52 protein-coding genes (1 of these 52 running past the window's edge) are annotated in these 55,463 nt (G+C 67.3%); 27 read left to right on the top strand and 25 right to left on the bottom strand.

Annotated elements, in window-relative coordinates:
- The 4 genes from leuS to AC3WOB_RS30390 all read right to left on the bottom strand — a co-directional run.
- Positions 1-379, bottom strand: the 5' end (the start) of a protein-coding gene (leuS, locus tag AC3WOB_RS30405) for a leucine--tRNA ligase (protein WP_492277109.1). 2,279 nt of this gene lie to the left of the window's left edge; 379 of the gene's 2,658 nt are visible here — the first part of the coding sequence; its start codon is at positions 377-379; its stop codon lies beyond the left edge, outside the window.
- Positions 380-464: 85 nt separating this feature from the next.
- Entirely contained in the window at positions 465-1,685 is a 1,221-nt protein-coding gene (locus AC3WOB_RS30400; protein ID WP_492277108.1) for an MFS transporter, read from the bottom strand.
- A gap of 43 nt (positions 1,686-1,728) precedes the next feature.
- Positions 1,729-2,241 carry a MarR family winged helix-turn-helix transcriptional regulator gene (locus AC3WOB_RS30395; protein WP_013395433.1) on the bottom strand — a complete coding sequence of 171 codons (513 nt, stop codon included), beginning with the start codon at positions 2,239-2,241 and terminating at the stop codon, positions 1,729-1,731.
- Positions 2,242-2,392: 151 nt separating this feature from the next.
- A complete protein-coding gene (locus AC3WOB_RS30390; protein ID WP_013395432.1) occupies positions 2,393-2,863 on the bottom strand; it encodes an HU family DNA-binding protein in 471 nt (156 codons plus the stop codon).
- 308 nt (positions 2,864-3,171) lie between these two features.
- Between AC3WOB_RS30390 and AC3WOB_RS30385 the strand changes: the two genes are divergently transcribed.
- From AC3WOB_RS30385 to AC3WOB_RS30370, 4 genes are all read left to right on the top strand, one after another.
- Positions 3,172-4,332, top strand: coding sequence for a D-alanyl-D-alanine carboxypeptidase family protein (locus AC3WOB_RS30385; RefSeq protein ID WP_013395431.1), 1,161 nt, complete (start codon positions 3,172-3,174; stop codon positions 4,330-4,332).
- 12 nt (positions 4,333-4,344) lie between these two features.
- Positions 4,345-4,893 (top strand): hemerythrin domain-containing protein, encoded by a 549-nt coding sequence (locus tag AC3WOB_RS30380; protein ID WP_492277107.1) that lies wholly within the window; start codon positions 4,345-4,347, stop codon positions 4,891-4,893.
- Positions 4,894-4,973: 80 nt separating this feature from the next.
- Complete coding sequence (locus tag AC3WOB_RS30375) at positions 4,974-5,846, top strand: phosphonopyruvate hydrolase (RefSeq protein ID WP_492277106.1); 873 nt, start codon at positions 4,974-4,976, stop codon at positions 5,844-5,846.
- A gap of 127 nt (positions 5,847-5,973) precedes the next feature.
- A complete protein-coding gene (locus AC3WOB_RS30370; protein ID WP_492277105.1) occupies positions 5,974-7,731 on the top strand; it encodes a SulP family inorganic anion transporter in 1,758 nt (585 codons plus the stop codon).
- Positions 7,732-7,749: 18 nt separating this feature from the next.
- On the opposite strand, the gene AC3WOB_RS30365 is transcribed toward AC3WOB_RS30370, so the two are convergent.
- The 6 genes from AC3WOB_RS30365 to AC3WOB_RS30340 all read right to left on the bottom strand — a co-directional run bounded on the left by AC3WOB_RS30365 (position 7,750) and on the right by AC3WOB_RS30340 (position 13,747).
- Positions 7,750-8,514, bottom strand: coding sequence for an ABC transporter ATP-binding protein (locus AC3WOB_RS30365; RefSeq protein ID WP_492277104.1), 765 nt, complete (start codon positions 8,512-8,514; stop codon positions 7,750-7,752).
- Positions 8,511-10,400, bottom strand: a complete 1,890-nt coding sequence (locus AC3WOB_RS30360) for an ABC transporter permease (RefSeq protein WP_013395426.1) — start codon at positions 10,398-10,400, stop codon at positions 8,511-8,513. The genes AC3WOB_RS30365 and AC3WOB_RS30360 overlap by 4 nt, the downstream gene beginning before the upstream one ends.
- Positions 10,400-11,623, bottom strand: a complete 1,224-nt coding sequence (locus AC3WOB_RS30355) for an ABC transporter substrate-binding protein (RefSeq protein ID WP_492277103.1) — start codon at positions 11,621-11,623, stop codon at positions 10,400-10,402. The genes AC3WOB_RS30360 and AC3WOB_RS30355 overlap by 1 nt, the downstream gene beginning before the upstream one ends.
- Before the next feature lie 179 nt (positions 11,624-11,802).
- Positions 11,803-11,970 carry a 50S ribosomal protein L33 gene (gene rpmG / locus AC3WOB_RS30350; RefSeq protein WP_003810296.1) on the bottom strand — a complete coding sequence of 56 codons (168 nt, stop codon included), beginning with the start codon at positions 11,968-11,970 and terminating at the stop codon, positions 11,803-11,805.
- A gap of 37 nt (positions 11,971-12,007) precedes the next feature.
- Positions 12,008-12,244, bottom strand: coding sequence for a 50S ribosomal protein L28 (gene rpmB / locus AC3WOB_RS30345; protein WP_013395424.1), 237 nt, complete (start codon positions 12,242-12,244; stop codon positions 12,008-12,010).
- A 354-nt stretch (positions 12,245-12,598) separates the two neighbouring features.
- Complete coding sequence (locus tag AC3WOB_RS30340) at positions 12,599-13,747, bottom strand: Bcr/CflA family multidrug efflux MFS transporter (protein WP_013395423.1); 1,149 nt, start codon at positions 13,745-13,747, stop codon at positions 12,599-12,601.
- A gap of 206 nt (positions 13,748-13,953) precedes the next feature.
- Between AC3WOB_RS30340 and AC3WOB_RS30335 the strand changes: the two genes are divergently transcribed.
- The 5 genes from AC3WOB_RS30335 to AC3WOB_RS30315 all read left to right on the top strand — a co-directional run bounded on the left by AC3WOB_RS30335 (position 13,954) and on the right by AC3WOB_RS30315 (position 19,576).
- On the top strand, positions 13,954-15,216 hold the full coding sequence (locus AC3WOB_RS30335) for a class I SAM-dependent methyltransferase (protein WP_013395422.1): 1,263 nt from the start codon (positions 13,954-13,956) through the stop codon (positions 15,214-15,216).
- Positions 15,217-15,733: 517 nt separating this feature from the next.
- Entirely contained in the window at positions 15,734-16,735 is a 1,002-nt protein-coding gene (locus tag AC3WOB_RS30330; RefSeq protein WP_013395421.1) for an ABC transporter substrate-binding protein, read from the top strand.
- A 235-nt stretch (positions 16,736-16,970) separates the two neighbouring features.
- Positions 16,971-17,828 (top strand): ABC transporter permease, encoded by an 858-nt coding sequence (locus AC3WOB_RS30325; RefSeq protein ID WP_013395420.1) that lies wholly within the window; start codon positions 16,971-16,973, stop codon positions 17,826-17,828.
- Complete coding sequence (locus AC3WOB_RS30320; RefSeq protein ID WP_013395419.1) at positions 17,825-19,081, top strand: quaternary amine ABC transporter ATP-binding protein; 1,257 nt, start codon at positions 17,825-17,827, stop codon at positions 19,079-19,081. The genes AC3WOB_RS30325 and AC3WOB_RS30320 overlap by 4 nt, the downstream gene beginning before the upstream one ends.
- Positions 19,082-19,201: 120 nt before the next feature.
- A complete protein-coding gene (locus AC3WOB_RS30315) occupies positions 19,202-19,576 on the top strand; it encodes a tautomerase family protein (protein WP_013395418.1) in 375 nt (124 codons plus the stop codon).
- 75 nt (positions 19,577-19,651) lie between these two features.
- On the opposite strand, the gene AC3WOB_RS30310 is transcribed toward AC3WOB_RS30315, so the two are convergent.
- The 3 genes from AC3WOB_RS30310 to AC3WOB_RS30300 all read right to left on the bottom strand — a co-directional run bounded on the left by AC3WOB_RS30310 (position 19,652) and on the right by AC3WOB_RS30300 (position 22,426).
- Positions 19,652-20,617, bottom strand: a complete 966-nt coding sequence (locus AC3WOB_RS30310) for a Bug family tripartite tricarboxylate transporter substrate binding protein (RefSeq protein WP_492277120.1) — start codon at positions 20,615-20,617, stop codon at positions 19,652-19,654.
- A gap of 88 nt (positions 20,618-20,705) precedes the next feature.
- Positions 20,706-21,182 carry a MaoC family dehydratase gene (locus AC3WOB_RS30305; protein WP_492277102.1) on the bottom strand — a complete coding sequence of 159 codons (477 nt, stop codon included), beginning with the start codon at positions 21,180-21,182 and terminating at the stop codon, positions 20,706-20,708.
- The gene (locus AC3WOB_RS30300; protein WP_492277101.1) at positions 21,179-22,426 is read right to left on the bottom strand and encodes a CaiB/BaiF CoA transferase family protein; all 1,248 of its coding nucleotides are present in this window, start codon (positions 22,424-22,426) and stop codon (positions 21,179-21,181) included. Before AC3WOB_RS30300 ends, AC3WOB_RS30305 begins: the two co-directional genes overlap by 4 nt.
- Positions 22,427-22,497: 71 nt before the next feature.
- Between AC3WOB_RS30300 and AC3WOB_RS30295 the strand changes: the two genes are divergently transcribed.
- A complete protein-coding gene (locus AC3WOB_RS30295) occupies positions 22,498-23,394 on the top strand; it encodes a LysR family transcriptional regulator (protein WP_492277100.1) in 897 nt (298 codons plus the stop codon).
- A 31-nt stretch (positions 23,395-23,425) separates the two neighbouring features.
- Here AC3WOB_RS30295 and AC3WOB_RS30290 read toward each other — a convergent pair whose 3' ends face one another.
- Positions 23,426-24,421 (bottom strand): tripartite tricarboxylate transporter substrate binding protein, encoded by a 996-nt coding sequence (locus tag AC3WOB_RS30290; protein WP_492277099.1) that lies wholly within the window; start codon positions 24,419-24,421, stop codon positions 23,426-23,428.
- A gap of 58 nt (positions 24,422-24,479) precedes the next feature.
- Positions 24,480-25,649 (bottom strand): CaiB/BaiF CoA transferase family protein, encoded by a 1,170-nt coding sequence (locus AC3WOB_RS30285; RefSeq protein ID WP_492277098.1) that lies wholly within the window; start codon positions 25,647-25,649, stop codon positions 24,480-24,482.
- Between the two features lie 190 nt (positions 25,650-25,839).
- Between AC3WOB_RS30285 and AC3WOB_RS30280 the strand changes: the two genes are divergently transcribed.
- The 8 genes from AC3WOB_RS30280 to AC3WOB_RS30245 all read left to right on the top strand — a co-directional run bounded on the left by AC3WOB_RS30280 (position 25,840) and on the right by AC3WOB_RS30245 (position 34,317).
- Entirely contained in the window at positions 25,840-26,859 is a 1,020-nt protein-coding gene (locus AC3WOB_RS30280) for an AraC family transcriptional regulator (RefSeq protein ID WP_492277097.1), read from the top strand.
- 141 nt (positions 26,860-27,000) lie between these two features.
- Entirely contained in the window at positions 27,001-28,533 is a 1,533-nt protein-coding gene (locus AC3WOB_RS30275; protein ID WP_492277096.1) for a class I adenylate-forming enzyme family protein, read from the top strand.
- Positions 28,530-29,714 (top strand): lipid-transfer protein, encoded by a 1,185-nt coding sequence (locus tag AC3WOB_RS30270; protein WP_492277095.1) that lies wholly within the window; start codon positions 28,530-28,532, stop codon positions 29,712-29,714. Before AC3WOB_RS30275 ends, AC3WOB_RS30270 begins: the two co-directional genes overlap by 4 nt.
- 10 nt (positions 29,715-29,724) lie before the next feature.
- Positions 29,725-30,168 (top strand): MaoC family dehydratase N-terminal domain-containing protein, encoded by a 444-nt coding sequence (locus AC3WOB_RS30265; RefSeq protein WP_492277094.1) that lies wholly within the window; start codon positions 29,725-29,727, stop codon positions 30,166-30,168.
- Positions 30,169-30,178: 10 nt separating this feature from the next.
- A complete protein-coding gene (locus AC3WOB_RS30260; protein ID WP_492277093.1) occupies positions 30,179-30,598 on the top strand; it encodes a MaoC family dehydratase in 420 nt (139 codons plus the stop codon).
- Positions 30,599-30,618: 20 nt separating this feature from the next.
- Positions 30,619-31,443: an SDR family NAD(P)-dependent oxidoreductase gene (locus AC3WOB_RS30255; protein ID WP_492277092.1), complete on the top strand. Its 825-nt coding sequence runs from the start codon at positions 30,619-30,621 to the stop codon at positions 31,441-31,443.
- Positions 31,444-31,460: 17 nt separating this feature from the next.
- Complete coding sequence (locus tag AC3WOB_RS30250) at positions 31,461-32,615, top strand: acyl-CoA dehydrogenase family protein (protein ID WP_492277091.1); 1,155 nt, start codon at positions 31,461-31,463, stop codon at positions 32,613-32,615.
- Positions 32,616-32,655: 40 nt separating this feature from the next.
- Positions 32,656-34,317 carry a long-chain fatty acid--CoA ligase gene (locus AC3WOB_RS30245; RefSeq protein WP_492277090.1) on the top strand — a complete coding sequence of 554 codons (1,662 nt, stop codon included), beginning with the start codon at positions 32,656-32,658 and terminating at the stop codon, positions 34,315-34,317.
- A 7-nt stretch (positions 34,318-34,324) separates the two neighbouring features.
- On the opposite strand, the gene AC3WOB_RS30240 is transcribed toward AC3WOB_RS30245, so the two are convergent.
- From AC3WOB_RS30240 to AC3WOB_RS30200, 9 genes are all read right to left on the bottom strand, one after another.
- A complete protein-coding gene (locus AC3WOB_RS30240; RefSeq protein ID WP_013395403.1) occupies positions 34,325-35,107 on the bottom strand; it encodes a slipin family protein in 783 nt (260 codons plus the stop codon).
- A gap of 48 nt (positions 35,108-35,155) precedes the next feature.
- Positions 35,156-36,601, bottom strand: a complete 1,446-nt coding sequence (locus AC3WOB_RS30235; RefSeq protein WP_492277089.1) for an NfeD family protein — start codon at positions 36,599-36,601, stop codon at positions 35,156-35,158.
- Positions 36,602-36,719: 118 nt separating this feature from the next.
- On the bottom strand, positions 36,720-37,700 hold the full coding sequence (locus AC3WOB_RS30230; RefSeq protein WP_492277088.1) for a Bug family tripartite tricarboxylate transporter substrate binding protein: 981 nt from the start codon (positions 37,698-37,700) through the stop codon (positions 36,720-36,722).
- Between the two features lie 29 nt (positions 37,701-37,729).
- Positions 37,730-38,947: a CaiB/BaiF CoA transferase family protein gene (locus tag AC3WOB_RS30225; RefSeq protein WP_492277087.1), complete on the bottom strand. Its 1,218-nt coding sequence runs from the start codon at positions 38,945-38,947 to the stop codon at positions 37,730-37,732.
- Positions 38,944-40,101 (bottom strand): acyl-CoA dehydrogenase family protein, encoded by a 1,158-nt coding sequence (locus tag AC3WOB_RS30220; protein WP_492277086.1) that lies wholly within the window; start codon positions 40,099-40,101, stop codon positions 38,944-38,946. The genes AC3WOB_RS30225 and AC3WOB_RS30220 overlap by 4 nt, the downstream gene beginning before the upstream one ends.
- A gap of 33 nt (positions 40,102-40,134) precedes the next feature.
- The gene (locus AC3WOB_RS30215) at positions 40,135-41,340 is read right to left on the bottom strand and encodes an acetyl-CoA acetyltransferase (protein WP_492277085.1); all 1,206 of its coding nucleotides are present in this window, start codon (positions 41,338-41,340) and stop codon (positions 40,135-40,137) included.
- Positions 41,321-42,793, bottom strand: a complete 1,473-nt coding sequence (locus AC3WOB_RS30210; protein ID WP_492277084.1) for a 3-oxoacyl-[acyl-carrier-protein] synthase III C-terminal domain-containing protein — start codon at positions 42,791-42,793, stop codon at positions 41,321-41,323. Before AC3WOB_RS30210 ends, AC3WOB_RS30215 begins: the two co-directional genes overlap by 20 nt.
- Positions 42,790-43,665, bottom strand: a complete 876-nt coding sequence (locus AC3WOB_RS30205) for a MaoC family dehydratase (RefSeq protein ID WP_013395396.1) — start codon at positions 43,663-43,665, stop codon at positions 42,790-42,792. The genes AC3WOB_RS30210 and AC3WOB_RS30205 overlap by 4 nt, the downstream gene beginning before the upstream one ends.
- Positions 43,666-43,673: 8 nt before the next feature.
- Positions 43,674-44,591, bottom strand: a complete 918-nt coding sequence (locus AC3WOB_RS30200) for an SDR family NAD(P)-dependent oxidoreductase (protein ID WP_013395395.1) — start codon at positions 44,589-44,591, stop codon at positions 43,674-43,676.
- 345 nt (positions 44,592-44,936) lie between these two features.
- Here AC3WOB_RS30200 and AC3WOB_RS30195 point away from each other — a divergent pair, with 345 nt between their 5' ends.
- The 6 genes from AC3WOB_RS30195 to AC3WOB_RS30170 all read left to right on the top strand — a co-directional run bounded on the left by AC3WOB_RS30195 (position 44,937) and on the right by AC3WOB_RS30170 (position 51,318).
- Positions 44,937-45,941 (top strand): LysR family transcriptional regulator, encoded by a 1,005-nt coding sequence (locus AC3WOB_RS30195; protein WP_492277083.1) that lies wholly within the window; start codon positions 44,937-44,939, stop codon positions 45,939-45,941.
- A 76-nt stretch (positions 45,942-46,017) separates the two neighbouring features.
- A complete protein-coding gene (locus tag AC3WOB_RS30190; RefSeq protein ID WP_492277082.1) occupies positions 46,018-46,995 on the top strand; it encodes a Bug family tripartite tricarboxylate transporter substrate binding protein in 978 nt (325 codons plus the stop codon).
- 218 nt (positions 46,996-47,213) lie between these two features.
- Positions 47,214-48,449, top strand: a complete 1,236-nt coding sequence (locus AC3WOB_RS30185; protein WP_492277081.1) for a CaiB/BaiF CoA transferase family protein — start codon at positions 47,214-47,216, stop codon at positions 48,447-48,449.
- The gene (locus tag AC3WOB_RS30180) at positions 48,442-49,227 is read left to right on the top strand and encodes a crotonase/enoyl-CoA hydratase family protein (RefSeq protein ID WP_492277080.1); all 786 of its coding nucleotides are present in this window, start codon (positions 48,442-48,444) and stop codon (positions 49,225-49,227) included. The genes AC3WOB_RS30185 and AC3WOB_RS30180 overlap by 8 nt, the downstream gene beginning before the upstream one ends.
- Positions 49,228-49,323: 96 nt before the next feature.
- Positions 49,324-50,283, top strand: coding sequence for a tripartite tricarboxylate transporter substrate binding protein (locus tag AC3WOB_RS30175; RefSeq protein WP_492277079.1), 960 nt, complete (start codon positions 49,324-49,326; stop codon positions 50,281-50,283).
- 63 nt (positions 50,284-50,346) lie between these two features.
- Positions 50,347-51,318: a Bug family tripartite tricarboxylate transporter substrate binding protein gene (locus AC3WOB_RS30170; protein ID WP_492277078.1), complete on the top strand. Its 972-nt coding sequence runs from the start codon at positions 50,347-50,349 to the stop codon at positions 51,316-51,318.
- A 16-nt stretch (positions 51,319-51,334) separates the two neighbouring features.
- On the opposite strand, the gene AC3WOB_RS30165 is transcribed toward AC3WOB_RS30170, so the two are convergent.
- The gene (locus tag AC3WOB_RS30165; protein ID WP_492277077.1) at positions 51,335-52,252 is read right to left on the bottom strand and encodes a LysR family transcriptional regulator; all 918 of its coding nucleotides are present in this window, start codon (positions 52,250-52,252) and stop codon (positions 51,335-51,337) included.
- Between the two features lie 199 nt (positions 52,253-52,451).
- Here AC3WOB_RS30165 and AC3WOB_RS30160 point away from each other — a divergent pair, with 199 nt between their 5' ends.
- The 3 genes from AC3WOB_RS30160 to AC3WOB_RS30150 all read left to right on the top strand — a co-directional run.
- Positions 52,452-53,612 (top strand): acyl-CoA dehydrogenase family protein, encoded by a 1,161-nt coding sequence (locus tag AC3WOB_RS30160; RefSeq protein ID WP_013395387.1) that lies wholly within the window; start codon positions 52,452-52,454, stop codon positions 53,610-53,612.
- A gap of 28 nt (positions 53,613-53,640) precedes the next feature.
- Entirely contained in the window at positions 53,641-54,711 is a 1,071-nt protein-coding gene (locus AC3WOB_RS30155; RefSeq protein ID WP_492277076.1) for an acyl-CoA dehydrogenase family protein, read from the top strand.
- Between the two features lie 55 nt (positions 54,712-54,766).
- A partial coding sequence (locus AC3WOB_RS30150; RefSeq protein ID WP_492277075.1) for a thiolase family protein occupies positions 54,767-55,463 on the top strand: 697 nt, incomplete at its 3' end.

The raw sequence follows: 55,463 nt of genomic DNA, 5'->3' as shown, positions 1-55,463 counted from the left end.
AGTCGATGGCCAGGCCCATCGCCTTCATCTGCTTCTTCATGTAGGCGATGTTGTCGTACGTCCACTTCGCCGGCGGCACCTTGGACTTGATGGCGGCGTTTTCCGCCGGCATGCCGAAGGCATCCCAGCCCATGGGCATCAGGACGTTGTAGCCGCGCATGCGCAGTTGGCGCGCCATCATGTCGTTGATGGTGTAGTTGCGCACATGGCCCATGTGCAGCTTGCCGCTGGGGTAGGGCAGCATGGAGCAGGCGTAGAACTTCGGCTTTTCGGAGCCGTCGGCGTTCTTGGCGTGTTCATGGACCAGATAGACGTCGCGGGCCTGCCAGTCTTGGTGGGCGGCTGCTTCGACGGTAGTGGGAAGGTAACGTTCCTGCATGGGCTCGTGCACGGTGGCAAAAAAAGGGTGAGCCGCCTCGCCGCGCGGGCGCGGAGGCGGTCAAAACCCCTGATTATAGGAGGTGCTAGGCGCGGGCAGGGGACGGAGCCGTTTCCGGGATGCGCGCACTGGGCGCCAGGGCGCCATAAGCCAGCGTAATCACCCCGAGGACGGCGCCCGCGGTGACCACGCCGGGCCAGCCAAAATGGGCGTACAGCCAGGACGATACCAGCGAACCGGATGCGCCGCCGATGAAGTAGCTGGTCATGTAGCCCGCGGTCAGCCGGCTGCGCGCCTCGGGGCGCAGGCGGTAGAGGGAGCTGGTGTTGGTGACGTGCACGCCCTGGATCGCCAGGTCCTGTATCAGGATGCCGGCCAGCAGGGCCAGCACCGATACCTCGCCGAACGCCATCAGTCCCCACGAGCCCAGCAGCAACAGCAGCCCGACGCGGGTGGCCAGGTTGCCCATGCCCCGGTCTGCCATACGGCCGAAGCGGTTGGCGGCGTAGGCGCCGGCGGCGCCCGCCAGGCCGAACAGGCCGATGGTGGTGTTGCTGTATTGGTAAGGCGGGCTGGCCAGCAGGAAGGTCAGGGGCGTCCACAACATGCTGAAGGCCGCGAACAGCAGCCCGCCCAGCAGCGAACGGGCGCGGAACAGCGGTTCCTCGATGAACATGCGCAGGATCGAGCCCAGGAGGCGCGGGTAGCTCAGCCCGGCCGGACTCTGGTGGCGCGGCAGCAGGCGCCACAGGGCGGCGGACATGCCCAGCGTCAGGATGGCGGCGACCCAGTACACCGTGCGCCAACTGCCCACGTCAGCGAGCGCGCCCGCGACGGTGCGGGCCAGCAGGATGCCCAGCAGCAGGCCGCTCATGACCGTGCCCACGGCCTTGCCCCGTTCGTGGGGCGCGGCCAGCGTTGCGGCGAAGGGCACCAGGATCTGCGCCACCACGGACAGCATGCCGGTCAGCGCGGTGCCCAGGATCAGCACGGTAATGTTGGGGGCGAAGGCGGAAATCAGCAGGCCGACCGAAGACAGCAGACTCATCAGCACGACCAGGCCGCGGCGTTCGAACATGTCGCCCAGCGGCACCAGCAGCATCAGGCCCAGGGCGTAGCTCAGCTGCGCGGTGGTGACGATAGTGCCGGCCGTGGCGGTGGACAGCGAGAATTGCTCGCTGATGGTGTGCAGCAGCGGTTGGGCGTAGTAGTTGCTGGCGACCGCGAGGCCGGTGGCCACCGACATCAGCAGGATGATGGGCGCCGTCAGCGCCGGCGTCTGGGAGGACTGGGAAGCGGAAGTCATGGATCTGAATCGGGGAGGGCGGCTGCGGAAAGGGGGGCTCGGTTCAGGTGCCGATGCCGCCGGGCGTGTCCTGGTCTTGCTTGATCAGCAGCTTCTTGAGCAGGCCGGCAAGCTGCTTGCGCTCGCTGGCGGACAGGGGCTCGAGCAGTTCATTGAGGTCTTTCAGATAGTCCTTCAACACCAGCTTGATGACGCGCAGGCCCTCGGCCGTGAGCGACACGATGACGCCGCGCCGGTCTTCCGGGTTGGGGCTGCGCGTGAGCAGGCCGGCCTGTTCCAGGCGATCGAGCCGGTTGGTCATCGCGCCGGAGGTCAGCAGCAGAGCCTCCACCAGCTTCTGCGGATTCAGCGCATAGGGGGCGCCGCTGCGGTACAGCGTGGCCAGCACGTCGAATTCGCCCTGGTGCAGGTCGTAATTGCGGAAGCTGCGGTTAACGTTGCGCGCGGCCAGCGCGTTCAGGCGGAACACGCGGGTGACGACGGACATGGCGGCGAAGTCCTGGGCTGGGCATTCGCGGGTCCATTGCGAGATCACCAGATCGACAAGGTCATTCATGGATAGACGGCGTTTATTTTTACGTGAAGTATCTTAACATGAAGATAAATTCGGATGAGAACGCCATGCGTGCGGCAAGCGCCGCGGCAAAAAAGAAGGGCCCGCCTCTTGCGAAGCGGGCCCTTCCGGCTTGACCGGAACTACGCGCGAATTACTGCGCGGCGTCCTTCAGCTTCTTGAGCGGGCGAACCTTCACCTTGACCGAAGCCGGCTTGGCGGGGAACCAGCGCTCTTCACCGGTGAACGGATCCTTGCCGAAGCGCTTGGCCTTGGCGGGAACCTTCTGCACGGCAACCTTGAACAGGCCGGGCAGCGTGAATTCGCCAGCGCCCTTCTTGTCCACGGAGCTCAGCACCGAGGTTTCCAGGCTGGCCAGGACGGCCTTGACCGACTTGGCTTCAACGCCGGATTGCTCAACGATGTAGGCGATCAGCTGGGTCTTGTTCAGAGCAGCCTTGATGGCCTTGGGGGCAGCAGCGACCTTCTTGGCGGCGACGACCTTCTTGACGGCCGGCTTGGCAGCGGGCTTCACAGCGGTTTTTGCGGCGGTTGCCTTCTTTGCGGGCGCCTTGACGGCGGGCTTGGTGACTTTCTTGGCAGGAGCTTTTGCTTTCGTGGCCATGGTCAAAATCCGTATGTTGAGGACATGGAGCAGCGCGCGCGCCGGATATCGGCGTTTAACGCTACGCGGCCGATGATAGCGGAAGAGTGACGGTTAATGCGGTTTTCTAGCGGGTTTTTGGCCCTTGTTTGTTGTTTTCGACACAGAAAGTGCTTTGTAGAAGGGTCCTCGCAAGATGTCGTGACATTCATCGCGCATTTTTTCAGATGTCTGCGGTACTGAACCAACCGCGCCGGACATGTTCCAATTGCGTGCCCTGCGCGAGGCCCGCGCGGGAAAAACCCAAGCATGGAAGTGAAGCAAGCCATATGTTGATGAAGAAGTTGGCGGCGAGCCTGATCGTCGCGGCCGCGTGCATGTCGGGAGCCATGGCGCAGACGGTGCCTGCTCCGGCCTTGTCGGCCAAGGCCTGGCTGCTGCTGGACGAGACCAGCGGACAGGTGATCGCGTCGCACGCGGCGACGACCCGGATCGAGCCCGCGTCCCTGACCAAGATCATGACGGCCTACGTGGTGTTCGAGGCTCTCAGCAAGAAAGAGCTGTCGGCCACGCAGCTGGTCACGGTATCGACCCGCGCCTGGAAGGTGCCGGCGGGCAGCTCGAAGATGTTCCTGGAGCCTGGCTCGAAGGTGTCGGTGGACGACCTGCTGCGCGGCCTGATGATCCAGTCGGGCAACGACGCCGCCATCGCGCTGGCCGAGGCGGTGTCAGGCAGCGTCGAGGCCTTCGTGGCGCGGATGAACGACACCGCCGCAAGGCTGGGCCTGCACGCCACGCGTTTTGCCAGCCCGCACGGCCTGCCGGATCCGGAGACCTACTCCACTGCCAGCGATCTCTCCATCCTGGCCACGCGCTTCATCCGCGACTATCCGCAGCTCTACAAGACCTACGACTCGGCCAAGCAGTTCACCTTCAACAAGATTACGCAGCCCAACCGCAACCGCCTGCTTTGGCTGGATCCCAGCGTGGACGGCCTGAAGACCGGGCACACGGAATCGGCCGGCTACTGCATCGTCGCCACCGCGCAGCGGCCCAATGGCGCCGATCAACGCCGCCTGATCACGGTGGTGGTGGGCACGGCCTCGGACAAGCTGCGCACGCAGGAAAGCCGCGAGTTGCTGGAGTGGGGCTTTCAGGGGTTCAATACCATCAAGCTGTACGCGCGCGGCCAGGCCGTCGCCACGCCCGAGGTCTGGAAGGGCGAGCAGGACAGCCTGAAAGCCGGCTTCGCGCGCGATGCGTACGTGACGGTGCCTGCGGGCGCCAAGGTCGAGCCGGTGTGGACGCCGCAGGATCCGCTGATCGCGCCGATCGCGGCCCAGTCCGCGGTGGGCGCGGTGCGCGTGCTGGTGGACGGCAAGCCCGCCATGCAGTTTCCCGTGGTGGCGCTGGAACCGGTGGCCGAGGCGGGATTCGCGGGGCGCGCGTGGGACTCCATCCGCTTGTGGTGGCGTGGCCACGCCGGATAACGGAGGTGTGTGATGGCGGTGAGCTTTCCTGGAGGTCCGGCCCCGGCGCCGGGAGCCGATGATCCGCTGGCCCTGCTGTCGGCCTGCCATGGCCGCATTTCCCGCCAGTGCGCCACGCTGGGGCGCCTGGCCGGACACCTGCCGGTGCACGGCAGCGACGCGGCGGCCCAGACCGCGGCGGCCAGCGTCCTGCGCTATTTCGATACCGCGGCCGCGCACCATCACGAGGACGAGGAAGAGGACCTGTTCCCCGCCCTGATCGAGTCCATGGCCGGATCCGACGCCGTCTGTCTGCATGCGCTGGTGGACGGCCTGGTCGCCGAACACCGGCAACTGGCGCAGCGCTGGGAGCCCTTGCGCCAGGCGCTTGCCGAGATCGCGGCGGGCCGCCAGGCCGATCTGCCCTTGCGCCAGATCCAGGATTTCATCGAGGCCTACGCCGCGCATATCCAGCGCGAAGAGAGCGAGTTGCTGCCAATGGCGGCGCGGCTGATTCCGGACGATGCCTTGGCCGCCATCGGGCAGGCCATGAAGGCGCGGCGCGGCGGCGAAGCCGGCTGAGGTTCCGGCCGCGCCGGGATTGGCGCTACGATGGCCGCAGCCGGCGCGCGGCGCGCCGGGTTTGCGCCTACGCCCCCGCCATGAACAGAAACGCCTGTTTCCGCCAGAAATTGCAGGACCCCGTCTTGATGCATGCCATGTCGGCGCATAACCCGCTGTCCGCCAGGCTGGCGGCCGAGGCCGGGTTCGACGCCATCTGGGGCAGCGGCTTCGAGCTGTCGGCCAGCCACGCGGTGCCCGATGCCAATATTCTTTCGCCATCGCAGCACCTGGAGATGATGCGGGCGATCGCCGCCGCGGTGGACGCGCCCGTCATCGCCGATATCGACACCGGATTCGGCAATGCGATCAACGTCTCCTACATGGTGCCGCAGTACGAAGCGGCCGGCGTGTCGGCGGTGGTGATGGAGGACAAGACCTTTCCCAAGGACACCAGCCTGCGCGCCTCCGGCAGGCAGGAATTGGTGCGTATCGAGGAGTTCCAGGGCAAGATCGAAGCCGCCTGCGGCGCCCGCCGCGATGCGGATTTCTGCGTCATCGCCCGGACCGAGGCCCTGATCGCCGGCGCCGGCGAGCAGGAGGCGCTGGCCCGCGCCAGCGCCTATGAAGCCGCCGGCGCGGATGCCATCCTGATCCATTCCAAGCAGAGCACGCCCGACGAGATCCTGTCGTTCGTGGCCGCATGGCAAGGCCGCGCGCTGCTGGTGCTGGTGCCTACCGCCTATCCCCAGTTGCGCGAATCCGATATCCAGGCGTTGGGCAAAGTGGGCCTGGTGATCTATGGCAACCACGCCATTCGCGCCGCGGTGGGGGCGATGCGGGATGTGTTCGCCCGCATTCGCCGCGATGGTGGTATCCACCAGGTGGACGCCAGCCTGCCGACGGTCAAGGAAATCATCGCGTTGCAGGGCGATGCCCGCATGCGGGAACTCGAAAGCCGCTACCTGAAGTAGCCGGGACGCGTTGCGCGCGGGGGGCGCTAGCGTTTACGCTAGACGACCCGCCGCAGGCTCTGTGCGCCGCAGGCGGGCCGATCAGAAAGCAGATGCCAAGGGACAGGAAAGAATGATGCAGGGGGGGATGAGCGTCGCGCGCCGGTTGTTCGGCTCGTGGGTGGACGAGGTCAATGCGCGGACCTTGCGCGCGGATGCGACAGCGGGGCTGCTGGGCGCGTTGCTGGTGCTGCCGCAGGGCGTGGCGTTCGCCATGCTGGCGGGCCTGCCGCCCGAGTACGGCCTGTATTCCGCCATCGTGCCCTGTATCGTCGCGGCGCTTTTCGGGTCCAGCCGCCACGTCATGTCAGGTCCGACCAACGCCAACTCGCTGGCGCTCTATGCGGTGCTGACGCCGCTGGCGGTCGCCGGCAGCCAGGGCTACATCCAGTTGGCGCTGGCCGTGACCGTGCTGGTCGGCTTGATGCAATGGCTGGTGGGCACGCTCAGGCTGGGATCGCTGGCGCATTTCATTTCGCCTTCGGCGCTGTTCGGCTTCACCAGCGGCGCGGCCCTGCTGATTGCCGTGCATGCGCTGAAGGACGCGCTGGGCATGCCCGCGCCGGACGTGCACGGCGCGGGAGCCTTGCTGGCAAGCTTGGCCACGAACATCGCGCAGGTGCAATGGGGCGCCTTGTTGGTGACGCTCACGACGCTGGCGGTGGCCTTGCTGCTGCGGCGCTTGGACAAGCGCAAGCCCTATATGCTGGCGGGACTGGCGGCAGGGGCGTTGGCGGCCGCTGGGTTCAATGCGATGACCGCAGGCGCGCCGGTGTCCGTGCTGGGCGCGCTGGCGCAACCCTGGCCGCCTTTCCATATTCCCAGCGTGGACTGGCGCGCGCTGCCCGAATTGCTGAGCGTGGCCTTCGCGCTGACCATCGTGGCGCTGGCGCAGTCCATTTCCATTGCCAAGGCCGTGGCCACGCGTTCAGGCCAGCGCATCGACGCCAACCGCGAATTCGTGGGGCAGGGGCTGTCCAATATCGTGGGCGGCTTTTTCTCCTGCTATCTGTCCTGCGGGTCGCTCAACCGTTCCATTCCCAATTACGAGGCCGGCGCCAAGACGCCGCTGGCGTCCGTGTTTTCGGCCTTGCTGCTGGTGGCGCTGGTGGCCCTGTCGGCGCCGCTGCTGGCCATGATTCCGCATGCCGCGATCTCCGGGCTGCTGCTGCTGGTGGCCTGGACCCTGTTCGACATACCGCGCTGGCGCCAGCTTATCCGCACCCAGCGCGGCGAAGCCATCATCGCCGCCGCCACCCTGGCCGCCACCATCACCATACGCATGGAAGTGGCGATCCTGCTGGGCACGGTGCTATCGCTGATGGTCTATCTGCACCGCACCTCGCGGCCCGCGATGCGCACCATGGGTTTCGATTCGCGTGGACTGGAGCGGCGCTTCGTGGTGCTGGAGCATCAGCCGGACGCCTTGCCTGAATGCCCGCAACTGAAGCTGCTGCGCATGGAAGGTTCGGTCTATTTCGGCGCCGCCACGCACGTGGCGCAGCGGCTGCATGAACTGCGCGCGGCGCCCGGCGCGCCGCGCCATCTGCTGGTCATGGCCAAGAGCATGAACTTCATCGACATGGCTGGCGCGCAGGTCTGGGAAGACGAACTGGCCGCCCGGCGGGCCATGGGCGGCGACTTGTATTTCCACCGTCCCCGGCCAGAAGTGCTGGACATGTGGCGCCGCACGGGCTTCCTGCAGCGCCTGGGCGAAGATCACATCTTTCCCGACAAGGCTACCGCGCTGCACACGATCTACGCCAAGCTGGACCGCGGCATCTGCGACGGCTGTCAGGCCAAGATCTTCTGGGAATGCCAGCCCAATGGGCTTAGGGACGACTGAGGCCGGGCGCGCCGGGGGTCAGGCCGGCTGCGGCGTTTCCGTGCCCAGATAGGCGGCGCGGACCCGTTCGTCGGCCGCAATCTGCGCGGGTTCGCCTTCGGCCAGCAGGCTGCCGCGCACCAGCACCGCGATGCGGTCGGCATGCTTGAACACCACGTCCAGGCTGTGCTCGGTAAAGAGGACCGCGATGCGCTGCGTGTCGGCCAGCGTGCGCGTCAGCCGCATCAGCGCATGGCGTTCATTGGTGGCCATGCCCGCGGTGGGCTCGTCCATCAGCAATAGCCGCGGCTGGTGCGCCAACGCCATGGCCAGTTCGACCCGCTTGACGTCGCCATAGGCCAGCGTGCCGCAATGCTCCTCCGACTTGTCGGCCATCTGCACCTGCGACAGCAGCGACATGGCTTCCTCGGCCGCGTGCCGGGTGACCCGGCGCCACGGATTCAGCAGCAGCCGGTCGCGCGACAGCAGCGCCGTCTGCACGTTTTCGCGCACTGTCATGGAACGGAAGGTGGCAGCGGTCTGGAAGGTACGGCCCACGCCCAGCCGGCAGATCTTGCCGGCCGATAGGCCCACCAGCTCGCGACCGTCCAGCAGGACGGAGCCGGAGTCGGGCCGCAATTGGCCGCCCAGCGCATTGAAGCAGGTGGATTTACCCGCGCCGTTGGGGCCGATCAGTGCCAGCATCCGGCCCGCTTCCAGCGTGAACGACACGCCGGCCAGCGCGTCGATGCCGCCGAACGATTTGCGCAGCTCGCGGACTTGCAGCAGCGGGGCGGCGGTCATGCGCGCCTCCTGTTCCAGCTTGCGGCGATGCGCGCGGCGGCGCCGGCCAAGCCCTCGGGAAAGGCCATGACCAGGGCCAGGATGGCCAGCCCCAGCACCGCGTGCCAGTACTCGGTGCTGCGCGCAGCCACATCCTGCAGCCAGGTGTAGGATGCCGCGCCAACGAGCGGGCCGGCCAGCGTCTGCAAACCGCCCAGCAGCACCATGACCAGCCCGTCCACGGACCGGCTCACGGCCAGCGTGTCGGGCGCGATGCTGCCCTTGGAGAATGCGTAGAGCGACCCGGCCAGGCCCGCGGCAAAGGAGGCGGCCACGAAGCCCGCCCATTGCACGCGCCGCGTGTCCATGCCCAGCGCTGCGGCGCGCAACGAGGAGTCGCGCACGCCGCGCAGGGCGTAGCCCAGCGGCGAGAACGCCAGGCGGCGCAGCCAGGCGATGCCGGCCACGCACAGCGCCAGGGTGAGGTAATAGAACCAGGGTCCCTGGGTGAGCCAGGCCGACGGCCACAGTCCGATCAGGCCGTTGCTGCCGCCGGTCACGTCGTCCCACTGATAGGCCAGCGCCCAGAGGATCTGCGCCACCGCCAGGGTCAGCATCGCCAGGTACACGCCCGACAAGCGCACGCAGAACCAGCCGAACAGCAGCGCGCCCAGCGCCGCGGCAAAGGGGCCCAGCAACAGCGCCGCTTCCATCGGCACGGCCGCCAGTTTCAAGAGCAGCGCGGCGCCGTAGGCGCCCAGGCCGAACCAGGCGGCGTGGCCGAACGAGGTCATGCCGGCCAGTCCGGTCAGGAAATGCAGGCTGGCGGCAAACAGCGCGGCGATCAGGATTTCAGTCAGCAGGATGCCCAGATAGGGACTGTGCGCGGCTGCCACGGGCGCCAGCGCCAGCAGCGCCAGCAGCAGGCCGTAGGCCAGCCGCAGGCGGCGGCCCGCGGGGGCGATGGGACGCTCGGGTGCGGCGGCGTGGGAGGCGGGCTCTGGCGGCTTGCCCAGCAGGCCCCAGGGCCGCACCACCAGCACCACGGCCATCACGGCGAACTCGGCCAGCAGCGTGAGCTTGGACAGGTTGAAGAGCCAGGGGCCGATCTGCACCTGTCCCAGGAACACGAACAAAGCCTTGACGGAGCAGATCAGCAAGGCGGCCAGGAAGGCGCCGGGAATCGAGCCCAGGCCGCCCACCACCACCACCACGAAGGCGCTGGCGATGATTTCCAGGTCCAGCCCGAGCGTGGCGGGCACGCGCGGCGCCGCCAGCGCGCCGCCCAGGCCGGCCAGGAAGGCGCCCAGGGTGAATGCGGAGGTGAACAGCCAGGCCTGGTTCACGCCCAGCGCGGCCAGCATCTTGCGGTTTTCAGCTGCTGCGCGCAGCAGGCGGCCCCAGCGGGTGCGCATCAGCAGCAGCCACAGCAGGCCCAGTACCACGGGGCCGGCGGCGATCAGCAGCAGGTCGTATTCGGGATAGCGGCGGCCCAGGATCTGCACGGCGCCGGACAGGCCGGGGGCGCGCGCCGCGAACAGGTCTTCCGGCCCCCAGATGGCCAGCGCAGCGTCGCCGATGATGAGCACCAGCGCAAAGGTGGCCAGCAGCTGGAACAGTTCGGGGGCCTGGTACAGGCGTCGCAGCACCAGCCATTCGGCGGCCGCGCCGATGAGGCCGGTGGCCAGCGCCGCCAGCAGCAGCCCGGCCCAATAGCCCGCGCCGTCGCCGAAATAGCCGGTGAAGGTCCAAGCCAGGTAGATGCCCAGCATGTAGAACGAACCGTGCGCGAAGTTGACCACGCGCGTGACGCCGAAGATCAGCGACAGGCCGGCGGCCACCAGGAACAGCGCGCTGGCGTCCGCCAGCCCATTGAGCAGCTGCAGCAGCAGCCCGGACAGGCTCATCAGTGCGCCGGACGCATCTTGCGCACTTGCTCGTCAGGCGGCTGCAGGCGGGCGCCGTCGATGTAGGCGAAATCCTTCATCACGCCCTTGCCGTCTTCCACCGCGGTCACGCCCACGTACACGCCCATGGTCGACTGGTGGTCGATCTTGCGGTACTGGATCGGGCCGTAAGGCGTGTCGACCTTCAGGCCGGCAAAAGCGTCGACCAGTTTTTCGGTGTCCACCTCGCCCGCGGCCTTCAGGCCCTGGGCGATGGACATGAGGGACGCGTAGCCCACGACTGAGCCGACCTTGGGCGTTTCGTTGTAGCGCTTCTTGTAGGCTGCGACGAAGTCGTTGTTGGCCGGCGTGTCGATGGCGTACCAGGGGTAGCCCGTGACGATCCAGCCGGTGGGCGTATCGGCGCCCAGCGGCTCCAGGTATTCGGGTTCGCCGGACAGCACCGACACCACGGCGCGGTTCTCGAACAGGCCGCGGGTATTGCCCTCGCGCACGAAGCGGGTCAGGTCGGCGGCGAACAGCACGTTGAAGATCGCGTCGGGCTTGGCGTCCGCCAGCGCCTGCACCACGGCGCCCGCATCGACCTTGCCCAGCGGCACGGCCTGCTCGGCGACGAATTCCACGTCGGACTGGAACGAGGTCATCATGGCCTTGAAGGTGGCCACGGCGGACTGGCCGTATTCATAGTTGGGGTAGACGATGGCCCAACGCTTCTTGCGCAAGGCCAGCGCCTTGGGGGCCAGCGCCGCCACGTGCATCCAGGTGGACGGGCGCAGGCGGTAGGTATAGCGGTTGCCGTCCTGCCAGGTGATCTTGTCGGTGAGCGGCTCCGCCGCCAGGAAGAACACCTGCTGCTGCTTGGCGAAGTCCGTCAGCGCCAGGCCGGTATTGGACAGGAAGCCGCCGAACAACAGCTCGACCTTTTCGCGGGCCAGCAACTCCTGGGCCGCGCGCACCGAATCGCCGGGGTTGCCGTTGTCGTCGCGCGAAATCACCTCCAGCTTCCTGCCCAGCACGCCGCCGCCGGCATTGACCTCTTCCAGCGCCAACTGCCAGCCCTTCTTGTACGGACCGAGGAAGGCGGGGATCGCCTTGTAGCTGTTGATCTCGCCGATGCGGATGGGCGGCTCCTTGTCCTTGGCCGAGGCGGCGGGAGTCAGCGCCAGGGCCAGGAGTGCCGGCGCCACGGCGCGGCGCAACAGGGTAAGGCAGGGACGGAACATGTCAGGTATCGCGTGGAGAGGGAATCTGGCGCCAGCAGGCGCGGTGGATGACAGCGGCCCAATTGGAACATGGGCTTTCGTCCCGGGGCAATAGACAGGCGCTCCACGCGCCGTCCGCGCGGAAATGAAAAAGGCCCTGCGATGCAGGGCCTCTTCGTCTTGCGGGAAAACCGGCTGAATTACTTCAGCTTGGTTTCCTTGTAGTCAACGTGCTTGCGAGCGACCGGATCAAATTTCTTGATCAGCATCTTCTCGGGCATGTTGCGCTTGTTCTTGGTGGTCGTGTAGAAATGACCCGTGCCGGCAGTCGACTCGAGCTTGATCTTTTCGCGGATACCTTTGGCCATGTCGTGCTCCTAGTATGTAGATTGGCGGGGAGGCCGATTAGGCCATTTCGCCGCGGGCACGCATTTCGGCCAGCACGGCGTCGATGCCGTTCTTGTCGATCGTGCGGATGGCCTTGGCCGAAACACGCAGGCGGACCCAGCGGTTTTCGCTTTCAACCCAGAACCGGCGCGATTGCAGGTTGGGCAGGAAGCGACGCTTGGTCTTGTTGTTTGCGTGCGAAACATTGTTGCCCACCATCGGGCCTTTGCCGGTCACTTGGCATACGCGTGCCATGGATGCACCTCTTTAGGTCATTCTTTTGTCGCGCATCGCTTGGGGGGTAGACAGGGTTTCAGCCGCCGGGCTGTACAGGCGCTTGCGCTGCCTTTGCCGGCCACCCAGTCTTAGTGGATGAGGGGGGATCGGAATGGCCATCAAAGCCCAGTCTGGTCCGCCCCAGTGCTTATACCCGCTGCCTGCCACCCGCAAAATTCTTGGAAGAATCTCTGGGAATTCCTGGGGAATCGCCAGACGTTGCGCGGTTGGGGTCAGAGTGCTGAACTACAAAGCATAGTAGTCCGGCACGGGAAACTTCATGTGAAGACTTAGATTCTAATACGAAAAGCGTAATTAAATCAAGCGGCCAGGCTAGCTGGCGTGCGATTGCGCCACGCGGCCCGAGATCCAGGACAGGCAGGCGCACGCCGCCAGCGTGGTCGTCAGGGGCAGGGCGCTGTCGGTTTGCCAGGCGCTGACGGCGAAACCGGCCAGCGCGCCGCAGGACAGTTGAAGCGTCCCCAGAAGCGCGGACGCCGCGCCCAGGCGCTTGCCCTGGTCCGATAGCGCCAGCGCGGCCGAGTTGGGGTTCACGAAGCCCTGGCTGCCCATGTAGCAGATCAGGCACAGCATCAGCAGCGGCAGCGTCATCCAGCCGGCCAGCGTCAGCGCGACCGCGGCCAGGCTGGCGCAGGCCAGCGAAGTCAGGGCGCGGCGCTGCAATTGGCGCGGCGTGTAGGTGCGCAGCAGGCGGGCGCTGATCTGCGAACAGATGATGAGCGACAGCGCGTTGGTGCCGAACAGCAGGCCGTAGTACTGGGGAGCCACGCCGTAGAGTTCGATGAAGACGCGCGGCGAGCCGATGATGTAGGCGAACATGCCAGCCTGGCCGAAGCCGCCGGCCAGGCTGTGCGCCATGAAGCCGCGATGGGCGAACAGGTCGCGGTAATTCCGCAGTATGGTTTCCCAACGCAGCGGCACCACGCGTTCGGGCGCCAGCGATTCCTTCATGATGAGTATGACGGCGGCCATCAGCATCGCGCCGCCGGCCAGCATCACCCAGAACAGGCTGCGCCACGAGGTGATGGTCAGCAATTGGCCGCCTGCCAGGGGCGCGAGAATGGGGGCCAGGCCCATGATGAGCATCAGCAGCGACATGGCGCGCGCGGCTTCGTGGGTTTCGTAGTGGTCACGGATGACGGCGCGCGGGATCACGATGCCGGCGGCGCCGCCCATGGCCTGCACCACGCGCCAGCCGGTCAGCGCTTCGACCGATCCTGAAAGCGCGCAGCCCAGGGAGGCGATCATGAACAGCGTCAGGCCCACCAGCAGCGGCGGTTTGCGGCCGTAGCGGTCGGCCATCGGGCCGTAGAACACCTGCGCCATCGCCAGCCCGATCAGGTAGGCGGCCAGCGTGCGTTCGACATCGCCGCGGGACACGCCCAGGTTTGCCGCGATCGTGGGGAACGCGGGCAGGTACATGTCGATGGCGAACGGACCGATTGCGGTCAGCGCGCCCATGAGTATCAGCCAGCCGGGCAGGCCGCTGCGAAAAGACTGTGATGGGGGCATGTGGATTGCGGGGTAGCGCAGTGACAGGGCCCGGATGCGGTTTGTTGCACGTTTTGGGCCAAGTGAACGACTGTATCACGGGCAACCTTACAAGCAAATTGCAGGTTTTTTCCGATAAAGTCATTGAGGTCCGTACGTATTCCAGAGGAGTAGCCGTGAATCCTTTGTTGTCTGTTGTGGAACGCAAACTTCAGGCCCTGCCGGTCCCGGTCCAGCTGGTTCTGCCCGACGGCGCCGTGCTGGGGCCGCCCGAGCCCCGCGTCCGTTTCGTCACGCATGACAAGACCGCCTTGGCGCACCTGGCCGAAGGCGCGGTGGGCGTGCTGGGCCAGGATTACGTGGAAGGCCGCATCGACATCGAAGGCAATATGCGCGATGTCATGGCCGCGGCATCGGCGCTGCTGCCCGGTTCGCCGGTGGACGCGGCCCGTGGCGGCTGGCTCACTGAGCTGGTGCGCAAGGTGGTATCGGTCTGGCGCCATTCGGTCGAACGCGACGCCAGGCAGATCGAGTTCCACTACGACCTGTCGGACGATTTCTACGCGCTCTGGCTGGATCCGCGCCGGGTCTATTCCTGCGCCTATTACCGCGAGCCGGGCATGACGCTGGCGCAGGCCCAGGAAGCCAAGCTCGACCACATCTGCCGCAAGCTGCGCCTGCGCGAAGGCGAGCGCTTCCTGGACGTGGGTGCGGGCTGGGGCGGCCTGCTGCTGTGGGCGGCCGAGAACTATGGCGTCGACGCCACCGGCATCACGCTGTCGCGCAACCAGCATGCCCATGTTAGCAAGCTGATCCAGGAGAAGGGGCTGGCCGGTCGGGTCCGCATGGAACTGCTCGATTACCGCAAGCTGGACGAATCCGCGCCCTACGACAAGATTGCGTCGGTCGGCATGTTCGAGCACGTGGGCCGGGCCCAGCTCGAAGGCTATTTCGCCAAGCTGCGCCGCCTGCTCAAGCCGGGCGGACTGATCATGAACCATGGCATTACCGCGGCGGGCGTCTACAACGCTGAACTCGGCAATGGCATGGGCGAATTCATCGAGAAATACATCTTCCCGGGCGGCGAGCTGACCCACGTCAGCGTGGTGCTGGAAACCTTGACCAACGGCGGGCTGGAAGAAGTGGACGTGGAAAACCTGCGGCCGCACTACGCGCGCACCCTGTGGGCCTGGAGCGATGCGCTGGAGGCGCGCCTTTCTGAGGCGGCGCGCATCCTGGGCGGCGAGCAGGGCGAACGTTCATTGCGCGCCTACCGGCTGTACCTGGCCGGCTGCGCCATGGGGTTCGAGCATGGCTGGATCGCGCTGCATCAGATCCTGGGCCAGCATCCGGCGACGGGGCGCGCCGACGAGCTGGACAACCCGGCGGACCAGGCCTATCCGTGGCGCCGGGACTATATGTATGTAAAGAACGGATAGCGGCCAGCAAGTGTCCATTGGGCGGCCGCCGCCAATCCGAATGGCGGCGGAAATTCGCCCGAAACGCGTCCACGCCCTGGCCGGAACGGCCGTTTCCGGGCCGTTTTGATGGCGCTAAAGCGTGTGGATATGAATTTATTATTAACTGAATGTATCTTTGCTTCTGAATCAAAATCCTCTAGGGAAAATCGCGATTCTGCCCCTGGTCGTTGCGGGTAATCCCGGACCATTTTTTCCGGAAATGTATCTGATTCATTCTGGAGTGGGGTTGGGCTAAGCATCAATTTCGTTTAAGATGCTCGCTTCTTCGTTCAGTTTGTTCACTTTCTGTGGGTTTTCAAAAACTGCGTTTTTGAAGCTCCTGTCTTGCAAGACGACGCACCCTCGCGGACCGTCTTGTTGCTAGTGTCGGTTTGTATTGGCGGTTCTGCCCGTCTTCCGCACAACCCCCTTAGCTCCATGGCACCTCCGGGCCCAAGCCTGGCGTGTGTGCCTGAACCTATGGAGGCAAAAGCCAATGCGTTTTACCCCTGTCAAGACCCTGGCCGCCGCGGCCGTGTTGTTCGCCTTCGCCGGTGCGGCCCAAGCCGCCGATGCCGTTCAGTGCGAAATCAAGCGCCCGGTCAATTTCGGCGCGATGAACTGGGAATCCAATCTGGTCCTGGTTGACGTCGAACGTTTCATCATGGAAAAGGGCTACGGTTGCAAGACCGAAACCCTGCCCACCGAAACCCTGCCCGCCCTGGCCGCGCTGGAGCGCGGCGATCTGGATATCAACACCGAGATCTGGCTGAACAGCGTCGCCGATCCCTGGGACCGCGCCGAGAAGACCGGCAAGGTCAAGCGCATCGGCGACCTCTACATGGGCGCCGAAGGCTGGTACATCCCGCGCTACACGGCCGAACGCCTGCCCGAACTCAAGTCCGCGGCCGACCTGCCGAAGTTCAAGGACAAGTTCAAGGATCCGGAAGAGCCCGGCAAGGGCCGCTTCTACGGCTGCCCGGCAGGCTGGGGCTGCGAAATCACCAGCAACAACCTGTTCCACGCCCTGAAGCTGGACGACTCCTACACGCTGTACTCGCCCGGCACGGGCGCGGCGCAGAAGGCGGCCCTGATGTCGGCCTACAAGCGCAAGCAGAACGTGGTTTTCTACTATTGGTCGCCGACGCCGCTGGTCGGCGCGATGGACCTGGTCAAGCTCGACATGCCGCCCTACGACGCCGAAAAGCACAAGTGCCTGACGTCGCCCAAGTGCGCCAATCCCGAGCCCAGCGCCTATCCCGACAACCCCGTCTTCACGGCGGTGAACACCAAGTTCTCCGAGGAAGCCCCCAAGCTCACCGAATTCCTGTCCAAGGTCTCGGTGCCGCTGCCGGTGATCAATGAAACCCTGGCCCACATGGAAGAGTCCGGCGACGAAGCCAGCGCCGTGGCCAAGTGGTTCCTGAAGAACAAACCCGACGTCTGGACCAAGTGGGTCCCCGCCGACGTCGCCGGGCGCGTCCAAGGCGCGCTGTAACCCGCCATGAGCCTGGCTGCGCGCCCCCGTGGCGCGCGCCGGCCCTCCCTAGGGGCCGGATTCCTTCGCCGGGATGACCGCCGGCCGGGCGTTCGCGCCCGGGCCGTGATGCGCTGGCGCAGCCGGGATGGCCGGCCGTTTTCTAGCTGGAAGCCGCAAGCTTGCGCCGCATTCCCGATCCCGGGGCTGGCGCGGGCGGTCCGCGCGGTGAGTGCGCCAGAATGGAGTAGAACGAATGTTTCCTGAAATTATTCCCGCCCGGCAGGTCCGGGGGGCGATCGACGGCTTTGTCGATCACTTGGTCACCAACTATGCCGACACGCTGGAGACCCTGTCCCAGCCCGTGCTGCATGCCCTGGTGTGGCTGGAGCAGCTGCTGCGCAATTCGCCCTGGTGGGCGGTGGTCGCGGTCACGGTCGCGATCGCCTGGGGCGTCAGCCGCCGCATCGGCCTGAGCCTGGCGATGGGCGCGCTGCTGTGCGTGATCGGCGTGCTGGGCCTGTGGGATGCCGGCATGCAGACGCTCGCGCTAATGATCATGGCGGCCGGCCTGTCGGTGATTATCGGCATTCCGCTGGGCGTGCTGATGGCGCGGATCAACTGGCTGCGCTCCATCATGCTGCCGGTGCTGGACGTGATGCAGACCATGCCCAGCTTCGTGTACCTGATCCCCGTGGTCATGCTGTTCGGCCTGGGCAAGATCCCCGCCATCATCGCCACCGTGATCTACGCCGTGCCGCCGCTGATCCGCCTGACCGATCTGGGCATCCGCCTGGTCGACCGCGAAGTGCTGGAAGCCTCGCGCGCCTTCGGCGCCAATCCGCGCCAGCAGTTGTTCGGCGTGCAGTTGCCGCTGGCCCTGCCCAACATCATGGCCGGCATCAACCAGACCACGATGATGGCGCTGTCGATGGTGGTGATCGCTTCGATGATCGGCGCGCGCGGCCTGGGCTACGAAGTGCTGCTCGGCATCAACCGCCTGGAAGTGGGCCGCGGCCTGCTGGCGGGCCTGGGTATCGTGGTGCTGGCCGTGCTGTTCGACCGGATCACGCAATCGTATGGACAGCGCATGCGCATGGGAGGCCAGCGATGAGCAAGATCGAGGTCAAGAACATCTACAAGGTCTTCGGGCCGCATCCGAAGAAATGGCTGGAAGCCGCCCAGGGCGGCATGAGCAAGGAACAGCTGCTGGCCGAAAGCGGCCATACGCTGGGCCTGCGCGACATCAGCCTGTCGATCGAAGAAGGCAGCATCTACGTCATCATGGGCCTGTCGGGTTCCGGCAAGTCCACCTTGATCCGCCACTTCAACCGCTTGATCGAGCCCAGCGCCGGCCACATCCTGGTCGACGGCGTGGACGTGGTCAGCCTGAACAAGCGCGACCTGGAAATCTTCCGCCAGAAGAAGATGAGCATGGTGTTCCAGCGCTTCGGCCTGTTCCCGCACCGCACGGTGCTGGACAATGCCGCCTACGGTCTCACCGTGCAGGGCGTGGGCCGTGCCGAACGCGAAAAGCGCGCCCGCGAATGGCTGGACCAGGTGGGCCTGTCGGGCTTCGAGAACCAGTATCCCCACCAGTTGTCGGGCGGCATGCAGCAGCGCGTCGGCCTGGCCCGGGCGCTGGCCACCGATGCCGAAATCCTGCTGATGGACGAAGCCTTCTCGGCGCTGGATCCGCTGATCCGCCGCGAGATGCAGGACCAGCTGCTGCAATTGCAGGCCAAGCTCAACAAGACCATCGTCTTCATCACCCATGACCTGGACGAAGCCCTGCGCCTGGGCAACCGCATCGCCATTCTCAAGGACGGCGAACTGGTGCAGGAAGGCACGCCTGAAGACATCCTGTTGAACCCGGCCAACGACTACGTGCAGTCGTTCCTGCAAGACGTGAACCGCACCAAGGTGCTCAACGCCACGCACGCCGTGAACCCGGCGCGCCTGACTTTGACCATGCGTTCGCGTCCCGCCCACGCCATGGACCGCATGCGCGCGCTGAGCTATGAATACGCGCCAGTGCTGGACGGCAAGCGGCTGGCGGGCGTGCTGACCGCGGAGGCCGCCACGCGCGCCATCGAGGAAGGCGCGCGCGACATCTCGCGCTACGTCGAGGACCTGGCTTCGGTGCCGGCCACGGCGGGCTTGGGCGAGGTGCTGGCCCAGCTGGTGCACAGCGACCAGCCGGTCGCGGTGACCGGCGAGGACGACGAGTTCATCGGCATGCTGTCGCGCAAGAAGGTCGTGGAACTGGTGACGCCGGCCCTGGCGGAAACCGCGCCGGCGGAAGCTGCCGCGGCCACCGAGGCGCAAGAGCAGCCCGAGCTCGAGCGCCGCGATCAGGCGGCCTGACAGGGAGAAACCCTAATCCGTATCGAGGCCGCTTGGCCGTTTGCGCGGCTCCGATACGGATATGATGGTTTGCCGGCCGCCTGGGCCGGTTTCTCCTTTTTCGGAACATCGGAATCCGTCATGCCTATTTTGAATGTCCAGATCATGGCAGGCCACACGGCCGCCCAGAAGGCCGCTCTGTTGCAGGCCGCGTCCAACGCCGTCGTCGAAAGCATTGCGGCGCCGCTGCCCAGCGTGCGCATCGTGCTGCAGGAAGTGGCGGCCGAGCACGTGATCGTGGGCGGCGAAATCGGCAAGGCCATGGCTCGCGTCGACGTGGCGCTGATCTCCGGCCGCGACGAGGCCAAGAAGGCCGCACTGATCGCGGCCCTGAACCAGGCCGTGTGCGCCAGCATCGGCATCTCGGGCCAGGACGTGCGCGTGCTGCTGCGCGACGTGCCCAATACCGACATGGGCGCGGCCAACGGCATCACCGCCAAGGCCAACGGCCGCTGAGTTTTTCAGCCGGCTTCGCAGTCCCAGCAAAACGCCCGCAACTTGCGGGCGTTTTGCATCCACCTTCGGCGGCCATTAGTCTAGCTTGACGTTGGCCTCCTTCACCACTTCTCCCCAACGCGCGATTTCGCTCTTGATGTAGGTCGCGTACTCCTGGGGCGTGGAGCCCAGCGCCTGCGCGCCCTGCGCCTTGAGCTGTTTGGTCATTTCGGGCGATTGCAGCGCGCGGCGGATTTCGGCGTTCAGCTTGTCTATGATCGGCGTCGGCGTGCCTGCCGGCACCACCACGCCTTGCCAGGCGCCCATCTCGAATCCAGGCACCACGGTTTCCGCCACCGTCGGCACTTCGGGCAATTGTTCGCTGCGCGTGCCGCTGGTCACGGCCAGCGCGCGCAGCTTGCCTTCGCGGATGAAGCCGAGCGAATCGTTCAGCGTATTGGTCATGAGCTGCACCTGTCCGCCGACCAGGTCCGTCATGGCCGGCGCGCTGCCGCGGTACGGCACATGCACCGCGTCGATCTGCAGCGAACGCATTAGTAAAAGGGCGCCCAGGTGCGTGACGTTGCCGGCGCCGGCCGAACCATACGACAGCTTGCCGGGATGCTCGCGCGCGTACTGCACGAACGCGCGGGTGTCTGGCGCCGGCACGGACGGATGCACCAGCAGCACCAGCGGGATCACTGCCGTGGACGATACCGGCGCGAAGTCCTTGACCGGGTCGAAGGCCAGCGACCGGTACAGATTGGGACTGAGCGCGATGGAGGACGTGTTGTACAGCACGGTGTAGCCATCGGGCTTGGCGGCCGCCGCGTACTGCATGCCGATATTGCCGTTGGCGCCGCCCTTGTTCTCGACCACGACGGTCTGGCCCAGCTGGTCCGTCAGCTGCTTGGCCAGCACCCGCGCCACCAGATCGGTCGGCCCGCCCGGCGGGAAGGGCACCACCATGGTGATGGGACGCTCGGGCCAGGCGGCCTGGGCGCTTGCGGCGCCTGCCAGCGCCAGGATGGCGAGGCTGCCCGCCAGCAGTGCTTTCTTCATCATTTGTCTCCTTGTGCTGTTTTAGTGACGCGAACCGCGTCCAGGCGCCAGCTCCCTCTGCGGGGAGGCTTGGCCGTCTGATGAACTTTCAGGGCCTGCCGGCCAGCATGCGCGTGGCCGTGTAGGCCATCACCGGCTTGCCGTGCTGATTGCGGACCTCGATGGCGGACGTGACCACCGCCCGGTTGTGTTGCGAGGTGGGACGTATGCCCGTGACTTCGATCTCCGCCCAGATGGTGTCGCCCGCGACCACTGGCGCCAGCATTTTCTTGTGGACCTCCAGCAGCGCCAGCCCGGTGCCTTGCACCATGCCCTGCATGATCAGGCCCTCGATCAGGCCGTAGGTCAGCGCGCCGGGGGCGGGGCGTCCCTGGATGGCGCCGTGCGCATAGGTGGCGTCGATGAAGATCGTTTCCAGCATGCCGGTCACGCTGATGAAGTTCACGATGTCGGTTTCGGTCACTGTGCGGCGGAAGGTGTGGAAGCGCTGGCCCACGGCCAGGTCCTGCCAGTAATAGCCGTGGCCAAGCTGCTTGATGTCGGCGGCGTCGCGGTCTGCGGTCATGCGGGATCCTTGCTGTGGGTCTGGGTTGAGGAAAGCGTGTCGCGGGCGGCGCCCGATTCCAGAAGCGTGGAAATCAGGGCTTCGTCCAGGCCGGCCTGGCGCAGCACGTCCAGCGTGTGCTCGCCCAGGCGCGGCGGCATGGCGGCCGGCACGTGGGAGTGCTGCAGGCGCACGGGGTTGCGGGGAAAGCGGTAGCGGCTGCCCGAGGCGCTTTCGAGCGGCTCGAAGAAGTCCACGCTTTGCAGGTGCGGATCGGCCTCCAGGTCCTGCAGGCGGTTGACGCGCGCGGCGGGGATTTCCAACCGTTCGCACAGCGCCAGCCAGTAGGCGGTATCGCGTGCGGCCACGATGCCGGCCTGCAGTTCGTACAGCGTCTCGATATGCCGCGTGCGCGACGCGATGTCGGCAAAGCGCGCGTCCTCTGCCAGGTCGGGGCGTTCCGCCGCAAGGAAGAAGTCGCGCCAGTGGGCGTCGGTGTAGGGCATCAGGCAGACATGGCCATCGGCGGTCTGGCACGGCCTGCGCCAGGGCGTGAGCACGCGCGGATATCCCGCCTCGCCGGGCTGGTCGGCCAGGTGCCTGCCGTAGTAATGCTCGACCAGCGCGTAGGACGCCATGCTCTCGAACATGGGGACCTCCAGTTGCTGTCCCGCGCCGCTGCGCTCGCGCTGGAACAGGGCGGCCAGGATGGCGTGCGCCGCGACCAGGCCGCAAGTCTTGTCGGCCGCCACGGTAGGCAGGTAGCGCGGCGCGCCGGTCTGGCGGTCGACCAGATCGGCCAGGCCCGACAGGCCCTGGATGATGTCATCATAAGCAGGCCGGCCGTCGTAGGCGCCGCCCGCGCCGAAGCCGTACAGGCCGGCATAGACCAGGCGTGGATTGCGTGCGCAGAGCGTATCCGGGCCCAATCCCAGCGCCGCCATCTTGGCCGGGCGCATGCTGTGCATCAGCACGTCGGCCTGGTCCACCATCGTCAAGAGCGCCTGCCGTGCCGCGGCCTGCTTCAGGTCCAGCACGATGCTGCGCTTGTTGCGGTTCAGGCCCAGGAACATGGCGGCCAGCCCGGGTTCCTGGGCGGGGCCGGTGTGGCGCGTGGAATCGCCCGCGGGCGATTCCACCTTGATTACGTCGGCGCCATAGTCGGCCAGTATCTGCGACGCATAGGGGCCGAACACCACCGACGTCAGGTCCAGGATGCGCACGCCGCCCAGCGCACTGGTTCGGGATAGGGGAGAGGCTGTCATGGCAGGAATCCTATCGGCCAGCCGCATACACGTCTAATATGGCGTAGGTATTGGGCGATATGGAATTTGTTATGGCTATCGATTTACGGCAGCTCCGGCAGTTCGTCACCATTGCGGAGCTGGGCAGCTACCGACGGGCCGCCGATACGCTGCATATCGCGCAACCGGCGCTATCGGTCTCGATCCAGAAACTGGAACATGCGGTGGGCGTGCCGCTGCTGGTGCGCGGCGCCAAGGGCGTGACGACTACGCCTGCGGGGCAGGCGCTGATGGCGGACGCCCGCCGCGCGCTGTTCCACGCCGACCAAGCGCGCCAGGCCGCCCGCCGCGTGGCGCTGGGCGAATGGGGCACGCTGCGGCTGGGCTTCGTCGGCTCGGCCACCTACATGCTGCTGCCGCGTCATTTGCCGGCCTTCCGCGCGCAGTATCCGGATGTGCAGCTGGACCTGCGCGAGGACAGCACGGTCGGCCTGGTGGCGATGCTGCGCGCCAACGATATCGACGCCGGCCTGGTGCGCGGCCCCCTGGCGGAAGACGCGGCGCTGGATTCCTGGGTGGTGGAGCGCGACGACCTCATCCTGGCCGTGCCGGCGGGACATCCGCTGGCCGCGGGCGGGCCGGTCAGCCTGCAGCGGGCCCGCGCCGAAAGCTTCGTGCTGTACTCGCCGTTGAAGGTGCCGGGCCTGCACGGCGTGGCGCAGGCGCTATGCCTGAAGGCGGGCTTCTCGCCGCGCATCAGCCAGGAGGCGATACAGGTGCAGACGCTGATCAGCCTGGTGGCCAGCGGCATGGGGTTGGCGCTGGTACCTGGGGTGACGCGGGCATACTCGACCCCGCACGTGGCCTTCGTGCCGCTGACCGACGCCGATGCGCATGATGCGCTGTCCTTGTCGCTGGTGACGCATCGCGACACTTCCTGCGCATCGGTGCTGCGCTTGCGGGACTGCATGCTGCACCCCGCCGCCTGAGGACGCCGACGGCAGCGCGCGCTCCAAGCCGTCACTGCATCTTCAGGCCCAGCTCGGCCACGAACTTTTTCTCTTCCGCCACCTGCCGGATCGCAAAGTCGGTGTAGGCGGCGCTATCCATCAGCATGTGGGGCTGGTCGGCGGTTTCCAGCGCGCGGTTGTACTCCGGGTCGCTGGACGCGCGATGAAAGGCCTGCTGCAAGACGCGCGTCACCTCGGGATCCATGCCCTTCGGACCGGCGATGCCGACCGGGTTGGCCGTGACAATGGGGTAGCCCAGCTCCGTCAGCGTGGGCACGTCTGGCACGCGCTTGGCGCGGGCCTCGCCCAGCACCGCCAGCAAGCGGGCCTTGCCGGTGTCTATCATGGGGCCCCAGCCGGCGTCCGACACCATCTGGATATGGCCGCCCAGCAGCGCGGTGGTTTCCTCGGCCGCGCCCTTGTACGGGATGAAGTTGAACCGCGTGTTCGTCAGGCGCGACAGGCGCTCGATCGCGATGCGTCCCGAACCGCCCGTGCCGGTGCCGCCGTAGCTGATCTTGTCGGGGTGGGCGCGCGCGTCGGCGATCAGTTCGTCCAGCGTGCGCCAGGGCGCGTCCTCGCGCACCACGATGGCATAGGAGTAGGCCGTCATGCAGGCGACGTAGGTGAAGTCCTTGATCGGGTCATAGTTGACCTGCTGTAGGAAGGGATAGCGGAACAGCGTGCCCACCACCACCGACACCGTGTAGCCGTCCGGCGCGGCGGTATGCGCCATGGCCGCGGGACCGAGCGTGCCGCCGGCGCCCGGCCGGTTGGCGATGACGACCGGCTGGCCCAGTTCGCGCGAGGCCGCGACCGCCAGCGCGCGCATCTGGGTGTCCGTCGCACCGCCCGCGGGGAACGGCACGATGAGCGTGACGGGGCGGGCCGGGAAGCCTGCGGCGCGGGCCGGTCGCTGCAGGGCCAGTGCGGCAGGCAGGGCCGCGCTCAGCTTGAGCAGGCTGCGGCGTCGCGGCGAGGGGGGGCTGCGATGAGGATCGTTCATGGATGTCTCCGTCCTGGTTATGGGTACTGCAGGTGTCGGGTGGGCTGGCCGTATGTGCCTACAGCGCAATGCCACGTCCGATCAGGCTGGCGACGTCGGGCTCGCTGTAGCCGGCCTCGCGCAGGATCTGATTGCTGTGTTCGCCCGGCAGCGGGGCCTGGCGGTGGATGGCGAACTGAAAGCCCGACATCTTCACCGGGCTGGCGACCTGGGCATGGCGGCCATAGGCCGGGTGCTCGGTCTGCAGTGGCAGGCCGCGGGCGACGAACTGTGGATGCTCCAGGCTTTCCGCCAGCTTGAGCACGGGCGACACGCAGCAGTCGGCGTCTTCCAGCAACGCCAGCCAGTGCGCCAGCGGCCGCGTGCCGAACAGCTGTTGCAGCTCGCTGCGCACGTGCGCCTGCTGCGTCGCGTCGCCGTTGCGGTGCAGCGGCGCCAGGTCGGGGCGTTCCAGCCGCCGGCACAGCGTTTCCCAGAACTTGGGCTCCAGCGCGGCGACCGCCAGATAGCGCCCGTCCGCGGCGCGGTACTGGCCATAGCAGGCCAGTCCGCCCGACAAGGTATCGGCGCCCGCCGGGCGCGTGTCGCCGCGGGCGTTGAGCGTGGCCAGCGGCACCACGGCGGCGGCCAGCAGGCCGTCGGCGATGGCGATATCGATATAACGTCCGCGCCCGCTGCGCTGGGCGTCGTACAGCGCGGCCAATATGCCCATCACCGCGGTGAGCGAGCCTCCAAGAATGTCGGCCACCGGCAGGTTGGACAACGCCGGCAGATCGGGCCCGCAGCCCATCTGGTCGGCGACGCCGGCGCAGGCGGCATAGTTCAGGTCATGGCCGGCGGCGTCGCGCTGCGGGCCGTCCTGTCCGTAGCCGGTGATGCTGCAGTAGACCAGCCGGGGATTGTGCCGCGCCAGGGTGGGATAGTCGGCCTGCAGCCGCGCGGCCACGCCGGGCCGGAAGCTCTCGATCACCACGTCCGCGCTACGCACCAGCGCGGCTAGCGCCGCCTGCCCTTCGGGATGCTTGAGATCCAGCCGCAGCCCGCGCTTGTTGCGGTTGCAGAGGGCGCGCAGCGGCGCGGGCGCATAGTCGCCCGCCTGCGTGTCTTCGATCTTGATCACATCGGCGCCCAGGTCGGCCAGGTACTGCGCGCCTAGCGGGCCGGGCAGGAGCCGCGACAGGTCCAGGATCCTGACGCCTGCGAGCGGAGCGGTGTTCGGCGTATCCAAAGAGGGACTCCCGTAAATACGAAGTGGCATGCCCGCCAGGGGCTCGGCCCAGTCTAGGCGCGGCTTTGCGGCCCACCAATGGCGGATTCGCTGATTCCGCTTGGCGGGAATGCTCAGGCCGGCCATTCCTGCGCGCGCGGGCTTTGGCTACCATCGATCCATCGGCGTACGCCAGCCGCAGGATTCGCTCATGACCCATCACACCATCGCCGTGGGGCATATCGCCCAGATCCTGCAAGGCGCGCGCAGCCGGGGCGTGGACGTGGAACGGGTGCTGATGCGCGCCGGCGTGCCGCCGCCCCTGCTGCAGGCGCCGATGGCGCGGGTTTCGCAGGCGCAGCTGGCGCAGATAATGCGGGTGTTGCGCCGCGCTACCCGGGACGACTTCCTCGGCATGGGCCAGCATCCCGTTCCCATGGGGGCGTTCGATCATGCCTGCCGGCTCGCGCTGCAGGAAGGCACGGTGGGGCAGGCCTTGCGCGTGGCATTCCGCTACTACCACGGCGTGCTGCCCGACTTCACCGCCCGCCTGTGCGTCAGCGGCGAGCGCGCGCGCATCGTGCTCGACTCGCGCGGCCCCAGCAGCTGTACGCGCTGGTACGGCGAGCGCAGCTTTCTGTTTTTCACGCTGGGCGTGGCCAACTGGCTGGCGGCGCGGCGCATTCCCATCCTGGGCGTGGATTACAGCAGCGGCGCCCGCAGCGCCGATGCGCACAGGCTGTTCTATGCGCCCGTGCGCTATGGCCAGCCCGTGACCGGCCTGTGGCTGGAGTCGCGCTGGCTGGCCCTGCCTGTCGTGCAGAACGGACAGACGCTCAAGCCATTCCTGGCCAATGCGCCGTTCGACCTGCTGGTGAAGTACCACGACCGCACCACCCTGACCGACCGCATCCGACGCCTGCTGCGCAACGACCTTTCCAAGGAATTGCCGTCGTTGGCCCAGGTCAGCGCGCAGCTCGCGATGACGCCGCAGACGCTGCGGCGGCATTTGCGCGAGGAAGGCCAGGGCTTTCAAGCCTTGAAGGACGATCTGCGGCGCGATGCCGCCGTCGAATACCTGGCCCGGCACGATCTTTCCCTGATGGAAATCGCCGGGCGCCTGGGCTTTTCCGAACCCAGCACCTTCCACCGCGCCTTCAAGAAATGGACCGGCGTATCGCCGGGCGAGTACCGCCGCAACCGCCTGGTCTGCGGTCCCGCGGGTCGCTGACACTTTTCGCCTATCGGTTTGACGCCTGCGGCCATTGCCGCGATCCGGCCTCAAGGGAGAAGCTAGGGACATCGCGACGAAGGCATGCCGTTCCGGACCGGAATCCGCCCAAGCCTACGCGCGCCGCAGGAGACAAGCACCATGTATCTGACACAAGGTCTGCATCGCGCAGGCCGGCTGCACCCCGCAAAGATCGCGTTGCGCGAAGACGCAAGACGTTGGACCTACGCCGGGTTGATCGATTGGACCGCGCGCAAGGCCGCCGTGCTGCGCGGCCATGGCGTACTGCCGGGCGATCGCGTGGCGTTCTGGCGCGCCAACGGCGCGGATTATGTGTCGTGGATCCTGGCGTGCTGGTGGCTGGGCGCGGTGGTGGTGCCGCTGAATACGCGCTGGAGCGGCGCAGAGCTTGCGCAAGCGCTGGCCGATTGCAGCCCGCGCCTGCTGCTGGTGGACGAGACGATGGCGCCGCGCATGGCCGCCATCGACATGCCCGCCGGCACGGAACCGCTGTCTGCCGAGGTCCTGGAAGCTCACGCCAGCACGGCGGTGGCGCAGGAGGATGTCCGCGCGGGCGGCGACACGCTGGCCGCGATTCTCTTTACCGGCGGCACGACCGGCGCGCCCAAGGGCGCCATGCTGACGCATGCAAATTTGTGGAGCGCCGCAGTGGCCAGGATGGCCACCGTCCCGACGTCGCCCGACAGTCATACCCTGCTGGTGGCGCCGCTCTTTCACGTAGCCGGATTGGGGCGGTTGATCGGACAATTTGTCGCGGGTGCATCGGTGGCGATACAGCGCGGCTTCCAGCCCCGTGCGGTGCTGCAGGCTCTGCAGGACGATGGCGTAACCGAGGTGCTGCTGGTGCCCAGCATGATCCAGATGCTGCTGGATGAGCCTGGGTTCGCGCAATATTGGCTGGGCGGCGTGCAGCGCGTGATCTGGGGCGCGTCACCGATTTCCCGGGCCTTGCTCGACCGCGCGCTGGCGGCCTTTCCGCAAGCAGAATTCGTGCATGCGTACGGCATGACGGAAACCGCCGCCACCGTGGCCATCAATGCCGAGGTGCGCGAGGGCGGCGCGCGCACCGAATCGGCGGGGCGGCCAGCTATCGGCGTGGAAACGCGCATTCTCGCGCCCGACGGCAGCGAGGCGGCGCCAGGCGTCGTCGGCGAACTGGCGGTGCGCGGACCCATGGTGATGCAGGGCTACTGGAACCGGCCCGAGGAAACGCAACGCGCATTCGACCACGGCTGGTTGTTGACGGGCGACGCCGCCCGTCAGGACGAAGACGGCTATCTGTACATCGTGGACCGGCTCAAGGACATGATCGTCAGCGGCGGGGAAAACATCTACGGGGCCGAAGTGGAAGGCGCGCTGGCCCGCCATCCGCTGGTGGCGCGTTGCGCGGTCATCGGCGTGGCGCATGCGCGCTGGGGCGAGGCGGTGCACGCGGTGATCGTGCCGCGTCCCGGCGCGGCGGTGGATGCGGACTCCCTGGACGGGCATTGCCGCCAGCTGCTGGCCGCCTTCAAGTGTCCCAAGACCTATGAGTTCCTCAACGAGTTGCCCATGTCGGCAGCGGGCAAAGTGCTGAAGTCCGCGCTGCGACAGAACCATGAATCCAGGAGCGCGGCTGTGGCCGCGCCCGCTCATCAGGAGAATCAGGCATGAATCGGAAAGTATGGGTTGCAGGGGTAGGCATGATCCCGTTCAGCAAGCCCGGCGCCAGCGAGGCATATACCGTGATGGGCGCGCGCGCCGTGCGCGAGGCATTGCGGGATGCCGGACTGCAATACGACGCGGTTCAGCAGGCCTACGCGGGTTACGTCTACGGCGATTCGACTGCCGGACAGGCAGTGGTCTATGGCGTGGGGCTGAGCGGTATTCCGGTATTCAACGTCAATAACAATTGCGCGACCGGTTCCTCGGCGCTGTTCCTGGCGCGCCAGGCCGTGGAAAGCGGCGCGGTGGAGTGCGCGCTGGCAGTGGGCTTCGAGCAGATGGTGCCCGGCGCGCTGAAGAGCGTGTATGAGGATCGTCCTTTGCCCTTGCACGATTTCATCTCGGTGATGACCGAAATGCAAGGCTATGACACGGCCAAGCCTCGTGCGGCCCAGTTCTTCGGCGGCGCGGGCCGCGACTACATGAAGGAACACGGCATCGGCGCCGACATCTTCGCGCGCATCGCGGTCAAGGCGCGCCAACATGCCGCGCGCAACCCCTACGCAGTGTTCCGCCAGACGGTCACGCTGGACGAGGTGCTGGCCGCGCCCATGATCTTCGATCCCCTGACGCGCCTGCAATGCTGCCCGCCCACTTGCGGCGCGGCGGCCGCCATCCTGTGCTCGGACGAGTTCGCCCGCCGCCACGGCCTCGCACCCGCCGTGAGCATCGCCGCGCAGGCCATGACGACAGACACTCCGTCCACCTTCGGCGCAGGCGACATGCGCAAGGTCGTGGGCTTTGACATGACGCGGGCCGCCGTCGACCAGGTGTATGAAGCTGCGGGCATCGGTCCCGACGATGTGGACGTGGTGGAACTGCACGACTGCTTCACCGCCAACGAGCTGATCACCTACGAGGGCCTGCGCCTGACGCCGGAGGGCACCGCCGAGAAGTTCATCCTGGAGGGCGACAACACCTATGGCGGCAAGGTCGTGACCAATCCGTCCGGTGGCTTGCTGTCCAAGGGCCATCCGCTGGGCGCTACCGGACTGGCGCAATGCACCGAGCTGGTGTGGCAACTGCGCGGCCAGGCGGATCTGCGTCAGGTCGAGGGTGCCAGGCTGGCGCTGCAGCACAACCTGGGACTGGGCGGCGCCTGCGTGGTGACGCTGTACCAGGCAGCTTGAGGAGAACGTCATGCTGGATACCAGTCATATTGGCGCCGTCTTGCCGGCGTTCAACGCGACCGTGGAGGCGGGCCGTCTGCGCTTTTTCGCCCAGGCTAGCGGACAGGACGACCCGGTCTACATCGACGAGGCCGCCGCGCGCGCGGCCGGACACCCGGGATTGCCGGTGCCGCCGACCTTCCTCTTCTGCCTGGAGATGGCCAGTCCCCGCCCTGCCGCCATGCGTGAACTATTGGGCATCGACATTGCCCGGGTGCTGCATGGCGAGCAGGCTTTCGTTTACCACGCCATGGCGCATGCCGGCGACGAACTGCGCTTCGAACCGCGCATCGCCGACATCTACGCCAAGAAGGGCGGCGCGCTGGAATTCGTCCTGCGCGAAACCCGGGTGACCGACGCCGCCGGGCGCCTGGTCGCCGAACTGCGCGCGACCACGGTCGTGCGCAATGCCTGAGGAGCGCGCGATGAGCACAGCCATGAACCATGACGCCCGGGCCGGCGACGAACTGCCCGGCTTTTCCGCCGGGCCGGTCAGCCGGCTGGGGCTGGCGCTGTACTGCGGCGCCTCGGGCGACCACAACCCGATACACGTGGACCTGGATTTCGCCCGCGCCGCGGGCATGGACGACGTATTCGCCCACGGCATGCTGTCAGCCGCCTATCTGGCCCGCCTGCTGACGAACTGGGCGCCGCAATCGGCGCTGCGCGAGTACGCCGTGCGTTTCGTGGCGATCACGCATGTGGGCGACGAGGTCCGCTGCACCGGTCGCGTGGTCGAACGCTTTGAAGCGCAGGGGGAAGCCCGCCTGCGGGTGGAACTGCATGCGCGCAGCCAGACCGGAGAACTGCGCCTGAGCGGCGTGGCGGTACTGGCGGTCCGGTAAACCAAGAGAAGGAGAGTGCGATGGGTACATTGGAAGGCAAGGTGGCGCTGGTGTCGGGCGCAGGACGCGGCATCGGCCAGGAGATTGCGCTGAAGCTGGCGCGCGAAGGCGCCAGCGTGGTGGTGAATGATCTGGACGCGGGGCCGGCGGAGGAAACCGTCGCGCTGATCCGCAAGCTGGGCGGCCAGGCGCAGGCCTGCGCCGGCAGCGTGATCGAGGCAGGTTTCGCCGAGCGTTTCGTCGGCACCGCCGTGGACACCTATGGCGGCCTGGACATCATCGTCAACAACGCCGGCTACACCTGGGACAACGTGATCCAGAAGATGACGGACGAACAATGGGACGCGATCCTGGCCGTGCACCTGTCCGCGCCGTTCCGCATCCTGCGCGCCGCGTCCGGCTTCATTCGCGTGGCCGCCAAGGCCGAAGCGGAGCAGGGCAAGGAGGTGTTCCGCAAGGTCGTGAACATCTCGTCCACTTCCGGCGTCATGGGCAATGCCGGCCAGGCGAACTATTCCGCCGCCAAGGCCGGCATCAACGGCCTGACGCGCGCGCTGGCCAAGGAATGGGGGCGTTACAAGGTCAACGTCAACAGCGTGGCTTTCGGGCTGATCAAGACGCGCCTGACGGAGGCGCCCGCCGACGGCGACGCCACGCTGGACATCGAAGGCCGGCAGATCAAGGTGGGCGTCAATCCGCAGGTGCTGAAGAACGCCGAGAGCCTGATCCCCATCGGCCGGGCCGGCACGCCGGCGGAAGCCGCGGGGGCGGTGTACCTGTTCTGCCTGCCCGAGTCCAACTACGTCAGCGGCCAGGTCCTGGTCGTGGGCGGCGGCCGTCCTTGAGGACAGGAGGAACGAGCATGGACACGCCACGGCAAGGCTGGATGGACGCGGACCTGACGCTGTTCCAGGATTCGACGCGGCGCCTCTTTGAAAAGGAGTTCGCGCCCGACGAAGAGCGCTGGCGCAAGCAGCAGCACGCGGACCGCGAGGTCTGGAACAAGGCGGGCCGCCTGGGCCTGTTGTGCGTGAGCATGCCCGAGGCCTATGGCGGCGGCGGGGGCAGCTTCGCCCACGAGGCCATCGTGGGGGCGGAGCAGGCGCGCGCCATGGTCCATGGCTTCAGCAACAACGTGCATAGCGCCATCCTGGCGCACTACATCCTGAACTACGGCACCGAAGCGCAAAAGCAACGCTGGCTGCCGCGCATGGCCACGGGTGAACTCGTGGGCGCCATCGCCATGAGCGAACCGGGCGCGGGGTCCGACCTGAAGAGCGTGCGCACCACCGCCACCAAAGACGGCGGCGAGTACGTGCTCAACGGCTCCAAGACCTTCATCACCAACGGCCTGCATGCGGACCTGGTCTGCGTGGTGGCCAAGACCGACGCGCAAGCGGGCGCGCGGGGCGTTTCGCTGATCATGGTGGAAACCCAGGACTTGGCCGGATTCAGGCGAGGGCGGCTGCTGGAAAAGTTGGGCCAGAAAAGCCTGGACACGGCGGAACTGTTCTTCGATGGCGCGCGCGTGGGCCAGGACTGCCTCCTGGGCGGCATCGAGGGCCGCGGCTTTGCCCAGCTCATGCAGCAACTGCCGCGCGAACGGCTGCTGATCGCGGTGGGGGCGGTAGCCACCATGCGGCGCGCCATCGAGGAAACCGTCGCCTACGCCAGTACCCGCCAAGTCTTCGGCCAGGCGCTCATCGAGCTGCAGAACACGCGCTTCAAGCTGGCCGAGTGCGAGACGGTCGCCACCATCGCGGCGCGCTTCGTCGACGATTGCATCGAACGTCAACTGGCGGGCACATTGGACCTGTCCACGGCGGCCATGGCCAAGTGGTGGACCACGCAGATGAACTGCCAGGTGATCGATGAATGCCTGCAGTTGCACGGCGGCTACGGCTACATGCTGGAATACCCGATAGCCAGGATGTACGCGGATGCGCGGGTAGGCAAGATCTACGGCGGTTCCAACGAAATCATGAAGGAAATCATCGCGCGCGCCATGACCGCCTGAGGCGCATGGGAAGGAACCAGAACAAGCACGAGGAGACAAGATGCAGCAAGCGCACTATCGGTTTTGGCCCAAGGGCCTGCCGAAGGAAATCACCCCGCCGCAGTCCAGCCTTTACTTCAACCTGGAGGCATCCGCCACGCGCTATCCGGACAAGCCGGCCATCGTGTTCTACGAAACCGTGCTCGACTACGCGCGACTTAGGCGCGAGGTCGACGCCATGGCCGGATACCTGCAGCACAGTGCGGGGGTAAAGGCGGGCGACCGTGTCCTGCTGCTGAGTCAGAACTGCCCGCAGTTCGTCATCGCGTACTACGCCATCCTCCGCGCCGATGCCGTGGTCGTGCCGGTCAACGCCATGAGCACGCCGGAGGAGTTGGCGCATTACCTGGACGACAGCGGTGCCCGGGTGGCTTTCGCCGCGCAGGAACTGTGCGCGCGGCTGAACGGTTTTGTCGAGGATAAGCGTTTGGATCGTGTCATCGTCCACACCTATTCGGACTATCTGGATGGCCCGGTTCCCGATGCGCCGGACTGGGTCGCCGCGCCCAGGCGCGCGCCCGATGTGCGCGGGGGCGTGCCCTGGTACGGCGCGCTGGCAGTCAACGCCCAGCCCTTGCCGCTCCGGGCACGGGCGAAAGATCTTTGCCTGCTGCCCTACACATCCGGCACCACCGGCCGGCCCAAGGGCTGCCGCCATACCCACGGCACCATAGGCGCGTCCCTGGCCGGTTCGCAGCTATGGCGCGGACTGACGTCCGAGGCGGTCATCATGGGCGTGGCGCCGATGTTCCACCTGCTGGGCATGCAGAGTTGCATGAACACGCCCATCCTGCTGGGCGCCACGGTGGTGGTGTTGCCGCGTTGGGACCGCCAGGTGGCAGCCCGGTTGATGGCGCGCCATCGCGTCAGCGTCTGGGCCGCGCCACCCGCGATGATCGTGGACTTCTTCGCGCAGCCGGGCATCGAAGAACTGGACCTGTCCAGCCTGGCGCAGCTGTGCGGCGGCGGCGCGCCCATGCCCGAGGCGGTCTCGGCCATGCTGGCCAGGCGCTACGGCATCACCTACAACGAGGCATACGGCCTGACGGAAACCGCCTCGTTTCTGCATTGCAATCCACTGGACCGCAACAAGCGCCAATGCATAGGCGTGCCCACCTTCGGCGTGGATACGAGGGTTGTGGATCCGGCCACGCTGGCCGAGTTGGCCCAGGGAGAGACCGGTGAACTCGTGACGCGCGGCGCGCAGGTCATGCTGGGCTACTGGAACAACCCGCAGGCCGACGCCGATGCCTTCTTCGTGCTGGATGGTCAGCGCTACTTCCGCACAGGCGACCTCGGCCGGGTGGACGAAGACGGCTATTTCTACGTGACCGACCGCTTGAAGCGCATGATCAACGCATCCGGCTACAAGGTCTGGCCGGCGGAAGTGGAGAACACGCTGTACGAGCACCCGGCGGTGCACGAGGCTTGCGTGATCGGAGTGCCCGACGCCTGCCGCGGTGAAACGGTGAAGGCCCTGCTGGTATTGCGCGACGAGGCGCGCGGCAGTGTGCGCGAAGAAGACGTGATCGCCTGGGCCCGTACCCGCATGGCGGCCTACAAGGCGCCACGCATCGTGGAATTCGTGGATGCCTTGCCCAAGTCCAGCACCGGCAAGATCCAGTGGCGGCAGTTGCAGGACGCCGGCAAGGCGGCGGCCTAGCGCAAGGTCAGGGGCCGGCAGGCGGCTCCTGGTCCTTCCCCGCCAGCCCTTTGAGCAGGCGGCTGAACTCGACGGGAAAGGGAAAGACAATGGTCGAGCTGTTTTGCGCACCGATCATGGCGAGCGTGCTCAGATAGCGCAGTTGCATGGCTTCGGGCTGTTCCGATAGCGTGCGCGCCGCGTTCAGCAACATCTGCGCGGCCTGTTCCTCGCCTTCGGCGTGGATGATCTTGGCGCGCCGCTCGCGCTCCGCCTCGGCTTGCCGGGCGATGACGCGGATCATGCCTTCGTTCAGGTCGATGTGCTTGATTTCCACGTTCGCCACCTTGATGCCCCAGGCGTCGGTCTGCGCGTCCAGAATGCTCTGCACCGCATTGTTCACCTTGTCGCGTTCCGAGAGCAGCTCGTCCAGATCATGCTTGCCCAGCACGGAGCGCAGCGTGGTCTGCGCCAGTTCGCTGGTGGCCTGCCGGAAGTTCTCCACCTGGATCACCGAGCGCTCCGGATCGATCACGCGGAAGTAGATGACGGCATTCACCTTGACCGACACGTTGTCGCGTGAGATCGCGTCCTGGCTGGGCACGTCGAACACGGTCATGCGCTGGTCCACGCGCACCATCTGTTGCACCACCGGTATCAGCAGGATCAGCCCCGGACCCTTGACTCCGGTATAGCGGCCCAGCGTAAAGATCACGCCGCGCTCGTACTCGCGCAGGATGCGGACCGACAGGGCGAACAGCGCGACGGCCAGCGCCAGGATGGGGGCGTAGAAGGCGAGGTTCATCAACATGGCTGACTCCGCTTGAGTAGGGTATCGGCGTGGCCCGAATGGAGGGTGTCACCGCTGGGACGGCGGCAGGCCTGTGTCTGGCTGCACATGCAAGGTCACGCCTCGGACGGCGGTGATCACCACGGTGTCGCCAGCCGCGAGCCCGGCCGGACCTACCGCGCGCCAGCGTTCTCCCACCGCCGCCACGTAGCCTTGCCCGTCCGCCCAGCTCAGCACCTTGATCCGCAGTCCGATCAGCGCTTCGGCGCCGCTGACGACCGGCGCGCGGCGCGAGCGCAAGGCCAGCCGGCCGATCAGGAACGTCATCCCCAGGCTGGCCGCGGCGATTCCCGCCATCAGCGGCACGGATACGCCAAAGGCCGGCGTGTCCGTGTCGATGAGCAGAATGGCGCCGAGCACGAAGGAAACCGCGCCGCCCACGCCCAGCACGCCCAGCGTAGGCGCGAATATCTCCGCCACCATGAGCGACGTGCCTAGCAAGACCAGCGCGATTCCGGCATAGGTCAGCGGCAGCGCAGCCAGGGCGTACAGGCCGACCAGCAGGCAGATGGCGCCGAAGATGCCCGGAAACAGGGCGCCCGGACTCATGAATTCGAAGATCAAACCGTACACGCCCGCCATCAATAGCAGCAGCGCCAGATTGGGATTCGTAATGACGCTGAGCACTTGGGTACGCCAGTCCGGCTCGCGCGCGATCTGGCGCAAGTCGCGGGTGTGCAGGGTGGTCTCGGCGTTGCCGACCCGGACGCGGCGTCCGTCGGCTTTGGCCAGCAAGTCGGGCACGTCGTCCGCGATCAGGTCGATCACGTTCTGCGCGCGCGCTTCGCCGGCCGTGAGGCTGGCCGCGGCGCGCACGGCCTGTTCAGCCCAGTCGGCATTGCGGCCGCGCAGCGCGGCGAGCGACCGGATATAAGCCACGGCGTCGTTGATGGCCTTGGCTTCGCCTGCGTCCTTCGGCGCGGCGGGTGCGGTCTTGTCTGCGGGGGGCTTCTTGTCTGCCGGGTCAGCCGGTCCGGAAGGGCTGTCGGCCGGCCGGGACGGGCTGCCGCCCAGCGCGATGGGCGTGGCCGCGCCCAGATTCGTGGCCGGGGCCATGGCCGCAACGTGGCTGGCGTAAAGAATGTAAGTGCCAGCGCTGGCGGCGCGCGCGCCGTTGGGCGCCACATAGGAAATCACGGGAACCGGCGACGCGAGAATCGCACGGATGATGTCGCGCATGGAGGCGTCCAGTCCGCCCGGCGTGTCGATGCGCAGCACGACCGCCGCCGCATTCTGCTGCCGCGCCGCCTCCAGGCCGCGGATGACGTAGTCTGCCGTGGCGGGGCCGACGATGCCGTCCAGGGAAAGCACCACAGCGACTTGCGGGCCGCCGGCAGGCTGCGCGCCCGCGCCGCCCGAACAGATTGCCGCCGCCGCCAACAGCACCGCCACGCGGCGCAGCTTGCGTAGCATGGCACAGCTTCGGGACAGCAGGCTCAGGATCGGGGCGGCCATGAGCAGGTTTCCTCCGACGCGCGGCGCCGGACGGCAGGGCGGCGCTGCTGCTATGTCCAGAGTACTACTTTCGCCAATTTATTCAGAGCCTTACGGAAGTTGGAGACGGCCGGGATGGCTACCTCAGGGTGATCCCCGTCTGCTGCACAACCCGGGTCCAATACTGGCTGTCGTCCTCCATCCGCGCGGCGAGATCGTCGGACGAGCCGCCTTCGGCGATCAGCCCCAGTTGCGCATAGCGTTCGCGCACCTGGCTCGACGCAAGCACGGTTGCAACATCCTTCGTGATTTGATCGACCACGGGCTGCGGTGTGCCGGGAGGCGCGTAGAGGCCGACCCAGGTGTCCCGGTCCAGGCCGGCGATGCCCAGTTGGGCGAAGCTGGGCACGCCGGGCAGCAGCGCGGAACCCGCGGGCGTCGTGACGGCCAGCACGCGGGTCTTGCCGGTCTGGGCCGCCTTGGTGGCGCCGGATGCGCTGAGGAAGGCGCTGCCGACATGCCCCCCTATCAGGCCGCTGAGATTGGGGCCTTCTCCCGCAAAGGGAATGTGGGTGATGTCGATGCTTTTGTCGCGCCTGAGGAGTTCGCCGAAGAAGTGGGTGCTCGTGCCTTCGCCGCTGGAGCCGAAGCTTACTGAACCTGGTTTTTCGCGGGCCAGCGCAACGTACTGCGCCAGGTTTTCCGCCGGAACCGCCTGCCGGTTGACCAGCAGCGCGACCGGCGTGGTGAAGAGGGTGGAGACGGGCAGCAGGGTCGCGGCCGCTGGCGCTGCGCCTTCCTGGCCGCGGGTCAGCTGTTCGTTCAGCGTGGAATTGGTGGCCGCGACCAAGGTGTAGCTGGGCGGACTTTTGGCGGCCAAGGCCAGGCCGATGCGGCCGGACGCGCCGGGGCGGTTCTCGACGATCACGGCCTGGCCCCATAGCGAGCTCAAACGCTCGGCCAGGACGCGGGCGGCGCCGTCGACCGCGCCGCCCGCCGGATACGGCACGATCAGCCGCACCGGCTGGTCGGGGTAGGGGGCCGCCGCGGCGGAGGGCCGGGCGCCGGACGCCGCCAGCGCGGCGATCATGAACGCGGTCAGGCGGATGGTTTTTTGCATTCCTTGTCTCCCTTGTGCATGTTGAATGCTCAGATCACGCCTGCCGCGCGCAACCGGGCAATGCTGTCTGGCGACAGCCCCAGCAGATCGGCGTAGACAGCCTCGTTGTCCTGTCCCAGCTCCGCGCCGGCGTGCCTGGGCTCCGTCGGATCGCGGGTGAAGCGCGGCACGACGCCGGGCATCTGCAGCATGCCGAAGTCGCGGTCGGGGACGTCGACGATGGAACGGCGCGCCACCACGTGGGGGTCCTTGACCACCTGGTCGATGCCATAGATCGGCGCCAGCGTGCCGTTGGCCTGTTCGAAGGCGGCCAGGACCTGCTCCAGGTCGTGCGCGGCGCACCATTCGATGAAGACGCGGTTCAATTCCTGTTCATGCCGGACCCGGCTGGCGTTGTCGGCGAAGCGCGGGTCTTGCGCGAGGTCCGGGCGGCCGATGGCGCGGCAGTTGTTGGCGAACATGGAATCGATCGAGCCCGCCATGGATACCCAGTGGTTGTCGCGCGTCCGGTAGACCGCGGAGGGCGCGGAGTAGGGGCTGCGGTTGCCGTTACGGGCGGGCACCGTGCCGAGCTGCTGGTAGACCCCGGGCATGAAGTCCAGCAGCCGGGTGATGCACTCCGTCAGCGCCAGGTCTATTTCCTCGCCGGGCCGGTCGGGGTCGCGCGCCCGCGGCCATAGCGCCGTCAGGATGCCGATGGCGCCGAATAGCCCGCCTATGGAATCACCCAACGGCATGCCCGCGTGCATGGGCTCGTCATCGGCATGGCCTGTGATGGTGGTCAGCCCGCCCATGGCTTCGAAGATCCGCGCGAAACCCGGCCGCTCCGAGTAGGGGCCGGACTGGCCGAATCCCGTGACCCGCAGGATCACCAAGTTCGGCTTCAGCGACCACAGCACTTCCTTGGTCAGGCCCCAGCGGTCCAGCGTGCCTGGCCGGAAGTTCTCGATCAGCACGTCGAATTGCGGCAATAGCTGCTTGAAGATGCCGGCGCCCTCGGGCGTGCGCAGGTCCAGCGTGGCGAAGCGCTTGCCGCGCTGGGCAGTCTTCCACCAGATGCTTCTGCCGTCCTTGAACGGCGGAAAGGCGCGCATGCCGTCGCCCTTGCGCGGCAACTCCAGCTTCAGCACGTCGGCGCCGTAGTCGGCGAGCAAGGTGGCGGCGAAGGGGCCGGCCAGCACCGTGGCGATGTCCAGTACCCTGAGCCCGGCCAGGGGGCCTGTCTTGGCGTCGCTTGCGGTCATCATCGCGGCGCCAGTTGACGGGCGATGATCTCCTTCATCACCTCGTTGGCGCCGCCATAGATCTTCTGGCCGCGCGAGTCCATGTACATGCGCGCTATCGGGTATTCGCGCATGAATCCATATCCGCCGAAGAGCTGCAGGCAGCGGTCGACCGTCTCGCATTCTTTCTGCGTGCCCCACCATTTCGCCATCGCGGCGGTGGCCGCGTCCAGCCGCCCCTGCTGCTGCCAGGCGATGCACTGGTCGATGAAGACCCGCGCCAGCGCGGCCTCGGTCTTCATTTCGGCGAACTCGAAACGGGTGTTCTGCAGCTTGAACAGCGGCTGGCCGAAAGCCTGCCGCTGGTGCACGTGTTCCAGCGTGAGGCGCAATGCCCGTTCGATGCTGCCGACGGCGCGTATGCCGATCAGCAGCCGCTCATAGGGCAGCTGCGCCATCATCTGGGCGAATCCCTGGCCTTCCGCGGCGCCCAGCAGGTTGGCGGCGGGCACTCTGGCCTCGTCGAAGAAGAGCTCGACGGTGTCCTGCGCCTTGAGCCCGATCTTGTCCAGCGGCTCGCCGCGCCGAAAACCTGCCAGGTCGCGGGTTTCCACCATCAGCAGCGATACGCCCTTGGCGCCGAGACTGGCGTCCGTCTTCACCGCCAGCATCACCAGATCGGCGTGGTGGCCGTTGGTGTTGAAGGTCTTGGACCCGGTGATCACATAGCTGTCGCCGTCGCGCCGCGCGCGGGTCTTGATGCCTTGCAGGTCGGAACCGGCGCCGGGCTCGGTCATGCCGATGGACGCGACGATGTCGCCGCTGGCCATGCCGGGCAGCCAGCGCCGCTTCTGCTCCTCGCTGCCGTAATGATGCAGATAGTGGGCGACGATGTAATGCGGGCCGAAGCCGGGGCCGAAGCCGCATTCCGCGCTGACCTCGACCAGCGCCGCCAGATGGGCGTAGTCGCCGTCGCCGCCACCGTATTCCGATGGCAGGTCGGCCAGCAGGAAGCCCATGGCGCCGAGCTGGTTCCAGACCTCGCGGTCGATGCCGCCTTGCGCTTCCCAGGCCGGCACGCGCGGCAGCAGTTCGGCGTGCCAGTAGCGGCGGGCGGTTTGCTGGAATTGTTCGATCTCGGGCGTGCGCCACGGTGATTGATAGTCGTCCATCAACATGCTGTGTCTCCTTGTCGTCCGTTGCGGCGTCGTTCAGGCGCCGTACTTGCCCAGCACAGAAACGCTGCACACGTTCTGCCAGGGAAAGCCGCCCAGGTTGTGGATCACGCCGATGGCGGGGTCGTCGGCGCGCTGGCGAGCGCCGGCGCGTCCCAGCATCTGCAGGTACATCTCATAGGCCATGCGCAGTCCGGTCGCGCCGATGGGGTGGCCGAAGCACTTGAGGCCGCCGTCGATCTGGCAGGGGATGGTGCCGTCGGCGTCGTAGAAGCCGTCCAGCACGTCGTGGGCGCCGCGGCCTTCGGCCGAGATGTGCATGTCCTCCATCGTTACCAGTTCGGTGATGGAGAAGCAGTCGTGCACCTCCAGCAGGTCGATCTGTTCGCGCGGCCGTCCTATCCCGGCCTCCTCATAGGCGCGGGTCGATGCCACCCGCGTGGTCTGGAAGTAGCTGCCGTCCCAGCTGTCGTGGCCGGCTTCGCTGCCGCTGGATACGGCGAGTTGGAGCGCCTTGATCGCCACCAGGTCGCGCTTGCCCAGGCCGCGCGCGATGTCCGGGGTGGTCAGGATGGCGCAGGCGGCGCCGTCGGAAACACCGCAGCAGTCATACAGGCCCAGCGGCTCGGCGATCATCGGCGCGTTGATTGCGTCTTCCATGCTGATCGGGTTGCGCAGATGGGCCTTGGGATTGCGGCCGGCGTTGGCGTGGCTTTTCACGGAGATGTGGGCGATGGCGCGCTTCAGGTCCCGCGCATCGACGCCGTGCTTGGCGCGGTAGGCGCTGGCAAGCTGCGCGAACGAGCCGGGCGCGCTGATGTTCGGCCACACGATGTCATTGAGCGGACCGCGTGGACGCTGGGGCAGGCCGCCATAGCCGGTGTCCTTGAGTTTCTCCACGCCGAAGGCGAGCGCGAAGTCGCAGGCGCCGGACGCCACCGCATAGGCGGCGCCGCGCAGCGCCTCCGATCCGGATGCGCAGAAGTTCTCGACCCGCGAGACGGGGATGTTCGGCAGTCTCAGGGCGACGCCCAGCGGCACGCCGCCGCTGCCCAGGTGCTGGGTTTCGATCCCGGTGCCCAGCCAGGCCGCCTGGATCTGCTCCTTGCCGATCCCGGCGTCCCGCAGGCATTCGTCGAAGGCTTCGACCGCCAGGTTCTCCGCGCTGCGGTCCCAGCGCTCGCCGAAGTGCGAGCAGCCCATGCCCAGGATCACCACCTTGTCACGAATGCCTGTTGCCATGCCTGTTCTCCGTAAGGTCGGCGACCATCGCCTTCCAGAAATAGCGGGTGTAGCCGCGCGCGGCGTCTTGCGCCTTGATGCGAAAGCTCATGCGCAGCGCCAGCCCCACCGCCAGTTCGTCTTCGTCCATGTCGGTGTAGTCCATCATCAGACGGCCTCCGCCTTCGAACTGCACCATGCCGTAGCAAGCCGGCGGATTGGGCGTATAGGCCAGGCGGTCCGCGGTGTAGCTCATGATCCGGGCCGGAGTGTCGGCAAACGGCAGGTCCTCCTGAGTGCCGATGGCGCCGCAGGCGGGGTTGACGCATACGTCGGTGCGCGGCCACTGGGCCGTGCCGCAAGCGCCGCAGCGTCCGCCGAGGAAGCCGTGCACCGCCTTGCGGTTGCGGTACTCGACCGACAGCGGGGTGAGCTTGTCGTTGTCGGCGCGCATGCCGCGCTCCAGAGGAAGCTGGTCGTTGAAAACCAGGAACTTCATGTAGTTGTCCTCGGCCTTGCCGCGCGCCAGCCAGCCTTGCGCGCCCAGGCGGCGGGGCAGGTCGGCCAGGGCCGGGGTGGTGCGCAGCACCAGCACGTCGACCCCCTGGCCGAATGCCACCAGCACCAGCACTTGGCCGGGTTCCGCCGCGCCCAGCGCATGCGCCAGCATCAGCAACGGATGGGCGCAGCCGGCGTTGCCCACCGTGGCCGCCAGCGTGTCGTGCACGCGTTCGGGCGCGATGCCGGCCAGCTTGGCGATCCGCTGCGCCGCGCCCTTTTGGGGCAGCGCCACGCACAGCGTGTCCACCTGGCCGGGTTTCAGGCCGGCCCGGCGCAGCGCCGCCGAAATGGCTTGCGGAATCTGCGCGCCATGGCCTTCCTCGCGTATCCAGCGCTCTTCCCAGTAGGTGTCGGTGGCAGCGTTCGCGCCCCGATAGTGGTCGGCCATGTCGATGGTGCGGCTCTCCAGCGCCAGGGGCTCGGCAATGGCTGCGCCGTCGCCCACCAGTACCGCGCCGGCGGCATCGCCATACAGGAGCTCCTGCGCGCTGGCCACCTTGGCCTTGCGGCGATCGCTGGCGACGACCAGCGCATTGCGTCCGCTGCCGCCGCGCAGCGCCTGCATCAAGGCAGAGGTAGCGCCGCGCTGCGAGGACGCGACGTCGATGGCGCCGACGTCCTCGGCCAGATTCAAGGCCTGCGCCACGATGCTGGCGTTCAGCCGGCTGGCATAGGGCAGCGAGGTCGAGGCCAGCAGCAGGTCGTCGACCTCGCGTGCTTCGGTCCCGCTCAGGCAGTCGCGCGCCGCTTCCACCGCCATGGTGACGGCGTCCTCATCGAAGCCGCACATGGCGCGTTGGCCGGCGCGATGCGCCGCCAGCGACGCGTCGTACCAGGAATGGCTGCGCACGATCGCCTCGCGCTGCAGGCGCAGGCGCGGAATGTAGGCGCCGAAGGAAAGTATGCCCCTCATGCGCGGGCTCCTTGCGGCGGGTCGATGATGGCCAGTCCATTGTTGAGCACCACCTTCTGGCGCTCCAATGCCGTGGCGCGGAAACGCACCTCGCCGCTGGCGCCCCAGGCCTCGACGCGGATGGTCTCGCCCGGATAGACCGGCGCGCTGAAGCGCACGTCGATGCGCTTCAGCCTGGCCGGCTCGTAATCGCACAGCATGCGCAGCAGCCCGTGGCAGGCAATGCCGTAAGTGCAGAGGCCATGCAGGATGGGCCGGTCGAAGCCGCCCGCGCGGGCGACTTCGGGATCTGCGTGCAGGGGATTGAAGTCGCCCGACAAGCGGTAGAGCAAGGCCTGGGACGTCAGCGTGGGCAGGTCGCAGACATGCTCGGGCGTGTTTTCAGGCAGCTTGACCGCCGCCGGTGACGGGCCGCTGGCGCCGCCGAAGCCGCCATTGCCGCGCGCCATCACCGCCTGTTCCACGGTGGCCAGCAGGGCGCCGTCGCGCGTTTCCAGGGTGCGCTCCACGAAGAACAGCGCGCCCACGTCGGGCCCCTTGTCGAGGATGTCCTTGATCCGGGTGCGGCCGATGACGGTGCCGGCCGGCGCCAGGGGGCGATGCAGCTGCACCGACTGGCTGGCGTGCAGCACGCGGCGCCAGTCTATGCCGGTATCCGGTTCCTTCATCCAGAAGCCGGGGTATCCCAGCACCGCGGCCTGGGTCGGCACGGCCAATTGACGGTCCTCGTAGACGAAGGGCAGCTCGCGCGCGTCCAGCGGGTCGCGGCCCAGGCCCAATCCCAGCGCGTACAGGATGGAGTCCTTGGCGGTGTAGGTTTGCTCCACCGGTTCGAAGCGGCGCTGCATCAGCTTGTCGGGGTCGATTCTCATGGCGGGCCTCATACCGGAGTCCAGGCAAAAGCCTCGCGCGCGCTTTCCAGCGGCACCAGGCTGGGCTGCATCGCGGGAATCGCATGTTCGGCGATGGTCTCGACGGTCCAGCCTTCCGAGCGATGCACGCTGCGCACCGGCCGCGGCTGGCTGAACAGCATGATCTCGTTCTTGCGCACGCCGAAGATCTGGCCGCTCACGCCGGCGGCCAGGTCCGACAGCAGGTACACGACCATGGGCGCGATCTTGTCGGCGGTCATCTGCTTGAAGCGTTCCAGCCGGCGCTTCTGCTCTTCGGTTTCATCGGGCAGGGTACCGATGAGGCGGCTCCAGGCCCACGGCGACACGCAGTTGGAACGTACGTTGCAACGCTCCATTTCCAGCGCAATGGAACGCGAGATGCCGACGATGCCGAGCTTCGCCGCCGAGTAATTGGCCTGGCCGATGTTGCCTACCAGGCCGGCTGCCGAGGTCATGTGCACGTAAGCGCCGGATTGCTGTTCGCGGAACATTGCCGCAGCGGCGCGGCTGACGTTGTAGGCGCCTTGCAGATGCACGTCGATGACCTGCTGCCAGTCCACGCTGCTCATCTTGTGGAACATCCGGTCGCGCAGGATGCCGGCGTTGTTGACCACGCCGTCCAGCCGTCCGAAGTTGTCGACAGCGGCCTGCACCATGCGCGCCGCCGCTTCCGGGTCGGACACGCTGTCGCCGTTGGCGACGGCGCGGCCGCCTGCCTGACGGATTTCCGCGACCACTTCGGAGGCCGGATCCAGCGTTCCCGCGCCTTCGCCGTTCGGACTGCCGCCCAAGTCGTTGACCACGACCGCCGCGCCTTCGCGCGCCGCCAGCAAGGCAATTTCGCGGCCGACGCCGCGGCCGGCGCCAGTCACAAGCACGACTTTCCCTTCAAGAACTCCAGCCATTTCATCTCCTCGGCAGGTTGATGCATCCACCCGGAATCGGGATGCGCCAACTGTAGGCATGGCTGGCAAGCCGGGTAAGCACACGCAGCGGATGGCAGGTATGCAGGATCGGCAACGCTGCGGCGCGTCCCTCGCGATCCGGTCCGTGTTGCGCGGCAGCAAGAACGATCCCGGACCTGCTTCGGGTTGATCCCGATCCGTCATGGCTGAGCGCGAGGACGCATCCGCCATGGCGCGGCGCAGCACCCGCAGCCCGGCGCCGTGCCATGGCGAGCGGCCGCGATACGCCCTGATATGATCAAAAAAAGTAAACGCAGGCTGTCCCGTCCTGGCAGGAGACAGAAAGTGAAACTGGTGGTCCGCGCAGCCGATGAGCTGAAGATAGAGAACGTGTCCGCTTTCGTCGCGACTGCGGAGTCGGGCAGTTTTTCGCAGGCGGCGGTACTGCGAGGATGCTCGCAGTCCATGTTGAGCCGGCGTGTATTGGAACTGGAAGAACTGCTGGGCGGGCGCTTGTTCAACCGCACCGGCCGTGGCGTCCTGTTGACCGAGCTGGGCGTGGCGCTGCTGCCGGTGGCGCGGGGGCTGCTGGACGGCGCCACCGGCTTCCTGGAACTGGCGTCCTCCACCAACGAGCAGCCCTCCGGCACTGTCGAGATCGCGCTGCCGCGCTGGGCCGCGGAAGGTCCCGTGTCGATGCTGGTGAACCGCATCTCGTCGCAGTTTCCCCGCATCCACCTGGTCATACACGAAAGCTACAGCCGCGACGTGATGGACAGGCTGGCGGCGGGCAAGCTCGATATCGGCGTTTTCAACAGCTATCAAGCCGAGCCGCCCGCCCAGGCGCAGCGCCTGTTCTCGTCCGACCTGGTGCTGCTGGGCCGGCGCGACTCGCCGCTGCTGCGCGATCCCACCGTGCCGCTGGCCGCATTGAACGGCCTGTCCATCGTGATGCCGCCTTCGCCCAATCCGGTGGAGGCCGTGGTGCGCGAACGCACCCGCGACATGCAGCTGGAGTTGCGCGCGGAACTGGAGATAAACTCTGGCGCGATGATCCGCGAGGTAGTGCGCCGGTGCGGTCGCCATGCCATCACCCAGGTGCATCGCATCGAGGACTACCTGGACGAGGGCGACCTGGCGATTTCCCGCATCGTCGAACCGGCGCTCACGCTGCATACCTTCTGCGCCACCGGCGCCAAGCACCGCATCAATCGCGCCAGCCTCGCGGTCGAGCGCTGCCTGGTTGCGGTGCTGGGAGAGCACTTCGTCCGATTGCAGCAGGCCGCGCAGATGCGTGAAGCGCGCTGGGCCAAGGCATGGCAGACGGCTGTCCAGACCGTGCATAGCTGATCGTCGGTTCCCGCATGGCACGGCGGAGTTCTTGTCGCTATCGTGACAGGCCACAAGAACCCCAGGAGACGAAACCATGTCCGTTGCCAGAACCGCGTGGCGCGCTGCCGTGCTCGCCTGCGTCGCACTGCTTGCTTCGATGTCCGCCGTAGCCGCCGATGCCTATCCTTCGCGTCCCATACGTTTCATCGTGCCCATCGGTCCCGGCAGCAGCGGCGACACGATGACGCGTACCTTCGCCGAGCATCTGCGCAAGGTGGCGGGCCAGTCCACGCTGGTGGAGAACCGGCCCGGCGCCGAGCTCTCGCTAGGCACCCAGGTGGCGCTGAGCGCGCCCGCCGATGGCTATACCGTGGTGTTGATCAGCCCCAGCGCGACGGTAATCAATCCCTTGTTCGTGAAGGACTTGCCCTACCGGCCCGAGGATCTGCTGCCCATGCTCAACGTGACCCGCCACGTGGCCGTGCTGGTCGCGTCCGAGAGCTCGCCCTACAAGAGCCTGGGCGACGTGGTGGCTGCGGCCCGTCGCGACAAGGGCGGTGTCAGCCTGGCTACCTACGGCAACAGCTATCGCCTCGGTGCGCTCGACCTGGCCAGGCGCGCGGGCGTGGACTTCAACCAGGTGCCGTACAAGGGGGCCGCGCAGGCGGTGGCGGATGTGGTGGGGGGATCGGTGGACCTGGCGCTGATCGACATTGCCGGCGCCGCGCCCTTGGTCGCTTCGGGAAAAATCCGTGCGCTGGCGGTGGCGGGGGACCAGCGTCATCCGCTGTTGCCCGAGGTGGCGACGGTGCAGGAAGCCGGCTATCCGGGCTACTCCCTATACATTTTCATAGGCTTCGCCATTCATGCCAAAACGCCCCCTGCCGTGGCAGGCAAGCTTGAAGACATGATGCGGCAAGTCATGGACGATCCCGCGCTACGCGCGCAGCTTGCCCAGCAGAGCGGCGGCGAGGTGGTCGGCGCCGGAAGCAAGGAGTTTGCGCGGACGATACAGGCCGAGGCGGTGCGATATGGGGAACTGGCGCGCCTGGTCGGCGGCGGCTCGCCCTGACGCTTGCGGGCATCGCGACGCGGCTCGAGGAGGGTTCCGCACCAATATTTTCGATGTATCGGCTGACCCAAATATAGTATTTCCGGCGTGCGCGGTTCTTACCTAGGATGTCCAGCAAGGCATTCTGGAATGGGAGCTGTCATGTTCGAAGGTGGTGTTTGCAGGATATCCGGGCCGCGCGGATTGCGCGTCCGGGCAGGGCGTTCGGGGATCGGCGCATGAGCGGCCCGTTGGAAGGCGTGCGCATCCTCGATGTCACGACGGTGCTGATGGGACCCTATGCGACGCAGATATTGGGAGACCTGGGCGCGGACGTGATCAAGGTCGAGCCCCCGGCCGGCGATAACGTCCGCGGCATCGGCCCGGCGCGCCATCCAGGCATGGGCGGCATCTTTCTGCATGCCAACCGCAGCAAGCGCAGCGTGGTGCTGGACCTGAAGCAGCCAGCGGGCCGAGAAGCGCTGCTGAAACTGGCGGCCACCTGCGACGTCCTGATCTACAACGTGCGGCCCCAGGCGATGGCGCGGCTGGGGCTGTCGTACCAGGAACTGGCGCAGGTCAATCCCGCCATCCTGTACGTGGGCGTATACGGCTACGACCAGCGCGGCCCCTATGCGGCGCGCGCCGCGTACGACGACCTGATCCAGGGCGCGGTGGGCATACCGGCGCTGTCGGTCCAGGCCGGCGGCGAAACGCCGCGCTACGCGCCCAGCGCCATCGCCGACCGCATCGTGGGCATCAGCGCGGCCAACGCGGTCAGCGCCGGCTTGTACCACCGGGCGCGGACGGGCCAGGGCCAGGCCATCGACGTGCCCATGTTCGAGACCATGGCGCAGCTGATACTAGGCGACCACATGGCGGGCCAGTCCTTCGAGCCGCCGCTGGGGCCTGCCGGATATCCACGGATCCTGAACGCGGACCGGCGCCCCTATGCGACGCTGAACGGCCACATCTGCGTGCTGATCTATGCCGACAAGCAATGGGCGGCATTTTTCGAACTGATCGGGCAGCCTGGCCGCGAGTCCGCCGATCCCAGGTTCCGCGACATCGGCACCCGCACCCAGCACATCCATGCGATCTACCGCCTGGTGTCGGATGAGATCGCCAAGCGCACTACCGAGGAATGGCTGGAAGCGTTCGAGGCGGCGGATATTCCGGCCATGCCCATGCACACTGTCGAATCGCTGCTGCGCGATCCGCAGTTGGAGGCCGTCGGATTCTTCAACACGGTCGAGCATCCCAGCGAGGGCAAGCTGCGCACCATGGCGGTGCCGTCGCGCTGGTCCGGCACGCCGCCCGCGCCGTCGCGGCCCGCGCCGCGACTGGGTGAGCACAGTGTCGAAGTGCTGAAGGAGGCGGGCTACCCGGATGAGGCCATTGCCGCGCTGCTGCGGGATGGCGTGACCTCGATGGCGGCCGACGCTGCCGCAGTGAACGGAGCCGCCCATGACTGAATTCCTGAAACGCGAGCGTCATGGCGCCGTGCTGCTCCTGACCATGAACCGCGCAGCCACGCGCAACGCGCTGTCCGATCCCGATGCGATCGACGCGCTGGTGGACGTCTGCGCCGAGATCAATGCGGACATGTCGGTGCGCGCCGTGGTGCTTACCGGCGCACACGGCGTGTTCTCTTCCGGCGGCAATCTCAAGACCTTGTCGGCGGCGGTCGGCGCCGGGCTGGGGGAGCCGGTGCGCAGCCGTCAGGCCTACCGCGACGGCATTCAGCGCGTGCCGCTGGCCCTGTGCAATCTGGAAGTGCCGACGATCGCGGCGGTCAATGGACCGGCCATCGGCGCGGGCTGCGATCTGGCGTGCATGTGCGATATGCGCCTGGCCGCCGAAGAAGCGCGTTTTGCCGAGAGCTTCGTCAAGCTGGGCCTGACGCCGGGAGACGGCGGCGCCTGGCTGCTGCCGCGGGTGGTCGGCATGTCGCGCGCCTGCGAACTGGCGTTTACCGGCCGCAGCGTCGATGCCGCCCAGGCGCTCGATATGGGACTGGTCTCGCAGGTGCTCAGCCAGGAGGGGCTGCTGCCGGCCGCGATGGCGTTGGCGCAGGAGATTGCCCAGCATTCCGGCCACGCGCTGCGCCTGACCAAGCGGCTGTTGCGCGAGGGTCAGCACACGCGGCTGGACACCTTGCTGGAGCTATCAGCAGGCTTCCAGGCCTTGGCGCACCACACGCAAGAGCACGCCAGCGCACTGGACGCGTATCTGGACAAGACGCGCGGCTGAGCGGCTCCGGCCCTGGCAACGGCAGCCTCGCCGGCGCGCAACCTATAACGAGGCGATACAAGGAGGAGACCCATGCAGACAAGGAGAAGAACACTGGTGGCCGCTTTAGGCGCGCTTGCCGGTTTGCCGCTGGCGCGCGCCGCCATCGCGAACACGGCGGCATGGCCGGCGCAGCCCTTGCGCTTGATCCTGCCCTACGCGGCGGGAGGTCCGACGGATGTTTTGGCCCGGGCCGTGGCGCAGCATGTGGCGCGCGAACTGGGCCAGCCCGTGATCGTCGAGAACAAGACCGGCGCCAGCGGCAACATCGCTGGTGAAACCGTGGCGCGCGCCCGGCCCGATGGCTACACGCTGCTGTACCACTCGTCCGGCCTGGCGATCAGCCCCGCGCTGTACCGGCAATTGCCCTATGACCCCCTGCGCGATTTCGCGCCGGTGGGGCTGACGGCCTCGATCCCGCTGGTGCTGATGACGACCAAGGCCTTGCCGCCCCAGGACACCAAGGAGTTCATTGCCTACCTCAAGGCGCGTCCCGATGCGCTCAGCTATGGGACCGGCGGCGTCGGCAACATCACGCATCTGAGCGTGGCGCTGTTCCTGCATGCCACCGGCACGCGCGCCGTGGGCATTCCGTTCAAAGGCACCAATCCGGCCATGGTGGCGATGCTGGGCGGCCAGGTGCAATTCATGGTGGACGCGATAAGCTCGGCGCTGCCCTACATCCGCGACGGCAGGGTCAAGGCGCTGGCCGTGACCGGCGCAGAGCGGTCGCCAGCGCTGCCGCAGGTGCCGACGCTGCGCGAAGCGGGCTTGCAGGACCTCACGATGAGCACCTGGCAAGGCGTGCTGGCGCCGGCCACCACGCCGCAGCCGGTGATCCAGCGCCTGAACCAGGCGGTGGCGGCGGCGGTGCGCGATCCGGCCATCGCCGGACCGTTCACGGCGCAGGGCGTGGACCTGCGCAGTTCCTCGCCCGCCGAGTTCCAGGCATACCTGGGGCAGGAGGTCAGGCGCTGGGGCGACGCGGTCAGAATGGCGGGCATACAGCCCGAATGAATACGGCAAACGCCGTGGCTGCAAAGCCACGGCCATGAACGCAACAGCCTTGCGGAGACAAGCATGAACATCAGGACCCTGGCCATGACGGCCATGCTGGGCGCGGCGCTGGCCTTGGGCGGCAACGCCCGCGCGGCAGACAAGTATCCCTCGCATCCCGTGAAGATCATCGTGTCGCTGCCTCCGGGCAGCGGCGCCGACACCACGGCGCGATTCCTGTCCAAGCATCTGGCCGAGCAGTTCGGCCAGCCTTTCATCGTCGAGAACCGGCCGGGCGCCAACAGCTTCATTGCCGCCCAGGCCGTGGCGACCGCGGCGCCGGATGGCTACACCATGTTCGTGGCCAGCAATTCGCCCATGACGACCAACGCCGCCGTCTTCAAGCACCTGCCGTATGACGCGATCAAGGATTTCTCTCCGGTCGCGCCCATTGCGCGCTTTCCCATGGTGCTGGTGGTGCCGGCCAGCTCGCCATACAAAAGCGTGGCGGAGTTGGTGTCGGCCGCCAAGGAAGCTCCCGGCAAACTGAACTTCGCGAGCGGCACCGCCACCTACCAGGTGGTGCTGGAACTGTTCCATGAACAGAACGGGATCAAGGCCACGCACGTGCCGTACAAGGGTACGTCGGCGGCTCTGGCCGATCTGGCTGGCGGGGTGGTGCAGTACAGCCTGGCCGACGTCAGCGCGGCGCTCCCCTTGATCCGCGGCGGCAAGCTGAAGGCGCTGGCCGTGACCAGCGCCCAGCGCATCAAGGACCTGCCAAACGTTCCCACGATGCAGGAGAGCGGCACCAAGGGCTACGAGGCCTATGCCTGGACGGCCGCGTTCTTTCCCGCGAAGGTCGATCCCGCCATCGTGGCGCGGGTGTCGGAGGCGGTGCAGGCCTTGGTGCGCAGCGACGAGGGGCGGGCGTTCATGGCCAATCTGGGCGGCGAGTCGTTCGTGGGCGGTCCCGACACGCTGGCGGCCTTCCAGAAGGAAGAGCTCGAGTCCATGCGGCGTATTGCGAAACTGGCCAACATCCAGCAGGAGTAAGCGCGCGCGGGGCCTGTCATGCGGAGACCGCCGCGGCGGTCTCCGGCCGCATCAGGCGGCAGGCCATCTCGACGAAATTGGCGGTGGTGGGCGTGGCGTTGTCCGGATGCACGGCCAGCGCAATGCCTACCTTGATGGTTTCGGCCAGCTGCGAAACATTCACCAGGCGTACATTGCTGCCGGCTTGCCGGCGGGCCACCGCCGGCACGATGGCTATCCCGAGCCCGCTTTCCACCAGGCTCAGTATGGTCTGCACCTGGATCGCTTCCTGCGCGATGCGCGGCACCACGCCCGCTTGCTGGAAGGCATACATCACCAGCGCATGCATCCCCGGCACATGCGCGCGCGAATAGCCGATGAACGGCTCGTCCGCGAGTTCGCTCAACGCAACGTCCTCACGCTGCGCATGGCGGCTGCCGGCTGGCACCGCCAGCATCAGGTGGTCAGGCTGCAGCAAGGTGACGCGCGCCGCCGTTGGCTCCAACACAGGAAAACGCACCAGCGCCACGTCCAGCGTGTGCGCGTCCAGGCGGCGCAGCAGATCGACGGTGGTGGATTCTTCGATGATCAGGTCGACGCGCGGGTAATCCTTGCGGAACTCCGACAGCAGCCGCGGCATCAGCGAATAGGTGGACGAACCGACGAAGCCCACCTTCAGGACGCCCTGTTCGCCGCTGGCGCCTTCTCTTGCCGCACGGCGGATCTCCTCGGCATAGAACAGGGTGGTGCGCGCATATTGCAGCACGACCTGGCCGGCGGGCGTGGGCCGCAGGCCGGCGGGTAGCCTTTCGAACAACTGCACGCCGAGCTCCTGTTCCAGCTTCTTGATCGCGGTGGACAGGGGCGGCTGAGCCATGTGCAGCCGCTCGGCGGCGCGATGGAAGTTGAGCGTCTCGGACAGGACCAACAGCTGCTTGAGCTGGCGTAGCTCCACGGGTGTCTCCCTTGATGCGCCGGGCTCGCGATATTTGTGATGTATTGCCCGGTCCACATCTAATATTAGACCGGGATGTGACCCCCGTGTAGATTGCCATGAAGCCCGCGCGCATTGCGCCGGGCAGGGTTTTCACGGCACTTTCGGCAGTTCGAATGCATGCGGCGGCGCCGTGCCGCCGCGCCTTCCGGGGACCACATTGGGCGCTATCAACGAGGCACTGCGGCTTGCCGCGATTCCTGCGCAGGACGAGGCGCTGCGCCCGTCCGTGCGCGCCTTCCTGCGCGAGGCGCTGAAGGACATGCCGGCGGACCGCCGCGCGCGTTCCTGGATGGGCTATGACGCGGAGTTCAGCCGCGCGCTGGCGCGGCAGGGATGGCTGGGCCTGACCTTGCCCGCGGCCTACGGCGGCGCGGCGCGCAGCAATTTCGCCCGCTTCGTGTTGAGCGAGGAACTGCTCGCGGCGGGCGCGCCGGTGTCGGCGCATTGGATCGCCGATCGCCAGACCGCGCCGCTGATCCTGCGCTACGGTTCGCCGGCGCAGCGCGATTTCTATCTGCCGCGCATCATACGGGGCGAAGCCTTCTTCGCCATCGGCATGAGCGAACCCGACACCGGTTCCGACCTTGCCAGCGTGCGCACGCGCGCCACCCCCGACGCCGGCGGCTGGCTGCTGAACGGCCGCAAGATATGGACCACCAACGCGCACCGCTCGCACTACATGTGCGCGTTGGTGCGCACCTCCGGCGTGCCGGAAGACCGGCACAAGGGACTGTCGCAGATGATCTTCGACCTGTCCTTGCCCGGCATCGAAATCCGTCCGATCCGCGACATCGCGGGCGACGCGCATTTCTGTGAAGTCCTGTTCGACAACGTCCGCCTGCCGCGCGATGCGCTGGTGGGCGAAGAGGGCAGCGGCTGGCAGCAGGTCACGGCCGAACTGGCGTTGGAGCGCAGCGGCCCGGAGCGGATCTACTCCAGCATGGTGCTGATGGACGGCTGGCTCGCGCATCTGCGCCAGGCGGCGTCGCCGGACCCGGCGCACGTCCGGCTGGCGGGACGTCTGGCCGGCCGGTTGACGGTGCTGCGGGCCATGTCGCTGGCGGTCACGCAGCGGCTCAACGATGGGGCCGACGCCAGCCTCGCGGCCGTGCTGGTGAAAGACCTGGGCACGGAGTTCGAGCAGGCCGTGCCCGAATGGATAGGCCAGGCCTTGCGCGCGGACGCCAGCCCCGCGCCTGACGAGGTGCTTGCCCGCACGCTGGCTTATCTGACGCTGATCAACCCGACCTTTTCGCTGCGCGGCGGCACCCGCCATATCCTGCGCGGCATCATCGCGCGCGAGCTTGGCCTGCGCTAGGGCCTATCGACACCTGAAGGAGGGCCCCATGGCGGCATCCATCCAGCAAGACCTGTACGACGAATTTGCGCGCGCCCTGGCTGGTTTGTGCCCGCTGGAGCGGGTCCGCGAGATCGAGACGCAGGGCGGCGCAACCGACCCGGGCAGCCTCGCTGCCCGCACATGGCGGGAGATCGACGCGCTTGGGTATGTGGACGCATTGACGCCCGCGGAACTGGGTGGCGCCGGATTGCCGCTGGCCGACGCCGAGGGCCTGCTGCGCGCGGCAGGCGCGTTTGCGTTGCCTTACCCGCTGGCCGACACCATGTTGGCGCGCGCCCTGTTGCGGGCCAGCGGCCAGACCGTGCCAGAGGGGCCTATTGCATTGGCCCAGGCGTTGCCGGGACCGCGCGGTCTGCGCTGCGTCCAGACGCCGGGAGCCGGGCTGGCGCGCACGCTGCTGGTTCAGCGCGACGGCTGCCTGTTGTTGCTGGCGGCGCCGGCCGCATCCGATCCGGGCGTGTTCCGGCCGCGCGCCAGCGCCGCCCCCGCATGGACCGACTCGCCGCCTGTCCTCGGCCGTATCGCCTTGCCGGACGAGGCCGTGCAGGCTTGGCGCAACGCCGCCGACGCAGCCGCAATCGCTGGCGCGATGCAAGCCGTGCTCGACCGCTGCATCGCCTTCGTGGGCGAACGCCAGCAGTTCGGCAAAGCGCTGGGCCGTTTCCAGGCGATCCAGCAGGAGATCAGCGTGCTGGCGGAGCAGGTGGCGTCCACCGCCATGGCGGCGCGGCTGGCTTGCTCCAGCGGCTCCCTGTTTCCCGACGTCACGCTTGCGGCCTGCGCGCGGCTGCGGGCATGCGAGGCCATTCCCGTCGTGTGCTCCCTGGCGCACGCGATCCACGGGGCGATCGGGATCACCGAAGAGCTGGCCCTGGGCCTCTACACCACGCGGCTGCATGAGTGGCGCGCCAGCGGCATGAGCGAAGACGCCTGCGCCAACCTGATCGGAACCCAGCTGCTGGCCGGCGACAGCCCGTCGATGCTGGAGTTCGTGCGCGGCGTCATGGCGGCCGTGTCGGCGGATAGCGAGGCCGACGCGGCGCGCGTTCCCGCGTAGCGCGAGACGGGCCCGCGTCTTTCTTTCGAATTCCATGCAACCGAGGTAATCATCCATGCCCTCAAGTTCAGATGCCGTCGTCATCGTCGGCGCGCAGCGCACGCCCATCGGCGCCTTCCAGGGCGCCTTGTCGCACTACACCGCGCCCCAACTGGGCGCCCATGCGCTGGCTGCCGCCATGCGTCAGGCGGGCCTGCCGTCCGATGCGGCCCAGGAGGCATTGATGGGCTGCTGCCTGTTCGCCGGCCTGGGGCAGGCGCCCGCGCGCCAGGCCGTGCTGGGCGCGGGGCTGCCGACCACCGTGCAGGCGACCACGCTCAGCAAGATGTGCGGCTCGGGCATGAAGGCAGTGACCCTGGCGCACGACATCCTGCGCGCCGGATCGGCGGATGTGGTGCTGGCCGGGGGCATGGAATCGATGAGCAACGCGCCGCATCTGATACCCCGGGCGCGGCAGGGCTACCGGCTGGGCGACGGGCAGTTGCTGGACCACATGTACCGCGACGGCCTGCAGGATGCCTATGAAGGCCATCTGATGGGGCACTACGCCGATCTGGCCGCGCGCGAGCACGGTTTCAGCCGCGCGCAACAGGACGCCTATGCGGAGCAGAGCGTGCTGCGCGCTCAGGGCAGCATCGCGGCAGGGACGTTCGGGGCCGAAATCGCCCCCATTGCGGCGGGGGGGGGGGGGGGGGGGGGGGGGGGGGGGGGGGGGGGGGGGGGGGGGGGGGGGGGGGGGGGGGGGGGGGGGG

Source organism: Achromobacter sp. FW305-C-30-7, from assembly GCF_058783105.1.
The sequence above is the reverse complement of the archived record's forward strand: the minus strand, read 5'-3'. Positions and strand labels throughout refer to the sequence as shown.

Excerpts from the sequence above, each read along its gene's own strand:
- AC3WOB_RS30400 (WP_492277108.1), bottom strand. The coding sequence starts at position 1,685 with ATGACTTCCGCTTCCCAGTCCTCCCAGACGCCGGCGCTGACGGCGCCC.
- AC3WOB_RS30395 (WP_013395433.1), bottom strand. The coding sequence starts at position 2,241 with ATGAATGACCTTGTCGATCTGGTGATCTCGCAATGGACCCGCGAATGC.
- AC3WOB_RS30390 (WP_013395432.1), bottom strand. The coding sequence starts at position 2,863 with ATGGCCACGAAAGCAAAAGCTCCTGCCAAGAAAGTCACCAAGCCCGCC.
- AC3WOB_RS30385 (WP_013395431.1), top strand. The coding sequence starts at position 3,172 with ATGTTGATGAAGAAGTTGGCGGCGAGCCTGATCGTCGCGGCCGCGTGC.
- AC3WOB_RS30380 (WP_492277107.1), top strand. The coding sequence starts at position 4,345 with ATGGCGGTGAGCTTTCCTGGAGGTCCGGCCCCGGCGCCGGGAGCCGAT.
- AC3WOB_RS30375 (WP_492277106.1), top strand. The coding sequence starts at position 4,974 with ATGAACAGAAACGCCTGTTTCCGCCAGAAATTGCAGGACCCCGTCTTG.
- AC3WOB_RS30370 (WP_492277105.1), top strand. The coding sequence starts at position 5,974 with ATGAGCGTCGCGCGCCGGTTGTTCGGCTCGTGGGTGGACGAGGTCAAT.
- AC3WOB_RS30365 (WP_492277104.1), bottom strand. The coding sequence starts at position 8,514 with ATGACCGCCGCCCCGCTGCTGCAAGTCCGCGAGCTGCGCAAATCGTTC.
- AC3WOB_RS30360 (WP_013395426.1), bottom strand. The coding sequence starts at position 10,400 with ATGAGCCTGTCCGGGCTGCTGCTGCAGCTGCTCAATGGGCTGGCGGAC.
- AC3WOB_RS30355 (WP_492277103.1), bottom strand. The coding sequence starts at position 11,623 with ATGTTCCGTCCCTGCCTTACCCTGTTGCGCCGCGCCGTGGCGCCGGCA.
- rpmG (WP_003810296.1), bottom strand. The coding sequence starts at position 11,970 with ATGGCCAAAGGTATCCGCGAAAAGATCAAGCTCGAGTCGACTGCCGGC.
- rpmB (WP_013395424.1), bottom strand. The coding sequence starts at position 12,244 with ATGGCACGCGTATGCCAAGTGACCGGCAAAGGCCCGATGGTGGGCAAC.
- AC3WOB_RS30340 (WP_013395423.1), bottom strand. The coding sequence starts at position 13,747 with ATGGGCGCGCTGACCGCAATCGGTCCGTTCGCCATCGACATGTACCTG.
- AC3WOB_RS30330 (WP_013395421.1), top strand. The coding sequence starts at position 15,734 with ATGCGTTTTACCCCTGTCAAGACCCTGGCCGCCGCGGCCGTGTTGTTC.
- AC3WOB_RS30325 (WP_013395420.1), top strand. The coding sequence starts at position 16,971 with ATGTTTCCTGAAATTATTCCCGCCCGGCAGGTCCGGGGGGCGATCGAC.
- AC3WOB_RS30320 (WP_013395419.1), top strand. The coding sequence starts at position 17,825 with ATGAGCAAGATCGAGGTCAAGAACATCTACAAGGTCTTCGGGCCGCAT.
- AC3WOB_RS30315 (WP_013395418.1), top strand. The coding sequence starts at position 19,202 with ATGCCTATTTTGAATGTCCAGATCATGGCAGGCCACACGGCCGCCCAG.
- AC3WOB_RS30310 (WP_492277120.1), bottom strand. The coding sequence starts at position 20,617 with ATGAAGAAAGCACTGCTGGCGGGCAGCCTCGCCATCCTGGCGCTGGCA.
- AC3WOB_RS30305 (WP_492277102.1), bottom strand. The coding sequence starts at position 21,182 with ATGACCGCAGACCGCGACGCCGCCGACATCAAGCAGCTTGGCCACGGC.
- AC3WOB_RS30300 (WP_492277101.1), bottom strand. The coding sequence starts at position 22,426 with ATGACAGCCTCTCCCCTATCCCGAACCAGTGCGCTGGGCGGCGTGCGC.
- AC3WOB_RS30295 (WP_492277100.1), top strand. The coding sequence starts at position 22,498 with ATGGCTATCGATTTACGGCAGCTCCGGCAGTTCGTCACCATTGCGGAG.
- AC3WOB_RS30290 (WP_492277099.1), bottom strand. The coding sequence starts at position 24,421 with ATGAACGATCCTCATCGCAGCCCCCCCTCGCCGCGACGCCGCAGCCTG.
- AC3WOB_RS30280 (WP_492277097.1), top strand. The coding sequence starts at position 25,840 with ATGACCCATCACACCATCGCCGTGGGGCATATCGCCCAGATCCTGCAA.
- AC3WOB_RS30275 (WP_492277096.1), top strand. The coding sequence starts at position 27,001 with ATGTATCTGACACAAGGTCTGCATCGCGCAGGCCGGCTGCACCCCGCA.
- AC3WOB_RS30270 (WP_492277095.1), top strand. The coding sequence starts at position 28,530 with ATGAATCGGAAAGTATGGGTTGCAGGGGTAGGCATGATCCCGTTCAGC.
- AC3WOB_RS30265 (WP_492277094.1), top strand. The coding sequence starts at position 29,725 with ATGCTGGATACCAGTCATATTGGCGCCGTCTTGCCGGCGTTCAACGCG.
- AC3WOB_RS30260 (WP_492277093.1), top strand. The coding sequence starts at position 30,179 with ATGAGCACAGCCATGAACCATGACGCCCGGGCCGGCGACGAACTGCCC.
- AC3WOB_RS30255 (WP_492277092.1), top strand. The coding sequence starts at position 30,619 with ATGGGTACATTGGAAGGCAAGGTGGCGCTGGTGTCGGGCGCAGGACGC.
- AC3WOB_RS30250 (WP_492277091.1), top strand. The coding sequence starts at position 31,461 with ATGGACACGCCACGGCAAGGCTGGATGGACGCGGACCTGACGCTGTTC.
- AC3WOB_RS30245 (WP_492277090.1), top strand. The coding sequence starts at position 32,656 with ATGCAGCAAGCGCACTATCGGTTTTGGCCCAAGGGCCTGCCGAAGGAA.
- AC3WOB_RS30240 (WP_013395403.1), bottom strand. The coding sequence starts at position 35,107 with ATGTTGATGAACCTCGCCTTCTACGCCCCCATCCTGGCGCTGGCCGTC.
- AC3WOB_RS30235 (WP_492277089.1), bottom strand. The coding sequence starts at position 36,601 with ATGGCCGCCCCGATCCTGAGCCTGCTGTCCCGAAGCTGTGCCATGCTA.
- AC3WOB_RS30230 (WP_492277088.1), bottom strand. The coding sequence starts at position 37,700 with ATGCAAAAAACCATCCGCCTGACCGCGTTCATGATCGCCGCGCTGGCG.
- AC3WOB_RS30225 (WP_492277087.1), bottom strand. The coding sequence starts at position 38,947 with ATGATGACCGCAAGCGACGCCAAGACAGGCCCCCTGGCCGGGCTCAGG.
- AC3WOB_RS30220 (WP_492277086.1), bottom strand. The coding sequence starts at position 40,101 with ATGTTGATGGACGACTATCAATCACCGTGGCGCACGCCCGAGATCGAA.
- AC3WOB_RS30215 (WP_492277085.1), bottom strand. The coding sequence starts at position 41,340 with ATGGCAACAGGCATTCGTGACAAGGTGGTGATCCTGGGCATGGGCTGC.
- AC3WOB_RS30210 (WP_492277084.1), bottom strand. The coding sequence starts at position 42,793 with ATGAGGGGCATACTTTCCTTCGGCGCCTACATTCCGCGCCTGCGCCTG.
- AC3WOB_RS30205 (WP_013395396.1), bottom strand. The coding sequence starts at position 43,665 with ATGAGAATCGACCCCGACAAGCTGATGCAGCGCCGCTTCGAACCGGTG.
- AC3WOB_RS30200 (WP_013395395.1), bottom strand. The coding sequence starts at position 44,591 with ATGGCTGGAGTTCTTGAAGGGAAAGTCGTGCTTGTGACTGGCGCCGGC.
- AC3WOB_RS30190 (WP_492277082.1), top strand. The coding sequence starts at position 46,018 with ATGTCCGTTGCCAGAACCGCGTGGCGCGCTGCCGTGCTCGCCTGCGTC.
- AC3WOB_RS30185 (WP_492277081.1), top strand. The coding sequence starts at position 47,214 with ATGAGCGGCCCGTTGGAAGGCGTGCGCATCCTCGATGTCACGACGGTG.
- AC3WOB_RS30180 (WP_492277080.1), top strand. The coding sequence starts at position 48,442 with ATGACTGAATTCCTGAAACGCGAGCGTCATGGCGCCGTGCTGCTCCTG.
- AC3WOB_RS30170 (WP_492277078.1), top strand. The coding sequence starts at position 50,347 with ATGAACATCAGGACCCTGGCCATGACGGCCATGCTGGGCGCGGCGCTG.
- AC3WOB_RS30155 (WP_492277076.1), top strand. The coding sequence starts at position 53,641 with ATGGCGGCATCCATCCAGCAAGACCTGTACGACGAATTTGCGCGCGCC.